Source organism: Dickeya undicola (assembly GCF_000784735.1).
GTDB classification, from domain to species: domain Bacteria; phylum Pseudomonadota; class Gammaproteobacteria; order Enterobacterales; family Enterobacteriaceae; genus Dickeya; species Dickeya undicola.
Window position 1 is genome coordinate 115343 of the sequence record NZ_JSYG01000021.1, and the last position, 48432, is coordinate 163774.

Genomic DNA, 48432 nt, shown 5'->3' on the forward strand with positions numbered 1-48432 from the left:
TTCCAGTTGCCCCATCAGGCCGCTGAAATCCGCTGTGACCCACTCAACCTTGTAGTTCAGATCTTTGGCGATAGTTTCCGCCACTTCCACATCAAACCCGACCAACTTGTTGTCTTGCTTGAACGAACTCGGGTAACTCTGCCCGGTGGCGCCGATACGCAATACCTTCTCGCCACTGTTCTGAGAGTCGCAACCTGCTGCCAGAATGACCGCAGATAAAGCCAATACAGGGAGGATAATTTTTTTCATAGTCATCGAATAACGCCTCTTAGGGGTGTTTCTTTTCCCAGTGATGATAAAGGTCCTGATCCAGGACTTTTCGCATGTAAATCGTGAGGTGTCCCTTCCCTAGATCCGCCTGGCCGACTTCCTGAAAGCCATATTTTCGATACATCTCCAGCAACCAGGGATGCTGTTTGGCGGTGCCCAGCGTCACGGCGGGCGCTTTTAACTGCGCTTGCAGCACCGCCTGCTCCAGCCAGTCCAACATCTGTTTACCCAATCCCTGCTGTTTGAAGTCCGGGTGGGTCGCGAACCAACCGATGTGCGGTAACCCATAAGGACCGGGATTCGGCCCCCACGGATAACGAATAGTGACCGACGCAGCCAGTTGCCCGTCTTTCTCCATTACATACACACCATTGCTGCGTAAATGACGGCGCACCATGTCGATGTCGGCGTAAGCGGCGTCAAACTTGATGCCCAGCTCGCGCACTGGCGCATAAGCGGCCAACGCCAGCGCCAGAAACGCTTCATCATCCGCAGAGGTCGCCTGACGAAATACGGTACTCATGGCGTCACCCGTCACTCAGCCAGCAGGCCGGTGTCATCCGCGTATTGGATAACTTCATCGACTTTCTGCGGTGCGCTGCCGACGTAGTTTGCTGGATCCAGCCAGGCATCCAGCGCATCAGATGTCAGGTGCTGCGACAGCACCGGATGCTCCAGCAGCAGCGCTTTGAACTCGCGGTTCTGCTCAAATGCCGCCATTGAGCACTCGTACACCAGATGATGGGCCGTCTGCTTGCCGAGCAGCTTACCGATTTCAAACATCACTTTTTCTGACAGCAGCAGACCGTTTTGCAAATCCAGATTAGCGCGCATCTGCTTTTCGTTCACCGACATACCGCGCAGGATGCCAAGCGCGTTTTGCAGTTGTGCCGACAGATAGATGTTGATTTCCGGCAGCGCGATCCACTCCGCACGCCAACTCATAGCATCACGCTCGTGTTCGACTTTCATCGATTCATGGATCAAGGCCGCGCTCTTGAACAGCGGTGCTGTCAGGCTGGCAAGCCCTTCCAGCGCAGCGGGGTTACGCTTGTGCGGCATGGTGGTGGAACCGATCTTCCCTTCGGAGAACGGCTCTTCGATTTCGTTGATTTCGGTACGCATCAGGTTGTACAGCTCGTTGCCGATTTTACCGAGCGTACCGCTGATCAACACCGCCACCGACGCGTATTCCGAGAAACGGTCGCGGGCAGACTGCCAGCCAATATTCGGGGTATTCAGACCCAGACGGGTCAGGGTGTGGCGTTCAATTTCCGGCCCCAATTCGCCAAAAGAGGCATAAGTGCCGATGGCACCGTTGATATTGCCTACCAGCACCCGATCGCGGATTTCATTCAGACGCTGCAAATGACGCACAAATTCATCCAGCCATACCGCCAGCTTGAAACCAAAGGTGGTCGGCAACGCCTGCATACCGTGAGTACGGCCAGTCATCAGCGTATGCTGGTGTTTCTTCGCCAGTCGTTTCAGCTCGATAGCCACCAAACGGGTGTCACGCACCACGATGTCGAATGCCTGACGCAACTGCAATACCGTAGCGGTATCCACCACATCCTGCGTGGTCACACCGTAATGGATGTATTCGCCAGCATCACCACATTGTTTCTGGATGGCGGCAATGGTCGGCATCAGAGAATGCTTCATCCGCACCGCATCCTGGGCGATCTCTTCAATATTCAGTGCACTGGCGTTGGCGTGGGAAGCAATGGTGCTGGCCGCGTCCTGCGGGATGACACCCAGGTCGCCTTCTGCCAGTGCTAACGCAATCTCTACGTCAACCTGGCGGGTCAGGCGATTCTGCTCTGACCATACGGCGCGCATTTCTGGTGTGCCAAAGTTATTTCCAATAAGAAGAAAATCAATCAGATGTGATGCCATAACTCACTCGTTTACATTGTAATAATGGGGGAAAGAGAGGCGGGTCAAGACGACGCTGTTGTTTGTTGGCGACTATATCACTGGCGATATTCCCACCTATATACCCGATCGATCTAACATATTCCTTAATGTTTTATGATTTCGTTCACAATTACTTCATCCGGAACGATGCAATCCTTCGTATTTCTGCCGGGTTACTATTGATATTAGCGTAAACCGGAAACACGTGCAGATTGCATCATCCATACGCATAGTTACGCAAAATAGAACCATGCTGTCGTAATTAATTCGTCTTTAACTTCAAACACAGCGATACTTTCTATCGGTTCTGGTGCGATGCCGTAAATCTTTTCATGATCAAATACATGGCAGCCCAGCACAGTGCGGGATACCAGTTCGGCACGCAGCGCTGGGTTATTGAACCGATGGTCACGATAGAAGGCTTCCAACGCGGCTTTGCCCAACATGCTCGGTTGCTCGGATGGCATACGATAAGCCCGGAAATTCTCGTGGAAACAAGCAGAAAAGGCAGCCAGGTCGTGAGCATTGTAGGCGGCAAACTGTTTTTCAACCGGGTTGATGACTGACATATCAAATCTCCATTTAAATGCAAATATAATGAATAAAAATTCAAATTAAGAGATACACCAGTCGGGGGTGAAAAGCAAATTCGGTGGGGAAAAACCATAAAAAAACGGCAGTCCGATTTGGACTGCCGCTTCTTAAGAATAGGGTGGTCGGCGAGAGAGGATTCGAACCTCCGACCCACTGGTCCCAAACCAGTTGCGCTACCAAGCTGCGCTACTCGCCGATCCTGATTTACAACACTTACACAACTACGGCTGTCTGTGTGGTGCGAAGAGAGGGACTTGAACCCTCACGTCCGAAGGACACTAACACCTGAAGCTAGCGCGTCTACCAATTCCGCCACCTTCGCATATCACAAACTTTAAAATTTGGGGTGGCTAATGGGACTCGAACCCACGACAACTGGAATCACAATCCAGGGCTCTACCAACTGAGCTATAGCCACCATATACCACTGCTTTACTACGTTGTTCCGGTACTCGATTTACGGGGTAATAAGTACCTCCGCAGCTCCCGCGCCCAATTTAATGGCGCGCCCGACAGGATTCGAACCTGAGACCTCTGCCTCCGGAGGGCAGCGCTCTATCCAGCTGAGCTACGGGCGCGTAGCGCCGTTGCGGGTGGGGATAGTACGGATTTAATATAGGCCTGTCCAGTGCTTTTTTCACATAAATGATGCGTTTGCTTATGCTTTGCTCATTTGCGGTCAAAACCCGGTTCAATCCGCCGTCACCACCCGCAGTTAGCCACGATTACTCGGTTTCCGTTTGCATTTCCGGCTGTTTTTTACCCAGCCCCAGCACAACATAGAACAGGCTGACCGCTGCCAGGAAAATACCACCGACCACCAGCGACATGCGCGTATCTTCGTTGATATACATCCCAACCAGCACGCAGGCCAGAAACACCATCGTCAGGTAGTTCACCCACGGGAACAGGATCGACTTAAACGGATGGCCTGCGACGGCCGCCTGATGCTGCTGGCGGAAACGCAACTGGCTTATCAGCACCACAAACCAGGGAATCATACCCGGCAACACACTGGCGCTGTACACGTACACGAATACTTTTTCCGGATTAGGAATAACGTAGTTCAGCGCCGAACCGGCCACCAGACACAGGATGGACACCGTCACCCCAATAGCGGGTACGCCGCCTGAGGTCACACGTCCCAATGCGGCCGGTAACTGACGGTTGTTAGCCAGCGAATAGAGCATACGCCCACAGCTGTACATACCACTGTTGCACCCCGACAATGCCGCCGTCAGCACCACGAAGTTGATGATGCCCGCCGCTGCGGTAATACCAATCTTGGAGAACGTCAGCACGAACGGACTGCCGGATGTACCGATTTCATTCCACGGGAAAATGGTCACAATCACGAAAATGGCCCCGACATAGAAAATCAGGATACGCCACAGAATGTTGTTAATCGCCCGTTTCAGCGTCACTTGCGGATTGCGGGCTTCACCGGCGGTAATACCGACCAGTTCCACCCCCTGATAGGAGGCCACAACCAGACAGAGCGCGAACAACAGCCCTTTCCAGCCACCGGCCAGAAAGCCGCCATGTTCGGTCAGGTTAACAAAACCGGTAGACTGCCCGTGGTTGCCGATACCAAAGAAAATGATGCCGACGCCCACCACAATCATCACCACAATAGTGGTGATCTTGATCATCGAGAACCAGAACTCAATTTCACCATACAGCCGTACCGCCGCCAGATTGGCCGCCGCCACCAGCGCAACCGCGCCGATAGCCGGGATCCACTGCGGCAAGGTCGGGAACCAGTACTGCACATACACACCGATGGCGGTAATTTCCGAAATGCCGACCGCCATCCACATGAACCAGTAACCCCACGCCGTGAGATAGCCGAAGAACGGACTCAGGTAATTGTGGGCGTAAACCGCAAACGAACCGGTCACCGGCTCCAGAAACAGCATTTCCCCCATCGACCGCATGATGAAGAACACAAAAATGCCTGCCACGATATAGGCCAGCAGCACAGACGGCCCAGCCCATTTCAGGGCGCTGGCCGCCCCCATGAACAACCCCACGCCAATGGTGCCGCCCAGTGCGATCAGTTCGATATGTCGCGCTTCCAGCCCACGGTGGAGCTTGTCCTGTTTTTCTGTATTTGCCATATAACCTCTGTCTTAAATAGATCCTTTTTACACCGGTATCAACGCGTTATTGTTTTATACCCGCCATGCTTCATATAGGTATACCGGCTCTCTCCCGGCAAGGCATCACCGTTCCCCGACCGGAAAAACGGCCGAGAAGATACCGCAATGCAAACCGGATTCCTACTCTTCCTGTACCTGGACATGATGAAATAAGCAGCGCAGACAGACCTTGATCACAACGATAAAGCGGTAAAAAAAGTGGTACGACGAGCAACCGGGCCATCGCCGTCATACCAGGTGACGTCGCACTGATGCGTGTCTAGAGCTTGCCGCCAAAATGCCAGGCCAGATAGCGTAGCAGTTTAAACTGGCGGCGAAAGCGGCTGGGTTGCGTCAGTAAGCGGTAGAGCCATTCTAACCCGTAGCGCTGCCATATAGGCGGGGCGCGTTTGACCTGTCCGGTAAACACATCGTATGTCCCCCCTACTCCCATGTAGAGCGCGGCGGGATACAGCTGGCGGCAATCGCGCATCAATAATTCCTGCCGCGGTGACCCCAGCGCCACGGTCACCAGGTGCGCGCCGCTGTCACGCACATGCTCTAATACCGCCTGGCGCTGTTCCGGCGCGAAATAGCCGTCCTGCGAGCCCACAATATTGACCTGCCACTGTTCACGCAGCTTGCGCGCCGTCTCCGCCAGCACCGATGGCTTGCCGCCGAGCAGAAATACCGGCGTTCCCAGTTGCCCGGCGCGCTGCATTAGCGCCTCCCATAGATCGGCACCCGCGATACGCTGCACCTGAGCACCCGGATATTTGCGGCGAATGGAACACACCACGCTGATGCCATCGGCATAGTTGCAGTTACCCTCCTGCAACATCAGTTCACGCAGCGTCGCATCGCGATCGGCAGCCATCACCTTTTCGGCATTGATGGCAATCAACGTCCCCGGATGCGGCGAGCCGCCCGCAAACAACACCGACACACACTGCTCACTATCCCGAAAACCCTGCACCGGGATGCCACGAATACGGTACTGCGGAATCGAGCCCTGCGGCCGTGCCTCATTCATTCCGTTTCTCCTTGTGATGACGCGCGAACAGTAACCGCACCAGCACGCAACAGCAGCCAGTACAACAATTTGGCCGCCAGCAGGCAGGCCGCGAAAACCAGACAGAAAAACACCACCCGCGAGACAAACGCATCCAGCCCTTCACGCACCAGCACGATCAGGTTAAAAACCGCGCCAAAGCAGAACGCCTGCAACACGGCGGACAAGTAACGGTTTTCCGCCTGCCGCCCGTAGCGGTAAAGGCCGTCAAACCCCTTGATGAGCAACCCGATCGCGACCGCGCCCACCGGAATCAACAACGGCCCGCCCATAATCAATAGCGAACCGAGCAAGGTCGGCGATATTGCTAACCCGGCATGATAATTCAGCACGTCCCAGGTGAAATAGTTGGCGCTGTTCAGCACCAGCGCGGGCCGCTCCGGCCACAGCCAGGTGGGAATAAAGACATAAAAGTCACGCACGATGGGTGCCAGCCCCTGTAGCGTGATCTGGTCGAGATGTTGCCATAGCATGGCCAGATTTTCCCACGGCGAAAACGTATCTCGCGTCAGGTACAAAAAAGTGTAGAACGCCTCTTCGCCCTTGACGTCCAGACCGTAGCGCTTGAGCGCCAGCCAGAACATCGCCACGATACCCGCTCCGCCCGCCGTCGCCAGCATCCACAGCGCAATCCAGCCACGTTGCAGGCCGATAAACAGAAACAGAGCGAAAGCGATGATGATATTGGCGCGGGTGCCGCCCACCAGCAGGTAGGTCAGCCCGCCAAACGCGACGGTCGCCAGCAGGAAAATCAGCCAGGCACGCCGGGTTTGGTGCAGGAAATACCACATCAGCATGGCGGGAATAAAGAAATAGAAGAAGCGCTTCAGGGCGACACCGGCGACGTCGCGAGAGAAAATCTGGCTATAGGAACTGAGTTTGAACAGCAACAGGCCGTTGTTGGCAAAGAACACCGCTGCGGTCACCAGCGCCACCAGAGCCAGCAAACCGCAGGTAAGCAGCGCTTCCAGCCGCGTCATGGTCAACGGCAACGGTCGCGGTACAGGCGGTGCAGACCGCAGCCGGGTTTTATAACTGACATAATAAATGACGTAAAACGCCGTGGCGGACAGCAGCGCCAGCAGCAGGTTCAGCGGCGAGGCAGTCTCCACCCCGAAGCGAAATGTCAGTAAGGCGGTCAACGGAAAACCAAAATAAAACGTCAGCAGGTACAGCAAGGAAAACAGCACATTGAAGTTGAAACGCCAGCGGCGGAACTCTCGCCCACTCAGCCACAGCACCACACCGCCGCCGCCCAGCCAGACCAGCCACAAACCCAAAAATGCCCACTCAGTCATCACCGTCTCCCGCCACCAGTGACAACGCCTGCCGCCACCCTTGCACATAGCCGGGGCTGAAGAAGGCTATCTGCCGGGTATCGATTCGCGCCAGTTGCTCGCGTGCGTCGTGCACCATCTCCTCGTTCAGCACCTCCTCGCCAAGCAACACCGGTAAGCGCTGTTCCGCCAAATCCTGTCGAAACGGGTTATGACGACTGATAACGAACGGCACGCCCAGTTGAATCAACAAACATAGCGTGCCAATCCCCTGCTGGCGGTGAAACAGGAAGTAGCCGAGATCGCAGGTGCGCAACAACGCCAGATAATCGTCAAACGTCAGTGACTCGCGCAGAACCTGGCAGCGCTCAGTACCGAACAACCCCAGCCCATACCGTGCCACCTGTTCAACGTAATCATGGTTGCCCGCCGGGTAACCCATCGGCACGATCACCCGCACTTGTGCGCCAAACTGACGATGAATGGCGTCAAGCGCCGCCAAATGGCGGTTACTGCGATCGCCGGAGTTACCGACCAGAATGGTCAACGGCGCGTCCGGCGCTTTTTCATGTGGGCTCGCCGCGTGCGGGCTCATACGGGTGGAGAAATAGAGCAGCGATGCCACCGCAGCCGGATAACGCCGCCGGAAATAGTCGATATCGCCGCGAGTGGCGAACACCCGAGCTACCCGCCGCTGTGCCACTCGCCGCAGCCGGTAAAACCAGCGGTAGCGCCAGCCACGGGCTTCTTCATACAAATCGGCCCCCCAGATGTGCCAGTAAGCCTGCGTCTTACGGATACCGCCGCACAGCAACGCCAGCCACAACCAGGGGTTAAACTGGCCGTGAAAAAAGAAACGAGCCGACCGATCCTCACGCGCCAGCGCCACCACCGCGCGCGCCAGCGCTTTCTGGTCAGCAAAACGCGCTATCTGCAACGCCGGATAGGTTTGCTCAAAGAGATCGGCGGCCGAAACCACCATGAAGCGCCGTACCTGATGCGGCGGCAGCGTCGGTGCCAGCGTATCATTAAAGAAACGCAGCACCGTCTGGTTATGGTGGGGAATATCCGCCCCCAGGACATGAATAAGTGTGGTCATGCTCGCCTGCAGTACAGAATGAAAACGCCGCAACACAACAGAAAGTAGACCGCATAGGTTGCCAGATACGCCTGCGACGCGCCCAGCGCACCATGCAATGGAATCAACCAACGGGCAAATCCGGTCAGCAGCAGGAACTGGCCGAGTTCAGCCAGCAAATAGAACCGCAGCGAGGCTCTGGCGACCACCAGATAACCAAAAACGTAAGCGCCCACTTTCAATACATCACCGACCAGCTGCCATGCAAACAGGTCACGCATAGCCGAAAACGCGCTGGAAAACAGTACGTGAATCACCACATCGCGCAACAGCCAGATAGCCATGCCTGTCGCGGCAGCCACCGGCAACACAAACCGCAACGCGCTGAGAATCTCATGCCGGACCGCACGTTTATCCTGCAAACGCGCCAGCGCAGGCAGCAAATAAACCGAGAATGACGCGGTAATGAACTGCAGCCAGGCATCGGAAAGGGTGGTAACCCCCTGCCACACGCCCACTTCCTGCCAGGTGTAATGGTTCGCCAGTTGGTTTCGCATCATCACGTAGCCCACCGGCAACGTTGCGGCGGTGATCAACGTCATCAGGCTAAAGCGGGTTAACTGACCGGCCAGCGGCCATGACCAGCCAGGTGTGAGCGCTCGCAAACCTAATGGCGTTCGCCGGAAAAACAGCACCAGCGCGGGTACGCACGACAATGCAGGCAACAGCGCCAGTCCCACCAGCGCACCGGTATACGCCCCAAGCCAAACGCTAATGCCATACGCCACAGCCCCCAGCAGGCTACCTGCCATGACGGCCAGCGCATTGCCGCGCGCATCCTGATAACCTTTCAGGATCGCCAGCAGCAGGCTGGTGCTCGCAATGCCCAGTTGCAGCCAGGCCAGCGCACGAATTGCAGGCTGGTAGGCATCATCGCCAAACAACAGGCGCGACAGCGGCGCAGACAGCAACCACAGCGCCAGCGCCAGCAACAACGAGCAGCCCATCGACAGTGATACCGCCGTTCCCAGCAACAGACTGGGCCGGTTGGCATCCAGCGGCGCAGCAGCCACCGCACGGGTAACACCGTTGGCGATGCCCGCTCCGGCCATCACGCCCAGCACGGTGATCAACTGGCGGTAGTTACCGGCCAGCCCGACGCCTTCCGGGCCGAACGTCACTGCCAGCAGCTTGATGACCACCAGCCCCGCGCCAATTTTGACCAGCGTGGATGCCGCCGTCCATAACGATGCACGCGCCAGCGACATCAGGAAAAGAAACCCAGCGCCGAATGGATGACGGTACGCTGGTTAAGATCAGACAGGTTGTAGAACAGCGGTAGACGCACCAACCGTTCACTTTCCCGCGTCGTGTGACGGTCCTCACCAACAAAACGGCCAAATCGGCGACCAGCCGGGCTGGAATGCAATGGAATATAGTGGAACACCGTCAGGATCTCCGCTTCTTTCATATGACGGATAAACGCTGAACGCTCCGCCTCATCCCGCAGGCGCAGGAAAAACAGGTGGCCGTTATGACGGCAGTCCGCAGGGATCACCGGCAACGTCACCCGGCCTGCCGCCGCCAGCGGTGCGAATGCGCGCGCATAGTGTTGCCATAATTGCAAACGCCGCTCATGAATGCGCTGCGCAGCTTCCAGTTGCGCCCACAGATAAGCCGCCTGAATATCCGCCATCAGATAACTGGAACCGATGTCGCGCCAGGTGTACTTATCTGCCTGGCCGCGAAAAAACTGGCTGCGGTTGGTGCCTTTCTCGCGGATAATTTCGGCTCGCTCCGCCAGCTCGGGGGCGTTAATAAGCGTCGCGCCGCCTTCGCCGCCCGCGGTGTAATTCTTGGTTTCGTGGAAACTAAAACAACCGATATGACCGATGGCCCCCAGTGGCCGCTCCTGATAGTGCGACATCATCCCTTGTGCCGCATCCTCCACCACAAATAGCCCGTATTGCTGTGCCAGCGCCATGACGGCGTTCATCTCGCAGCCCACCCCGGCGTAATGCACCACCACAATGGCGCGGGTCTTCTTCGTAATCGCCGCTTCGATAAGGTTTTCGTCAAGGTTGAGGGTATCCGGCCGGATGTCGACAAATACGATGGTGGCACCGCGCAGCACGAAGGCATTCGCGGTGGAGACAAAGGTGTAACTCGGCATGATGACTTCGTCGCCGGGCTGGATGTTCAGCAACAGCGCCGCCATTTCCAGCGACGCGGTGCAGGAAGGCGTCAGCAAGACCTTACCACAGCCAGAATACTGCTCCAGCCACTGCTGACAGCGGCGGGTAAACGCGCCATCGCCGCTGAGCTTGCCGCTATGCATCGCCGCCTGCATATACTCCAGTTCTGATCCCACCACCGGTGGCGAGTTAAAAGGAATCATGTCGTCACCTGCAGAAATACCATGGGTAGAACCATCATCGATAAAACCAGTAAGCCGTACTTTCCACCCGAGCACCGCTGCGCAGGTAGAGCCGTAATGCCGCCAGATTGCTGGTCTGGGTCGCCACCGTCAGTCGGCGAATGCCACGCTGCTGGCACCAAACCCGCGCCACCTGCATCAGCCGCTGACCAATCCCCTGGCCGGTCATGCCCGGCCAGGCGGACAACACGCCGATACGCGCAGCGTTGGAGGATGTCTGGCGTAACGTCACAAACCCTTGCAGCCCTCTGCGTTCGCCGGGCACCTCAATCACCAGGCAGGCATCGTCAAAGGTGCCATGCACCGCTTTCTCCACCCACCGCGCATAGAAACGACCGCAATCGCCCGGCCCATACCACGGCGACCGAAATCGGCTCAGCACAAAGCTTTTCGTCGCCGCAGCACATAACACGGGAATGTCCCCCGGCTCAGCCTCTCGCACCCCAACGGCGAACATGGCGCGGGCAGCAGGGACAACCGGCATACTGAAATCCACCTCGCCTTCCGCCAGCCGAAACCCTAACGTCGACAACGCATCCGCCGTCGCCAGATCGCTGGCGGTCAGCTTCGCCTGGCACAGTTCATAGCAATCCAGTATTTCTGTCGTCAGCAAGGACGCATCGGTTGAAAAATTCAACCGACCACTACTACGTTGGAAAAACTCACTTTCCCAGACCAAAGGCTCAATTTCGGCATATACCACCATAGGTCACTCCGGTTAAACACGCTCATGTTCAGCGCCAGACGCCTTTCGTGTCTACCACCCAACGCTGCGTCACCTGTTCCGGCGCGATAGCTCTGAACTGCCTATGATCCACCAGTAGCACCAGAATATCCGCCGCACTCAACGCCTGCGCGATATCTACCTGTTCAACCTTTCCCTGTAAAATGGCCGGTAGCTGCTGAATATGCGGTTCGACCACCCAGGTCGTTCCGACATGCCATTCGGCTACCTGCCCGGCAATCGCCAACGCCGGACTCTCGCGAAGGTCTTCCACATCGGGCTTGAACGTCAGCCCCAGGCAGGCGATGCGCAAATCGCAGGCGCGTTTATTTTCCTGCGCCAACGCATCCGCCACCCTGATTTTCACCTGCTCCACCACCCAATGGGGTTTGGCGTTATTCACCTCGCGGGCGGTGCGAATCAGACGCGCCTGCTGCGGGTGCTGCGATACGATAAACCAGGGGTCGACCGCGATGCAGTGACCGCCCACGCCCGGCCCCGGCTGCAAAATATTGACGCGTGGATGGCGATTAGCCAGACGAATCAGCGCCCACACATCGATTTGCTGTTCGGCGCAAATCAGCGATAGCTCATTAGCAAACGCGATATTCACGTCCCTAAAACTGTTTTCCGTCAATTTGCACATTTCAGCGGTGCGCGAGTCCGTCATCGCACACTCGCCATCTAGCAGAAAGAGGCGATACAGTTCGCGCGCCCGCGCGGCACAACGTGGCGTCATCCCACCGATCACCCGCTCCTGGCTGAGCAGTTCTTCCATGATACGTCCGGGTAACACTCGCTCCGGACAATAGGCAATGCGGATATCCGATGCCTCGCCAGCCTGCTGGGGGAAGCTCAGATCCGGCCGCGCCTGCGCCAGCCAGTCCGCCATCTGCTCCGTGGTGCCGACCGGCGAGGTCGACTCCAGAATGACCAGATCTCCCGGTTTGAGCACCGGTGCCAACGACAGGGCGGCAGCTTCCACCAGCGAAACGTCAGGCTGATGGTTCGCTTTCAGCGGGGTCGGCACCGCGATGAGAAAAGCCTCCGCCGACACCGGATGGCTACCAGCCTGTAAATACCCTTGCGCCACGGCCGTCTGCACAGCCTGCGCCAGCCCCGGCTCCGCAATATGAGTATGGCCCCGGTTGATGCTCTCCACCACGTGCGGGTTCACATCCACACCAAAAACAGACTGTTGCCGCGAGGCCAAAAGCGTAGCGGTCGGCAGACCGATATACCCCAGGCCGAGCACACAGATACGTTCGAAATTCATACTGTTACCCGGTGTTGTTTCAAAACGGAGAGAATGCGCTGGCTGGCTAACCCGTCGCCATAAGGGTTGTGCGCGTAGCTCATCATCTGATAAGCAGCATCATCCGCCAGCAGTTGGGAGACTTCGCGGATAATCGTCGCGGTGTCGGTTCCCACCAGCCGCACGGTGCCTGCGGCCAACGCTTCCGGCCTTTCGGTCGTCTCTCGCATCACCAAAACGGGCTTTCCAAGCGAAGGCGCTTCTTCCTGAATTCCCCCTGAGTCTGTCAGGATCAGCCAGGCGCGGTTCATCAGGTAGACGAAGGGCAAATAGTCCTGCGGTGTTATCAAAAACACGTTACCAATGCCGCTGAGAATACGCTGAACCGGCTCCAGTACGTTGGGATTACGGTGCACCGGATACACAATCTGAATATCAGGGTGATGGCGGGCGAGCGCGGCCAGCGCGTGACAGATTCGTTCCATTCCGTCGCCAAAGCTTTCTCGCCGATGACTGGTGACCAGGACCATTTTTCGCTCCTGATCTAAAAAGGCGTATTTTTCCTGCAACTGATGATGCAATTCCGCATCACGGGCGATCAGATCTCGAACCCAGAATAATGCGTCAATCACCGAGTTACCCGTCACCCAAATACGGGATGCTGGAACCTGCTCCCGCCGTAGATTTTGCCGCGCCTTAGCCGTTGGCGCAAAATGATAGGTCGCCAGACGCCCGGTCAGCAGGCGGTTTGCTTCCTCCGGCCAGGGCGATGACAGATTGCCCGTGCGCAGACCGGCTTCGATGTGCGCGACCGGAATGCGATGGTAGAACGCTGCCAGGCTGGTCATCAGGGTTGTGGTGGTATCACCGTGCACCAACATCAAGTCGGGCCGACATTGACTCAGCACCGGCCCTAAACCAGAGAGGATACGGGCGGAAATCTCGACCAATCCCTGATCCGGCTGCATCACATTGAGATCGTAGTCCGGCACAATCTCAAACAGACGCAGCACCTGATCGAGCATGTCACGATGCTGTGCCGTGACACAGACTTTGGATTCAAAGAAAGCATCCTGAGCCATCGCCCGTATCACCGGTGCCATTTTTATCGCTTCAGGGCGAGTGCCAAAAACCGTCAAGACTTTCACTGATGACTCTCTTTCACTGATGATTCGCTTAATTCCGGTTTGCGCTCACGGCAAAAATTTTTATAACCATACAATACACATCATCATCCATCACTTAACGGGAACGCCTCGCCAGCGCTACCCCGGCACCGACCAACAGGCCGATGCTACCCCACATCAGCAGCAAAAAACCGCGGCGTGGGCTATCGCGCTGAACCGGCTCTTCCGGCGTATGCAGATAGCGGTAAGTCTGATATTGAGTCGTCAGCGCTGGTCCGCTCTCCAGCATCGCCAGCGTTGCTCGCCGCGACTCATCATCGGCATCAAATGCCGGCCCGCTGGCCTTCAGCATGTCCAGACGCGCCTGTAACTGCGAGGTGCCCTGTAAAAACCATTCCGAATCGGGCAACGACAGCGACGCCTCATTTTTCGGCTGTACAATCCCTTGCTGGCGCGCAATCACAAGCGCCTGCGTCAAACGTTGTACCGTTCGGTCATAGGTGGCTTGCGCTACCGTCTCCTCGCGTTGCAGCCAGGCACGCTCAAACCGAATGCGCGCCGCCCAGCTTCCGGCCAGACTCTGATTCAGATGATTAACGGCCCGCTGGTTGGCGAACTGCACATATTGCCGCAACAGATTGCTGGCGTCTCGCGCGTTATCCGCGCCCAATTTGAGAGTATCACTGGTTTTTTTGGCGTCATCACGCGGCATAAACTGAATATCGTTGATCAACGTGTCCAGCAGAACCGCATCGGCCTTGTCGTCGCCTTTCTGACGCTCACGGTAATACGGAGACTGTAACCAGAATTCACGCCGGGTATCGTAGGCGGCGGCCTGCATCGTGAATTCAGCGTAAGCATCCGCCACAATGGCGTTACCGTCCACCACCGCTGGCGCATCCAGCGAGCGCAACCATTGTTGCTGGTCGAAGAACGTCGACAACAGGGCAGATGCGGGTTTATCGGTCACCGCGGTGCTGCGCCATACCGGCTGCACCAGCCAGGAATACATCAGCGCCACCAGAGCAAACAGCGCCGCTGAACCAACAATCCAGATCTTGCCTTGCCACAGTGCCCGGCAGAGCTGTTGGATATCCAGCGCATTGTCCGGTGACAACGGTTGAGCGGAGGTTTCCTGTTTCATTGCGCTCCCAGATTTGGTTTGTTCATCAGTCGATTTACCCGACATTCGAGTCATTCACAATAACGATGACTACGCCAGTAGCGCTGAATTCGCCGAACAACCCGCGCCACCCGCCACGCTCGTTTAATGCAGTAGCCATAGCCACCGAATACCAGCAAAAACAGCATCAGCATCACGTACTCCGGCACCGCTAAAAACTCACCGGCTATCCCTATCGCTGCCAGCAACGCAGCGGCCAAAGTAATCAACAAGCAGGCCTGCCGCGAAGTAAACCCCGCTCGCATGATCAAATGATGGATATGCTGGCGATCCGGTGAGAACAGGCCGGTGCCTTTATGCAGCCGACGATAGACGATCGCCGCCATATCCATCAATGGAATAGCGATAACCCACAGCGCCGTCACCGGCCGGATGGCATTATCCGGCCCCTGAGAACTCTGCAACAGTAACCAGATAGCCGTAAAACCGATCATGGTGCTGCCTGCATCACCCATGAAGACTTTATAACGTCGCCCCATGAGTTCAAGATTCAACAGAATGTACGGCAGAATGGCGGCGATCATAGCGAAACTCCACAATGCCAGCGCCAAACTACCGTGGTGATAGAGCAAGACGCCTAATCCGGCGAACAGCACGCAGGACAACCCGCCCAGCAAGCCATCAATGCCATCCACCATGTTAAAGGCATTGATGGCCGCCCACACCACAAACAACGTCATCAGATAGCGCACCGGCCCGAGTCCGATATCCCAGAGCGGCCCGAAGATAAAGCCCAAACGCTGTAGCATCAGGCCAGCCAGTGTCATCATCAGAATAGCCACGACCGCCTGGATCGCCGCCCGCACGCCAATGCTGATATCAAAGCGATCATCCAGCACGCCAATCAGCACCAGCATACCCGAGCACATCAGGTAGACGGGGAAATGGGGAATCGGTTCGGAAATGAGCACAGGCAACAGGCAGACGCCAATATAAACAGAAATACCGCCAACCAGCGGCACCACGCCATGATGATGTTTGCGATAGTTTGGCCGGTCAACCAGACCGGTTTTTCTCGCCACATTGCGCGCCAGCAACAGGGAGAAGAAAGAGCACAAAAATACGGCGATTAATTGAGCACTCATCATGATTTATTCACGCTTAACAGTGCCTGAGAATACTACCGGGAATCACGCCAGCAGGTGTTAATTTACCAACTTTTTCAGAAAGTTCCTGCTCGCTCAGGTAACAAAGCGTGATGTTCTCCTGGTGCCTGACACCGCCGAAAGCCAAAAGCTCAGGATGTAATACCACATGCAGAAACAAAAAACGCCACGATATCGTGGCGTTTTAACCAGAGAAACTACCGGTTACGACCGTTTCATCATATCGAAGAATTCGTCGTTGGTTTTAGTCATCGCCAGCTTGTTGATCAGGAACTCCATTGCATCGATTTCGCCCATCGGGTGGATAATCTTGCGCAGGATCCACATCTTCTGCAGTTCCTCAGAGGTGGTCAACAGCTCTTCCTTACGAGTACCGGAGCGGTTGTAGTCGATGGCCGGGAACACACGTTTTTCCGCGATTTTACGAGACAGGTGCAGTTCCATGTTACCGGTGCCCTTGAACTCTTCGTAAATCACTTCGTCCATCTTCGAACCGGTGTCGATCAAGGCCGTAGCGATGATAGTCAGGCTACCGCCTTCCTCAACGTTACGGGCTGCACCGAAGAAGCGCTTCGGACGATGCAACGCGTTGGCGTCAACACCACCGGTCAACACTTTGCCGGAAGCAGGCACCACGGTGTTGTATGCACGCGCCAGACGAGTGATGGAATCCAGCAGGATAATCACGTCTTTCTTGTGCTCAACCAGGCGCTTGGCTTTCTCGATCACCATTTCGGCGACCTGAACGTGACGGGACGCCGGTTCGTCGAAGGTCGATGCCACCACTTCCCCTTTCACCAGACGCTGCATTTCCGTCACTTCTTCCGGACGTTCGTCAATCAGCAGCACCATCAGCACGCAGTCGGGGTGGTTGTAAGCGATGCTCTGAGCAATGTTCTGCAACAGCATGGTCTTACCGGCTTTCGGCGGAGCGACGATCAAGCCACGCTGACCACGGCCGATCGGCGAGGCCAGATCCAGTACGCGAGCCGTCAGGTCTTCGGTGGAACCGTTGCCGCGCTCCATACGCAGACGCGAATTGGCGTGCAGCGGCGTCAGGTTTTCAAACAGGATTTTGCTGCGCGCGTTTTCCGGCTTGTCGTAGTTGACTTCGTTGACCTTCAACAGCGCGAAATAGCGTTCACCTTCTTTCGGAGGACGAATCTTACCGGAAATGGTGTCGCCAGTGCGGAGGTTGAAGCGTCGGATTTGGCTGGGAGAAACGTAGATATCATCAGGGCCGGCGAGGTAGGAGCTGTCTGCGGAGCGGAGGAAACCAAAACCATCCTGCAATATTTCCAGCACACCATCGCCAAAGATGTCTTCACCACTTTTCGCGTGCTGCTTGAGGATAGCGAAAATAATATCCTGTTTACGCATGCGAGCCAGATTCTCCAGCCCCATATTTTCGCCAAGAGTAATTAACTCAGATACTGGCGTATTTTTTAATTCGGTAAGATTCATAATGGTGGGTTCTTAAACTCGGGGTAAATCTCGAACTATTAACGTGAATGGTATGGCAGGAACATCCATGCCGCTTAACAGCCTTCAATCACCAGACATCCGTGTTGCTCAGGCTCAATCGCGCTGACTCTACGCATACACACGGCAAGAGATCGAAGACACCTTAAAACTAATTAATGTAAAACTATCAGATTGCCGACCCGGAGACATACTAACGTGCTATAGCGTAATGATTTCCGACTCTGACACGGGATAAAGCTTTAGATTCTAACTTCAGGCTCAAGCCTAAGGGCTCAAACTATAAGGTAAGTACGATATGCAGTATTGATGAATCTAGCACGCTTCCTGGTGGGCGTCCAGCGGTCAGAATGAGAAAATCTCATCACCGCTGTCGCCCGGGAATTAGAGTGTGTGACAGATTACAGATTGGCGCTCAGGAACTCTTTCAGCTGACCTTTGGACAGTGCACCCACTTTGGTGGCAGCAACTTCGCCATTCTTGAACAGCAGCAGAGTCGGGATACCACGGATACCGTACTTCGGCGCAGTAGCCGGGTTTTCATCAATGTTAAGCTTGGCAACTTGCAGTTTGCCTTCGAACTCATTGGCGATCTCATCCAGAATCGGAGCAATCATTTTACAGGGACCACACCAGTCAGCCCAGAAATCAACCAGTGTTACATGTTCAGACTGCAATACGTCCGTCTCGAAGCTGTCGTCTGTCAGATGAATAATTTTATCGCTCATGTTTTACTCCGCAGGATTATCTCTACCCAGTTGGTGTAGCATTAACCAACTATTAGGTTGACTTTATTTCACTGGATACGCTTTCGTAAAGCAATAGTTAACTGATATTCTACCACGCTATGAGCAAAACACACTTAACCGAACAGAAGTTTTCCGACTTCGCACTGCACCCGCAGGTTATTGAAGCTCTTGAAAATAAAGGCTTTCATAACTGCACGCCCATTCAGGCGCTGGCGTTGCCGCTGACGCTGTCAGGGCGTGACGTGGCGGGCCAGGCGCAAACAGGAACAGGCAAGACGCTGGCGTTTCTGGCGTCTACATTTCATTATTTGCTGACCCACCCCGCACCCGCCGAACGTCAGACTAACCAACCGCGCGCCTTGATCATGGCTCCGACCCGCGAACTGGCGGTGCAGATTCATACCGATGCCGAAGCGCTGGCGAAAGCAACCGGTCTGCGACTGGGGCTGGCATACGGTGGTGATGGCTACGACAAGCAATTAAAAGTGCTGGAAAACGGTGTCGATATTCTGATCGGCACTACCGGCCGTTTAATCGATTACACCAAGCAGAACCACGTCAATATGGGTGCCATTCAGGTAGTGGTGCTGGATGAAGCTGACCGCATGTATGACCTCGGCTTTATCAAAGACATTCGCTGGCTGTTCCGTCGTATGCCACCGGCCAATCAGCGCCTGAACATGCTGTTCTCCGCTACCTTGTCTTACCGTGTACGTGAACTGGCGTTCGAACAGATGAACAACGCCGAGTACGTTGAAGTCGAGCCGGAGCAGAAAACCGGGCATCGCATCAAGGAAGAGCTGTTCTACCCTTCCAATGAAGAAAAGATGCGTCTGCTGCAAACGCTTATCGAGGAAGAGTGGCCGGATCGCAGCATTATTTTCGCCAATACCAAGCACCGCTGTGAAGATATCTGGGGCCACCTGGCTGCGGATGGTCATCGTGTCGGCCTGCTGACCGGCGATGTGGCGCAGAAAAAACGGCTACGCATTCTGGAAGATTTTACCCAGGGTAACCTGGATATCCTGGTGGCGACCGATGTGGCGGCGCGGGGTCTGCATATTCCGTCCGTCACCCACGTATTCAACTACGACCTGCCCGACGATTGCGAAGATTACGTACACCGTATCGGCCGTACTGGTCGCGCAGGTGCCAGCGGCTGTTCAATCAGTCTGGCTTGTGAAGAGTATGCGCTGAATTTACCCGCCATCGAAGACTATATCGGTCATCGTATCCCGGTGAGCAAATATCGCAGTGAGGCGCTGCTGACCGATCTGCCAGTGCCGAAGCGTCTGAGTCGCCCGCGTTCCTCTGGTGGCCCACGTCGCCCTGGAGCACCTCGTCGCAGCGGCGCACCTCGTAACAACCGTAAACGACCAGGTTGAGTTGACGATATGCCAAGCGCCTCTTCGCTTTATGCCGCGATCGATTTAGGGTCTAACAGCTTTCATATGCTGGTAGTACGTGAAGTGGCTGGCAGCGTACAGACGCTGGCACGTATTAAGCGTAAAGTCAGGCTGGCAGCCGGGCTGGATGCCAGCAATCGCCTTTCACCGGAAGCGATGCAACGCGGCTGGCAATGTCTGGCGCTATTTTCTGAACGGTTGCAGGATATTCCACCGCAGCAAGTACGTGTTGTTGCAACGGCGACCTTAAGGCTGGCCACCAACGCTGACGAATTCCTTGAACGAGCCCGTCAGGTGCTGGGTCTGCCTATTCAGATCATCAGCGGTGAAGAAGAAGCACGGCTTATCTATCAAGGTGTTGCCCATACCACCGGCGGGCCGGAGCAACGTCTGGTCGTGGATATCGGTGGCGGCAGCACTGAGCTGGCGACCGGCACCGGGGCCCATCACACCCAACTGTTCAGCCTACCCATGGGGTGCGTTACCTGGCTGGAGCGTTATTTTACCGATCGTGACCTGACGCAGGCGCATTTTGATCGAGCCGAACAGGCCGCCCGCGACATGTTGCGCCCGGTGAAAGACATCCTGCGTCAACAGGGCTGGCAGGTTTGCGTCGGTGCATCCGGCACAGTGCAGGCGCTGCAGGAAATCATGGTGGCGCAGGGGATGGATGAATACATCACCCTCAGTAAACTGCGCCAGTTGAAACAACGCGCGATTCAATGCAGCAAGCTGGAAGAGCTGGAAATTGAAGGGCTGACGCTGGAAAGGGCACTGGTGTTTCCCAGTGGCCTGTCGATTCTACTGGCTGTCTTTCAGGAGTTGGAGATCGACTCCATGACGCTGGCGGGCGGTGCGCTGCGGGAAGGGCTGGTCTACGGTATGCTGCATTTACCGATTGAGCAGGACATTCGTCATCGCACGCTGCACAACCTGCAACGCCGCTACCTGCTGGATAGCGAACAGGCCCAGCGAGTCAGGCTGCTGGCAGACAACTTTCTGCAACAGGTAGCGCGAGACTGGCAGTTGGATAGCCGATGTCGCGAGTTACTGGGCAGTGCCTGCCTGATCCATGAAATCGGCCTGAGCGTTGATTTTCGTCAGGCTCCGTTACATGCGGCCTATCTGGTCCGCAACAGCGATTTACCCGGTTTCACACCGGCCCAGAAGAAGTTGCTGGCGACGCTGATGCAGAACCAAAGCAACACTATCGATCCTATCCCGCTCACCCAACAAAACGCCCTGCCGGTTAATCTGGCGCAGCGGCTTTGCCGCCTGCTGCGTTTGGCGATTATCTTTGCCAGCCGCCGTCGCGACGACACGCTACCGGCTGTCAGGCTAAGGGTCGAAGGGGAAAGTCTGCGTGTCATTCTGCCCGCTGGCTGGCTCGATCAACACCCACTGAGAGCCGAAACGCTGTCACAGGAAAGCCTGTGGCAGAGCTATGTTCACTGGCCGCTCATCATCGAAGAACACGCCATCTGACGGCAAAAAGGGGTAACAATTGGTTACCCCTTTTCTTCCTATCTCCTGATTAATCTGTGATCGCTTCCGGGGAAAAAAGAAATACGACATGTATTTTTATAAAACGTCGTTTCGAAAGGAAACGTATTTCGTCCGGATAAAACACTCATCAATCTAAAAGAGAACTAAGGAACAAGGATGAAGGTCATCACATTTTCACGTCGTTCTGTTCTGGCGTCGATGGTAGCAACATGTCTACTCAGTACGTCTGCACTGGCGGCAACGGCTCAGGCACCGCAAAAACTCCAGATTCCTACACTGTCTTATGACGATCATAGCGTAGCGCTGGTCTGGGACGCGCCAGAAGACACGTCCAACATCACCGATTACCAGATTTATCAAAACGGTCAACTTGTCGGGCTCGCCAGCCAGAATAATGATAAGAACTCACCGGCCAAACCATACATCACCGCGTTTTATAAAAGTGACACCAGCAATTTCCACCACCGAATTGTGGTGCAAAACGCTAAAATCGATGGTCTGAAAGCCAAGACTGACTACCAGTTTACCGTTCGGGCGGTCTATGCCGATGGCACGACGTCAGCCGATAGCAACGCCGTTACCGTCACCACGACAGCGACACCACAGGTGATCAACATCACTCAGTATGGTGCCAAAGGTGATGGCTCCACACTTAATACCAATGCCATTCAGAAAGCCATTGACGCCTGCCAGGTCGGCTGCCGCATTGACGTCCCGGCAGGGGTATTCAAGACTGGCGCACTGTGGCTGAAAAGCGACATGACGCTGAACCTGTTACAGGGTGCCACGCTGCTGGGGTCAGACAACGCGGCGGATTACCCCGACGCCTACAAGATTTACAGCTATTCGTCTCAGATGCGCCCGGCGTCGTTGATCAACGCCATTGATAAAACCAGCTCCGCCGTTGGGACGTTTAAGAACATCCGTATCGTCGGCAAGGGCATCATCGACGGTAACGGCTGGAAACGTAGCGCTGATGCCAAAGATGAACTGGGTAACAGCCTGCCGCAGTACGTGAAGAGCGACAATAGCAAAGTCAGCAAAGACGGTATTCTGGCGAAAAACCAGGTAGCGGCCGCCGTCGCCAACGGCATGGACACCAAAACCGCCTACAGCCAGCGTCGCTCCAGCCTGATCACCCTACGTGGCGTTCAAAACGTTTATGTCGCCGACGTCACCATCCGTAATCCGGCTAACCACGGCATCATGTTTCTGGAAAACCAGAATGTGGTTGAGAACGGTGTGATTCATCAAACCTTCGACGCCAACAACGGCGACGGGGTGGAGTTTGGCAACAGCCAAAACATCATGGTGTTTAACAGCGTGTTTGATACCGGGGACGACAGCATCAATTTTGCCGCCGGTATGGGGCAATCGGCGCAGAATCAGGAACCGTCGCAAAACGCCTGGCTGTTCAATAACTATTTCCGCCACGGTCACGGCGCAGTGGTGCTGGGTAGCCATACCGGTGCAGGTATCGTCGACGTATTGGCGGAAAACAACGTGATAAGTCAGAACGATGTTGGCTTGCGCGCCAAGAGCGCCCCTGCCATCGGTGGTGGTGCGCACGGCATCGTGTTCCGCAACAGCGCGATAAAAAATCTGGCTAAACAGGCAGTGATCGTGACCTTAAGCTACTCGGATAGCAACGGCACCATCGACTATACCCCAGCCAAAGTGCCTGCCCGTTTCTATGACTTTACCGTCAAAAACGTCACCGTGCAGGACAGCACCGGCAAGAGCCCGTCGATTGAAATCACCGGTGACAGCAGCAAAGACATCTGGCATAGCCAGTTTTCGTTCAACAATCTCAAACTCAGCGGCGTGATGCCTACCTCGATAAGCGACCTGAGTGACAGTCAGTTCAACAACATGACGTTCAGTAATCTGCGCAGCGGCTCCTCACCGTGGAAATTCGGTACGGTGAAAAATGTCACCGTGGATGGCAAAACCGTTACGCCCTAACCGGTCGTAAACTCTACGCCGGGCCGCTGCGCCCGGCGTATTTTCTTTCCTCACTCTTTGTCTCTGGCTTTCGCCAACTGGGCGCGCAGGTTAGCCAGATGACTCTGCCCTTTCTGCATCCGCTCCTGCGGACTGGCGACTTTGCGTTCGGTTTCCCACATCACATCGTCCTGCGGTAACTCCAGCAGAAACCGGCTCGGCTCCGGGCGAATCAACTCACCGTACTGCCGCCGCTCGCGGCACAGGGTGAACGTCAGCTCTTTCTGCGCGCGGGTAATGCCCACGTAAGCCAGACGCCGCTCCTCATCGACATTATCCTCGTCGATACTGGTCTGATGCGGCAGCAGCCCCTCTTCCATCCCCACCAGATACACATACGGGAACTCCAGCCCCTTGGAGGCGTGCAACGTCATCAATTGCACCTGATCCAACTCTTCCTCGGCTTCGTTGCGTTCCATCATGTCGCGCAGGGTAAACCGGGTCACCACCTGAGTCAGCGTCATCGGTTCGTCAAGGTCGCTGCCTTCCAGCATTTCCGTCATCCAGGTAAACAGCGTATTGACGTTTTTCATGCGCATTTCCGCCGCTTTGGGGCTCGGCGAGGTTTCGTACAACCAGCTTTCGTAATCCAGCCCGTGGATCAGATCGCGCACCGCCTTCACCGGCTCCTGCTCCGCCAGTCGAGCTATCTCGCCTATCCATTGGGTGAAACGCTGCAATGACTCCAGCCCGCGCCCGCTCAGGGTCTGGCTCAACCCCATGTCGAAGCTGGCGTTAAACAAGCTGCGATTACGCTGATTGGCCCATTCGCCCAGCTTCTGTAGTGTTGCGGGACCGATTTCACGCTTCGGCGTATTGACGATGCGCAGAAACGCGCTGTCGTCTTCGGGGTTGGTCAGCACGCGCAAATAAGCCAGCAAATCCTTGATTTCCGGCCGGGAGAAAAACGACGTACCACCGGAAATGCGATAAGGAATGCGGTTTTGCATCAGCACTTTTTCAAACAACCGTGACTGATGGTTGCCGCGATAGAGAATAGCGTAGTCGCCGTACTGGGTTTTCCGGATGAAGTGATGGGCAATCAGTTCCCCCACCACCCGCTCGGCTTCGTGGTCTTCGTTATTGGCGGTGATGATTTTCAGCTCTTCGCCATAACCCAGTTCGGAGTAAAGCCGCTTTTCGAACACGTGCGGGTTGTTGGCGATGAGGATGTTGGCCGCTTTAAGAATGCGGCCGGACGAGCGGTAATTCTGCTCCAGTTTGATAACCTGCAACTGCGGGAAATCCTGCTGCAACAGCGACAGGTTCTGCGGGCGGGCGCCGCGCCAGGAGTAAATCGACTGGTCGTCATCGCCCACCACGGTAAAACGCGCCCGGCTGCCCACCAGCAGTTTCACCAGTTCGTACTGGCTGGTGTTGGTGTCCTGATATTCGTCCACCAGCAGATAGCGCAGGCGGTTCTGCCAGCGCTCACGCACCTCTTCATTACGTTTGAGCAGCAACGTCGGCAACAGGATCAGGTCATCAAAGTCCAGCACGTTGCAGGCGCGCAGATGCTCGTCATACAAGCGGTAGCAATGCGCGAACAACCGGTCCCGTTCCGAACGCGCCAGCACCGCCGCCTGTGCCGGGTCAATCAGGTCGTTCTTCCAATTGGACAGGGCGGACACCAGTTGTTGCAGCAAGTCTTTGTCATTCTGCAACCATAGCTCGGTCAGTTCTTTCAGCAGCGCCATCTGATCCTGATCGTCAAACAACGAAAAGTTGGATTTCATACCCAGCGCGGCGTATTCGCGCTTGATGATCTCCAGCCCCAACGTATGAAAGGTGGCGATCAGCAGACCGCGGGTTTCCTGACGCCCCAGCGTCTGCGCTACACGCTCCTTCATCTCCCGCGCGGCCTTGTTGGTAAAGGTCACTGCGGCGATATGGCGCGCCTGATAACCGCAGCCGCGGATCAGGTGCGCGATTTTCTGGGTAATCACCCTGGTCTTGCCGGATCCCGCCCCGGCCAATACCAGACAGGGACCGGTCACAAATTCAACGGCGTGTTGTTGGCTGGGATTCATGCGCATGGTGTTTGGTGCTCGACGTTCAAACGGAAAGGGATGATAACAGAAGCGGATTGTAGCAAAAGTCCGGGCCGGGGCGAGGATCAGTTGACCCGATTCTGAACGCGCCCCGCATTCCTTTCATCACAAGGGGGTGCTAGGCTGTGCCTTGCAACATCGGCTTTCCCTTTGCTCAAGGAGCGTATGTACTATGGCAAATACCGCGGCAGCACTGCACATTCTGGTGGATACTGAACAACAGGCCACCGATATTCTGGCTCAACTGGAAAAGGGAGCAGATTTTCAGCAGCTGGCAAAAAAACATTCAACCTGCCCGTCAAAACGTAACGGCGGCGATTTGGGTGAATTCCGCAAAGGCGACATGGTGCCAGATTTTGATAAGGCGGTGTTTTCCTGCGAACTGCTCAAACCCTTCGGCCCGGTCAAAACCCAGTTCGGCTACCACATTATCAAGGTGCTATACCGTAACTAACAGGATTAGAGGCGGCGAGAGCCGTTTTTGAGGCTGTTAACACCTTCATCTTAATTACAGTTGAACGCTTTCTGGCGTCAAAACTGCGCTGAGGTGGACGACTTCGCCGGGTGAGCCGCACGGATGCGGCGAAAGTCCGTGCCGTGCCGGGAGCACGTCACGGGCGGCCCGAATAGCGAAGTCGAACGCCGAAGGGACCGCGTAGCGGCGCAGTTTAGCCATCAGCCAGAGGTCAAGGAGAGGCGGCGTTGAGCCTCTCATTGTCGTGCGTGCGATGAAGTTGCAAGGAATACCTAACGTTATTACGCACGAAATGTTTCACTGTTCTGACATAAATTCGCCGCGAACAAAACGATGAGGCTGTTTCCAGCCTAAAGCATTATCCAATAGTCATCAGGCTGGCGTTGCCGCCAGCTGCGGCGGTGTTGATGCTCAGCGATCGCTCGATCAGCAGCCGTTCCAGCGTAATACCGGTTTCCCCTCGCGCCAGCCCTTGAATACCGACAATCGCACCGTCGCGCTGCGCCAGTTGTTCGCTCAGATGACGCAACTGATCGGCGTCGCCGTGGAAAATCGCGGCGTCAAACCGGCTGTCGTCCGTCACCCCATCACGACAGAACGCCACTCGCGCCTGAACCTCAGCCGGTAATTGACGATGCAACAGCCGCCGTTCGGGCGTATCGATCCACAATGCCCGGCTGCCTGCCGCCAGCACCGCCGCCAGTTGCACCAGCGCGTCATCGTCGTTATCCGCCACACACAGCACCTGCTCGCGCGGCAGCAGCGTATAGGTATCACGCTCGCCGGTAGGGCCGGGCAACACCCGCACAGTGCCGCTCTGCGTTAGCTCGGCATAACGCTGGCAGCATGAAACCAGCGCGTCACGCCGAGCCTGCCGCGCCCAGGCTTCCAACGCCTGTAGTCCCTTTAGCAACAACTGGCGCGCAGCAACATCAGCCGGGTGTTCACTATCCTGGCGGGCCAGTGCCTGTATCACCACATCATCCGGGCGGTGCGACAGCAGCCGACACAGATAAAGCGGCCCGCCCGCTTTCGGTCCAGTGCCGGACAGCCCTTCGCCGCCGAACGGCTGTACGCCGACCACCGCTCCGACCATGTTACGGTTCACGTACAGATTGCCGACCTTCGCCTGGCCGGTTACCCGGTTAATCGTCTCGTCAATACGGGTATGCAGGCCGAGCGTGAGCCCATAACCGGAGGCGTTGATTTGCCCGATAAGCGCATCCAGCTGATTACGGGAGTAACGCACCACGTGCAGCACCGGGCCGAACACCTCCTGCCGCAGCTCTTCCACGCTCTCCAGCTCTATCAATGTCGGCGGTATGAAATGCCCACGCGGCCACTCCTGCTCGTCCTGGCTGTTTGGCCACGCCGCCTGAAACACCGGCCGCCCCTTCGCGCGCAGAGTCTGAATATGGCGCACAATCCGCTGTTTCGCCTCGGCGTCAATCAGCGGCCCGATGTCGGTGGAAAGCCGCTCCGGGTTGCCCATGCGGCACTCCGCCATCGCACCGCGCAACATCGCCAGCGTTTTCTCCGCCACCTCTTCCTGCACGCACAGCAGCCGCAGGGCGGAGCAGCGCTGACCGGCGCTATCGAACGCCGAGGTCACCACATCCGCCACCACCTGTTCGGTAAGCGCTGAAGAATCAACAATCATTGCGTTCATGCCGCCGGTTTCGGCGATAAGCGGCGTGGTGCGCCCCTGCGGATCAAGCCGACCGGCCAGTGTACGCTGCAACTGCGCGGCAACGACGGTAGACCCGGTAAACATCACGCCCCGCACCCGTTCGTCGGCGACCAACGCTGCGCCTACGGTTTCGCCACCGCCCGGCAGCAATTGCAGCGCGCCGACCGGCACCCCGGCATCGTGCAGAATCTGCACCGCCTGCGCGGCAATCAACGGAGTCTGCTCCGCCGGTTTGGCTAGCACGCTGTTGCCCGCCGCCAGTGCCGCCGCTATCTGGCCGGTAAAAATCGCCAGCGGGAAGTTCCACGGGCTGATGCACACCACCGGGCCCAGCGGACGATAGTCATGATTGTTGAACGATTCGCTGACCTGAGCGGCGTAGTAACGCAGGAAATCCACCGCTTCGCGCACCTCTGCCACCGCGTTCGCCAACGTCTTGCCCGCTTCCCGCACCAGCAACCCCAGCAGCTGTTGTTGCTGGCTTTCCAGCAAGTCGGCAGCACGTGACAGAATCGTCGCTCGCTCAGCAGCCGGTGTAGCGAACCAAATATCGCCGGTGCTGACCGCTTGCTCTAACGCCTGCGCAATCACCTGTGGATGCGCCTCACGCACATACCCCACCACATCACGCGGTTCAGCTGGGTTGATCACCGGCCTGCTATCGCCGCTGATGTCCGTGTCCACAGCCAGTATCGGTTGCGCCTGCCATGACCGGGCAGCGCTGGTCAGTAATGCGCTGGACAGCGACGCCAGCCGGTGCTCGCTGGACAAATCCAGCCCACTGGCATTACGCCGCGCCTTGCCATACAACGCGCGCGGCAACGGGATACGCGGATGCGGCTGCCCGACGCGCCCTTCACGCGCCGCCAGCGCTTCCGCTTCGCTTACCGGGTCAGCCACCAGCGTTTCCAGCGCCACCGACGGGTCGGCAATGCGATTAACAAACGAGGTATTGGCGCCGTTTTCCAGCAAACGGCGCACCAGATAGGCCAGCAGCGTTTCATGGGTGCCGACCGGCGCGTAAATCCGGCACGGGCGATTCAGCTTGCCGTCCGACACCTTGCCCACCACCTGCTCATACAGGGGTTCGCCCATGCCGTGCAGGCACTGGAACTCATACTGGCCCGGATAGTAGTTGTTGCCCGCCAGATGGTAGATAGCGCTGAGGGTATGCGCGTTGTGGGTAGCGAACTGAGGGTAGATCAGGTTCGGCACCGCCAGTAATCGGCGAGCGCAGGCCAGATAAGAAACATCGGTGTACAGTTTGCGGGTGTATACCGGATAACCTTCCAGCCCGTCCATCTGTGCACGCTTGATTTCGCTGTCCCAGTAAGCGCCTTTAACCAGCCGAATCATCAACCGCCGCTGGCTGCGGCGCGCCAGATCGATAATCGCGTCAATCACGAATGGACAGCGTTTCTGATAAGCCTGAATCACAAAACCGATGCCGTTCCATCCCGCCAGCCGGGGTTCGAAACACAGGCGCTCCAGTAAATCGAGGGACAGCTCCAGCCGGTCGGCCTCTTCTGCATCGATGTTGATGCCGATATCGTATTGCCGCGCCAGCAGCGTCAGCGATAGCAGGCGCGGATAAAGCTCGTCCATCACCCGTTCGTACTGTGCCCGGCTATAACGCGGATGCAGCGCCGACAGTTTGATGGAGATACCCGGCCCTTCATAAATCCCGCGCCCGCTGGCGGCTTTGCCGATGGCGTGAATCGCCTGCTGGTAGGAGGTTAAATACGCCTCGGCGTCATTGGCGGTCAGCGCCGCCTCGCCCAGCATATCGTAGGAATAACGGAAACCACGCTCTTCCAGCTTGCGGGCATTCGCCAATGCCTCGGCGATAGTTTCCCCGGTCACGAACTGCTCGCCCATCAGCCGCATCGCCATATCCACGCCTTTGCGCACCAGCGGTTCGCCGCTTTTGCTGATGATACGGTTAAGCGCGCCGGACAGATGGGACTCGTTGTGAGTGGCAACCAGCTTACCGGTAACCAGCAGCCCCCAGGCAGCGGCGTTGACGAACAACGAGGCGCTGCGCCCAACGTGCGATTGCCAGTTGCCGTTACTGATTTTGTCGCGAATTAACGCATCCCGTGTGGGTTTGTCTGGTATACGTAGCAGTGCTTCCGCCAGACACATCAACGCCACTCCCTCCTGCGACGACAGCGAAAATTCCTGCAACAGGCTTTGCACCATACCAGCACGCCCACTGCTGTTTTTCTGCCCACGTAGTGTCTCCGCCAGCCCGGCCGCCAGCGTGCTGGCAGCGTGCGACATGGCCTCCGGCATCCGCGCCTGTTCCAACAGCATCGGCACCATTTCCGTCTCCGGCCGCCGGTACGCGGCGGTGATCGCAGAGCGCAGTACCGACTGCGGCAACACCTGCTCAGCGAAGTCTAAAAACGGTTGATGGGTTTCTTCTTGCAGCGATTGCGGCATAATCTCTGCCGCCTCAATCGAGTCCTGCCCGACCAGATGAGGAATTTCAGGGGTGTCCGCACCACTTTCAAGGCGCTCAAGATAGCTGAAAATGGCCTGTTTAATCAGCCAGTGTGGCGTGCGATCAATACGCTGCGCCGCAGCTTTGAGACGCTCGCGTGTGGCCTCATCGAGCTTGACGCCCATCGTGGTGGTGCCCATATCCGCTCCTGTTATGTACCCTAAATAATTCGAGTTGCGGGACAAAACGCTCGCGTTTTGAACAACGCAGTGCGTTGGCCCTTCAGGGCAAGGCTCATTGAGCCTTGTAACGCGGCGACGCAGCGAATCCCCAGGAGCTTACCCAAGTAAGTGACTGGGGTGAGCGACAAATCGGCACTCGCCGATTTGAACGCTGCTTGCAGCGGCCCGTAGGGCGAGGCCCATTTATGGGCCGAGTAAGAAAGCCAACGCACCTGCAACTTGAAGTATGACGGGTATAAGAAAGTTATGTTGGAAAGCAGGACCACTATCAGGCAGGTTGCAACTTTGTGCAACCTTGTTAACAAATTACGCTTTTCACGATATTGCCGCCCGTTTCTCTGATCGGATAGCCGGTTAGTCCGGCGACGCCAGCAAAGGCTTCCTTTGTGCTGGCACGGTCGTCAGAGGAAAGGTGCAACCTGTAGCAATGATATCGAATCCGCGACCGCGCTGAATTGCCGGGCGCAGGATTGAAGGATCTCATCACAATGGAGAACACAATGACGACGATGAGCACACCCTTGCTGGTCACCTTTCTGGTGTACATCTTCGGGATGGTGTTGATCGGCCTGATGGCCTATCGCGCCACCAATAACTTTGGCGACTATATTCTGGGTGGACGCCGCATGGGGAGCGTGGTCACCGCGTTGTCCGCTGGCGCATCCGACATGAGCGGCTGGCTGCTGATGGGGCTGCCAGGCGCGGTGTTTCTGTCTGGCATTTCTGAAAGCTGGATCGCCATCGGCCTGACTATCGGTGCCTATCTGAACTGGACCTGGGTGGCCGGACGCCTGCGGGTGCACACCGAAGTGAACCATAACGCCCTGACGCTACCGGACTATTTCAGCCACCGTTTTGAAGATAAGAGCAAATTGCTGCGGGTAATTTCAGCACTGGTGATTCTGGTGTTCTTCACCATTTATTGCGCTTCCGGCATCGTGGCGGGCGCGCGTTTGTTCGAAAGCACCTTCGGCATGAGCTATGACACGGCGCTGTGGGCTGGTGCGATAGCTACCATCGCCTACACCTTTATCGGCGGCTACCTGGCGGTCAGTTGGACCGACACCGTACAGGCCAGCCTGATGATTTTCGCGCTGATCCTGACGCCAATCATCGTCATTCTGTCGGTAGGCGGTGTAACACCGTCGCTGGCGATAATTGAAGGCAAAAACCCAGCCAATCTGGATATGTTCAAGGGGCTGGATACTGTCGCTATTCTGTCACTGCTGGGTTGGGGGCTGGGCTACTTCGGTCAGCCGCATATTCTGGCGCGATTCATGGCGGCGGACTCACACCACACGATCCGCAATGCCCGCCGTATCAGCATGATCTGGATGGTGCTCTGTCTGGCCGGTGCCGTCACCGTCGGCTTCTTCGGCATCGCCTATTTCACCAGCAATCCGTCCCAGGCAGTTAACGTCAGCCAGAACGGCGAGCGGGTATTCATCGAATTGTCGCGCCTGCTGTTCAATCCGTGGGTTGCAGGTGTGTTGCTGTCAGCTATTCTGGCAGCGGTGATGAGTACGCTGAGCTGCCAGTTGCTGGTCTGCTCCAGCGCCATTACCGAAGACCTGTACAAACCGTTCCTGCGCAAAAACGCCAGTCAGAAAGAGCTGGTGTGGGTCGGCCGTGCGATGGTGCTGCTGGTATCCGTAGTGGCGATTGCACTGGCGGTAAATCCGGAAAACCGGGTGCTGGGGTTGGTCAGTTATGCCTGGGCCGGGTTCGGTGCCGCCTTCGGCCCGGTGATTCTGATTTCCCTGCTGTGGTCACGCATGACACGCAATGGTGCGCTGGTCGGTATGCTGGTCGGTGCCGCCACAGTCATCATCTGGAAACAGTACGGCTGGCTAAATCTGTATGAAATCATCCCCGGCTTCCTGCTGTCTTGCATCGCGATTGTGGTCGTCAGCCTGCTGGGCCGAGCGCCGTCCGCCACCGTGACTGAGCGTTTCCATCAGGCTGAGCGAGAGTTTCACTCTACGCCAGCGGACGCCTGACCCAGACAACAATGCGGCCCGAATCAGCGGGCCGTATTATGGGTGAGTCACGGTAATGCGGGTTTTCAGTGTTTCGTAATCACCGTGAAGCCGAACACGGTTATCCAGCCGGTACACATCGCCGGTCACGTTAATCACCAGTATGCCATCCTGCATACGGATATCCGCATCGCGGCTGTTCGTCTTGAGCACGTCTTTCGCTTCCCCGCCGTTCACGCTGACGGTATACCGATAGACAAATCCCGCTGTTGCCCCGTCGCTGTCGAGCTGGAGAATATTTACCGTGACGTTATCCTCAAGCTGGTATTGTCTCACCAGGCTGTACTCATCGTCAGACCAATAGAGAAAAGCCAAAAGCGTCACGAGCAAAGCAACAACAGCGACGGTCAACCGTGGCGATGAGCAGGGAAACACCTTACTCACTTTAATGATTTGCATAACTCGCCTTCGACATGTGAGGCTGATTAACCGACACTCAGATGCATAAAAAAACGGGACGCTATCTGCGCCCCGTTCTGCTATGCGGTAGGTTTTAGCAACCTTAGCCAGCGACAGCAATACGCTTCATGTCGGTCATGTAGCCACGCAGTTTCTGACCGATGACTTCGATCGGGTGGTTGCGGATAGCGTCGTTCACGTCACGCAGCTGTGCGTTATCTACGCTGGTCGCAGCAACCGGTTTACCCAGGTCGCCCGGCTGCAGGCTGTCCATGAATGCGCCTTTCAGCAACGGAACAGCGGCATTAGCGAACAGGTAGTTACCGTACTCAGCGGTATCGGAGATCACCACGTTCATTTCATACAAACGCTTACGGGCGATGGTGTTGGCGATCAGCGGCAGTTCGTGCAGCGACTCGTAGTAAGCCGATTCTTCGATGATGCCGGAGCTGACCATGGTTTCGAACGCCAGTTCTACACCCGCTTTGACCATCGCGATCATCAGTACGCCGTTGTCGAAGTATTCCTGCTCGCCGATTTTACCGTCAAACTGCGGCGCGTTTTCAAACGCGGTTTTGCCGGTTTCTTCACGCCAGGTCAGCAGTTTCACGTCGTCGTTGGCCCAGTCGGCCATCATGCCGCTGGAGAACGCGCCGGAAATGATGTCGTCCATGTGTTTCTGGAACAACGGTGCCATGATGCCTTTCAGTTGTTCAGACAGCGCGAAAGCGCGCAGTTTAGCCGGGTTGGACAGACGGTCCATCATCAGGGTGATGCCGCCCTGCTTCAGGGCTTCGGTGATGGTTTCCCAGCCGAACTGAATCAATTTTTCCGCGTAAGCCGGGTCAACACCTTCCGCAACCAGCTTGTCGAAGCTCAGCAGCGAACCGGCCTGCAACATACCGCACAGAATGGTCTGCTCGCCCATCAGGTCGGATTTCACTTCCGCCACGAAAGAAGATTCCAGCACGCCTGCACGGTGACCACCGGTTGCCGCCGCCCAGGCCTTGGCGATCGCCATGCCTTCACCTTTCGGGTCATTTTCCGGGTGAACAGCGATCAGTGTCGGTACACCGAAACCACGTTTGTACTCTTCACGCACTTCGGTGCCTGGGCACTTCGGTGCCACCATCACCACGGTGATGTCTTTACGAACCTGCTCGCCCACTTCAACAATGTTGAAACCGTGGGAGTAACCCAGCGCCGCACCCTGTTTCATCAACGGTTGAACTGCCTGTACCACGGCGGAGTGCTGTTTGTCCGGCGTCAGGTTAACCACCAGGTCCGCCTGCGGAATCAGTTCTTCATAGGTGCCGACTTTAAAGCCGTTTTCGGTAGCCTTGCGCCATGACGCACGTTTTTCGGCGATGGCTTCGGCGCGCAGAGCGTAGGCGATATCCAGACCGGAATCACGCATGTTCAGACCCTGGTTCAGACCCTGAGCACCACACCCTACGATGACCACTTTTTTGCCTTTCAGGTAGCTGGCTTCATCGGCGAATTCATCGCGCCCCATAAAACGGCACTTGCCCAGTTGCGCCAGCTGCTGACGCAGGTTCAGTGTATTGAAGTAATTGGCCATGAGGCGTGCTCCATCTGATATTGTGTTTGTGTTTGCTTTATGTTCGGGACAGCGGTAACCACCGCCATCAGCATGTCATTATGATATGACAGGAAATACATTGCTTAAATTGATATATTAACAACGTCACATTGCAAGAATTGCAACATTAAAACGAGACACAGCGCGCATGGACTTACGGGATCTGAAACTTTTTTTGCATCTGGTGGAGAGCCGCCACTTCGGCCGCACTGCCAAGGCGATGCATATCAGCCCTTCCACGCTGTCGCGCCAGATCCAACGGCTGGAAGAAGACATCGGGCAGGCACTGTTTTTGCGCGACAACCGCACAGTACGCCTGACCGATGCCGGTGAGCATCTCAAAACTTTCGCCCAGCAAACCTTGCTGCAATACCAACAACTACGCCTGATTCTGCAACAGCGCGGTCAGTCGCTCTGCGGTGAATTGCGGCTGTTCTGCTCAGTGACCGCCGCTTACAGCCACCTGCCGCCGATTTTGGATCGCTTCCGCGCACGGTATCCGCTGGTAGAAATCAAGCTGACCACCGGTGATGCGGCTGACGCGGTGGACAAGGTACAGTCCAATGATGCCGATCTGGGCATCGCCGGACATCCGGAAACGCTGCCAACCAGCGTGGACTTTATGCCGATCGGCAAGGTGCCGCTGGTGTTGATCATTCCAGCCCTGCCCTGCCCGGTACAAGCACAGGCACTGCTGCCGAACCCAGACTGGTCGCAGATTCCGTTCATCCTGCCGGAACACGGGCCGGTACGGAAAAGAATTGACGTCTGGTTCCGCCGTCAGCACATTACCAATCCCCCCATTTATGCCACGGTGTCCGGCCATGAAGCGATGGTGTCGATGGTGGCGTTAGGCTGTGGTATCGCACTGATTCCTGACGTGGTACTTGAAAACAGTCCGGAACCGGTGCGTAATCGTGTGTCGATATTGGAAGCACAAGCTATGGAACCGTTCGAATTGGGCGTCTGTGTGCAGAAAAAGCGGTTGGACGACCCGCTAATCGCAGCTTTTTGGGAAACCCTACAGGAAAAATGATGAAACGATCGCTTGCTACGTTACTGCTGTCACTGGCTGTGGGTTGCAGCGCGCTCCCGGCACTGGCCGCCAGTTTTCCCTGCCAACAGGCCACCTCGGCGCAGGAGAAACTGATTTGCCAGACGCCAGCGCTCAGCCAGTTGGATGACGAGCTGGCAAAAGAGTGGCAGAAATCACGTGCGTTTCTCACCGGCAACCCCGAACGCGTCGCGCAAGACAAAAATCTGACCCAGTTCCAGCGCGGCTGGCTGTCCAACCGCAATACCTGTCGGGATGAAGCCTGCCTGCGTCAGAGCTATCAGCAGCAGATCAGTCGCCTGCGCTATCTGAATGACGTGACCCAACACACGATGCCGGATGCCATCACCCAGCCACGCCGTAGCAGTTGCTTTGACGGCGACTACAGCTACGAGTACTACTTGCAGTTATCTGCTCAGGAGTACGACGAGCTGAGCGATTACTTCAAAGAAATGTACGATCAGAAAGCACCATACCACCTGGTTAACCTGACGCTGAATACCGAAGACGGTGACATCACCGGCACCGGCTCAGTGGCGTTCCGCTATGCCAACAAACTAGACGACATCACGCTTAGCGCTCGCCAGATGACCGACACGCAAGCCATCGGCCAGACAGAAAGCAGCTTCGGTGGGCAGAAAAAAGTACTGCTGACCTGCGTTGATAACCGGCAGGTACAAATCACCGTGTTTGACGCCGCCGGTGAAAGCTATCTGTTTGATTATTTGATGGTGAAGAGTAAATAACCCTCAGCGGCTAAACCATTTTTCATCCAGAAAGGCGGGGCTGACTTTTTCTGGTTCCGCCGCTTTCTTCATCGCTTCAATCTTCATCAGATAGTGGTACAGCGGCTCCAGCCGGGTAAAGCCTTTCGCCAGCAGCGATGCCAATTCGCCGCTAAACAGTGGTTCCTGATCCTGACGAGTGGTCATGACCGCAAATGATTTACGGTTGTACCAGTGCGCCAACGCTTCCTCCTGCCCCTTAATCAGCGGCCGTTTGTAACTCTCGCCCACCAGCGCAAACTCGCGGCCAAGACAGGATGCGATGTCCAGAAAACCCTGAGGATTGTCGCGCAGCGTCTGCCGGAATAGCTCCATCGTCGTGCGGCTGGCGCTGTAATACCCCAGCCCGTAGCTCCAGTCAGTCGGCGTCAGCTCGAAAAAGTAGACCGGCGCATCAGTCCAGTCTTTGTGGGTGCGCTTGAAGGTGAACCACATTTTGTCGCGATAACGGGATTTGTCGTGGGAAAAGCGGGTGTCGCGGTGAATGCGGGATAACGTTTTGCCAACCGCTGGTTTGGTTTCAAAATGGTCGTCAATCTGCAACATCGGAATCGACAACGACTCGACCAACGCCCGAAACGGCGTCAGTAGCCGGTCGTCATACTCCTGCCGGTGCGTTTCAAACCATTCTTTGCTGTCCTGCTGGCGTACCTGTTGTAAAAACGTCAGCGTCTGAGGCGAAAACCCGTTAAATCCCGTTGCCATGATGAGGTATCCCTGACTGATGAGCCATCAAGCCTACCGCAGCACGCCATAAAATAAAATGCGCCCGGCGGCATAACACCGTCGGGCGCATTCGGTGAGGCTAACCGGTGTTAACCTTGCAGGAAGAAACGAAACGCCGGATTCTGCGTCTCATCGTGGCACTCATACCCCAGCGCCTGCAGATGCTGCTCGAACGCCGGGTCATGCTCGGTGCGTTCAAACCCCGCCAGCACACGACCAAAATCGGTGCCGTGACTGCGGTAATGAAACAACGAGATATTCCAGTGCGTTCCCAGCGTATTGAGAAACTTCAGCAACGCGCCCGGCGACTCTGGGAACTCGAAGCTGTACAGCCGTTCTTTCAGCGGCTTGGACGGCCGTCCGCCGACCATATAGCGTACATGCAGTTTCGCCATCTCGTCGTCGGACAGGTCCACCACCTGATAACCGCCCGTCTGCAACTCCGCCAGAATCTCGTGGCGCTCGGCACTGCCGCGCGTCAGTCGCACACCGACAAAAATACAGGCGTTATCCGCCTCGGCGTAGCGGTAGTTGAACTCGGTAACGGAACGCCCGCCGAGCAACTGGCAGAACTTAAGGAAGCTGCCCTTCTGTTCGGGAATGGTCACCGCCATCAGTGCTTCGCGTTGTTCGCCCAGTTCGCAGCGCTCAGACACGTAACGCAGCCCGTGGAAGTTGACGTTAGCACCAGACAGAATATGCGCCAGCCGTTCGCCCTGAATGTTGTGCTGCTGGATGTATTTTTTCATCCCGGCCAGCGCCAGCGCCCCAGACGGCTCAGCAATCGCGCGCACATCCTCGAACAGATCTTTGACCGCCGCGCAGATAGCGTCGCTGTCGACGGTGATGACATCGTCCAGATACTCCCGGCACAGGCGGAAGGTTTCGTTACCGATGCGTTTCACCGCTACCCCTTCGGCGAACAGCCCAACGCGCGGCAAATCCACCGGCTGGCCTGCGTCCAGCGCTGCCCGCAGGCAGGCGGAGTCTTCCGCTTCCACGCCGATCACCTGAATCTGCGGCATCAATTGCTTGATCAGCACCGCAACGCCCGCGGCCAGACCGCCGCCGCCGACCGGCACGAACACACGGTCCAGATGCGCGTCCTGTTGCAGCAGTTCCATCGCCAGCGTTCCCTGCCCGGCGATCACCGCCGGGTGGTCGAACGGCGGCACAAACGTCATATGCTGCTGTTGTGACAATTCGATCGCCTTGGCTTTGGCTTCATCAAAATTGGCACCGTGCAGCAACACTTCGCCGCCAAAATCACGTGCGGCATCTACTTTGATGTCCGCTGTGGCAACCGGCATCACGATCAAGGCGCGAATGCCGAGACGGCTGGCAGACAGCGCCACACCTTGCGCGTGGTTACCGGCCGAAGCCGTCACCACGCCATGCGACTTCTGTTCATCGCTGAGGCTCGCCATCATGGCGTAAGCACCGCGCAGCTTAAAGCTGTGCACCGGCTGACGATCCTCACGCTTCACCAGAATGACATTGCCCAGCCGTGAGGAAAGTTTATCCATCCGTTCCAGCGGCGTGACCTGCGCCACTTCGTATACCGGTGCGCGCAACACCGCGCGCAGGTACTCTGCACCGCCGGGTTCGGCGGGAAGAGGTAGAGAAACAGCCATGGCGTTTAGCCTCCCAGCTTGCTCTTGTCTCGGACCGCACCTTTGTCGGCGCTGGTAGCCAGGCTGGCGTAAGCGCGCAGCGCAAAAGAAACCTGACGGTTACGGTTTTTCGGCGTCCAGGCAGCCTCACCGCGCGCCAGCTCCTGCTCGCGGCGTTGGGCCAATTCGTCGTCGCTCACTTCCAGCGCAATGCCGCGTTTGGGAATGTCGATAGCAATCATGTCACCGTCCTGCACCAGACCGATGGTGCCGCCATTGGCTGCTTCCGGTGATGCGTGACCGATGGACAAACCGGACGTGCCGCCAGAGAAACGGCCGTCGGTGATCAGCGCACAGGCTTTGCCCAACCCCATCGATTTCAGGAAGCTGGTCGGATAGAGCATTTCCTGCATACCGGGGCCGCCTTTCGGGCCTTCGTAGCGAATCACCACCACATCGCCCGCCACCACTTTACCGCCCAGGATCGCTTCTACCGCGTCATCCTGCGATTCGTACACTTTGGCCGGACCACGGAACACCAGACTGCCTTCATCTACACCAGCAGTTTTCACAATACAGCCGTCTTCAGCCAGATTGCCGTACAGCACCGCCAGACCGCCATCCTGACTGTAAGCATGTTCGCGAGAGCGGATGCACCCTTCCTGACGGTCGGTATCCAGCGAATCCCAGCGGCAGTCCTGCGAGAACGCCTGCGTGGTGCGAATACCCGCCGGACCGGCGGCATACATTTTTTTGACGTCATCGTCATCGGTGACCATCACATCGTAAGCGTGCAGCGTCTGCGTCAGGTCTTTACCCAACACATTGCGCACATCGCGGTTCAGCAGCCCGGCGCGATCCAGCTCGCCCAGAATACCGATAACACCACCGGCGCGGTGCACGTCTTCCATATGGTATTTCTGGGTGCTCGGTGCCACCTTGCACAGCTGCGGCACCTTGCGCGACAGCCGATCGATGTCGTCCATAGTGAAATCCACTTCCGCTTCCTGCGCCGACGCCAGCAGATGCAGTACGGTGTTGGTGGAGCCGCCCATGGCGATGTCCAACGTCATGGCGTTTTCAAACGCCGCCTTGGTGGCGATATTGCGCGGCAACGCACTGGCATCATCCTGCTCGTAGTAACGCTTGGTCAGTTCAACGATGCGTTTACCCGCGTTGAGGAACAGCTGTTTACGGTCAGCATGAGTCGCCAGCAGAGAGCCGTTACCCGGCTGAGACAGACCCAACGCCTCGGTCAGGCAGTTCATCGAGTTGGCGGTGAACATACCTGAACAGGAACCGCAGGTCGGACAGGCGGAGCGCTCAATCTGATCGCTATCGGCGTCGCTGACGTTGGGGTTGGCACCCTGGATCATGGCGTCCACCAGATCCAGCTTGATCAACTGGTTGGAGAGTTTGGTTTTCCCGGCTTCCATCGGGCCGCCGGAAACGAAGATCACCGGAATGTTCAGGCGCAGCGAGGCCATCAGCATCCCTGGCGTGATCTTGTCACAGTTGGAGATACACACCATCGCATCCGCGCAGTGGGCGTTGACCATGTACTCCACCGAGTCGGCGATCAGCTCGCGTGAAGGCAGCGAGTAGAGCATACCACCGTGCCCCATCGCGATGCCGTCATCCACCGCGATGGTATTGAATTCTTTGGCGACGCCACCGGCAGCTTCAATCTGCTCGGCGACCAGTTTGCCCAGATCGCGCAGGTGAACGTGTCCGGGTACGAATTGCGTGAACGAGTTCACCACGGCGATGATGGGCTTGCCGAAATCGGCGTCGGTCATCCCGGTGGCGCGCCACAGGGCTCGCGCTCCAGCCATGTTACGACCATGCGTGGTGGTGGCTGAACGGTACTTAGGCATACTCTGATTACTCCAGTTTAAACGGGTAGCCAGTGGCGGTGAGCGCCACCGGAAAAAGTCTTTCTTTGATTGATTAACGGTTTACCGGGTCCAGCCAGCTCCACTTGTCTTCCGTTTCACCGGTGAACAGGCCGAAAAACGCCTGTTGTAGCTGCTTGGTGACCGGGCCACACTTACCGATACCGACCTGAATGCCATCCACGCTGCGAACCGGGGTGATTTCCGCCGCCGTGCCGGACATGAACACTTCATCCGCCAGATACAGAGATTCACGCGACAGCACCTGCTCGCGTACCTCAAAACCTTTGTCTTTCGCCAGCTTGATGATGGCGTCACGGGTGATGCCCGGCAGCGCAGCAGAAGTGAACGGTGGGGTGAAAATCACACCGTCTTTTACTTCAAACAGGTTTTCGCCCGCACCTTCGGATACATAACCGTTTACATCCAGCGCGATCCCTTCCTGATAGCCATGACGGCGCGCTTCACTGCCCACCAACAGGGAAGACAGGTAATTGCCGCCCGCTTTGGCTGCTGTCGGAATGGTATTGGCCGCTACGCGGTTCCAGGATGACACCATCGCGTCGATCCCCTGGTCTAGCGCTTCTTCGCCCAGATAAGCACCCCACGGGAACGCCGCGATAATCACATCGGTGTTGTAGCCAGCCGGTGGGTTAACCCCCATGCCGACATCGCCAACGAAGACCAGTGGGCGAATATACGCGCTCGTCAGGTTGTTTCGGCGCAGTGTTTCGCGGCAGGCTTCCATCAGTTCTTCAACGCTGTAGGAGAGCGGCATACGGTAAATCTTGGCTGAATCATGCAGGCGCTGCATGTGTTCACGATGACGGAACACCACCGGCCCTTTGTGGGAACTATAACACCGCACACCTTCAAACACCGACGTGCCGTAATGCAGCGCATGGGACATCACGTGAACTTTGGCGTCCGCCCAGGGAACCATTTCGCCGTTGAACCAGATATAGTCTGCTTTTTTCGTCATTGTTGATTTTCCTTACCAATGCCTTCAGGCACGTATTTGTTGTGATGTGAGCGGCTGGATCTCCACACAGGCAATGTCCAGCAGTTTGCTTAATTGGGTTGACAATAAATCCACCGGTCGGTGGCTGGCAACGGTCATATCGATCTGTACCTGATCGCCATTGATTTCCTGCGTCATATTCATGGCGCATACCTGGAAACCGCGGTGACGGGTCACGCGCAATACGCGCTCCAGGACTTCCGGACGATAGCGGGCCTGAATGGAAAGCTGATGATGTGTCATGGGAAAATCTCCTGCCATTATTCTGTTTTATCCAGCATCGTTTCATTACCGGCACCCGGTGGCACCAGCGGCCAGACATTCTCATTCTCGTCGATGGAAACATGCAGCAGGTAAGGACCTTCGCTATTCAGCAGCGCATCCAGGGCGGAATCAATCTGGTCTTTATGGGTGATTTGCTGGCCGGGAATGCCAAAGGCGCTGGCCAGCATCAGGAAATCGGGGTTATCGGAGAGGTTGGTTTCACTGTAACGTTCGTCGAAAAACAGTTGTTGCCATTGTCGTACCATGCCCAGTCGCTGATTATCCAGCAGCACGATTTTCAGCGGCAGACGTTTTCGCTTGATGGTGCCAAGCTCCTGCACATTCATCATGAAAGAGCCGTCACCAGAAATACAGATGACGGTATCCTCAGGGCGCGCCACCTGAGCACCGACCGCCGCCGGTACACCGAATCCCATAGTGCCAAGGCCGCTTGAGGTGATGAAATTTTCCGGGCGGGTGAAATGCATATGCTGGGCGGCCCACATCTGATGCTGCCCAACATCGGTGGTGATAACCGTTTCAGCAGGCATACGGTCCGCCAGGGTGCGGAGCAGCGCTGGAGCATAAATAGCCTCCCCCGGATGGTCATAGCGCCACTCGTATTCAGCCCTCATCATTGCCGCCTGCTGACGCCAGTCAGCGATGTCCAGCGGTTGTTGCAACGCGGGCAGCAACTGATTCAGATCACCGCACAGCGCCACATGTGCCTGCCGCAATTTATTCAACTCTGCGGGGTCGATATCCATGTGGATCACACTGGCGTGCGGTGCAAATGCACTCAGCTTACCCGTCACGCGATCATCAAATCGCGCACCGACGGCAATCAGCAAGTCGCACTCCTGCACCAGCAGGTTAGCAGCACGGGTGCCGTGCATACCGATCATACCGAGGTAGTAGGGATAGTCTTTTTCCACTGCACCCAACCCTTTCAGGGTCGCCACAGCAGGAATGTGGGATGTTTCGATGAATGCACGCAGCGCTGGGACTGCCTGTGCCATCCCTACACCGCCCCCCACATACAACACCGGTTTTTGTGCCTTCGCCAGCATCGCCCGTGCTTCTGCGACCTGTTGGGTCGAGAAGGGCATAACGTCATCCACCGGCATGAAACACGGGGAGAAATCCCCCTCCGCCAATTGAATATCCTTAGGAATATCAATCAGCACCGGACCGGGACGCCCACTTCGTGCTACAGCAAAAGCTTCGGCCATGATCTCCGGCAGCGACGCGATGGAGTCAACCAGAAAACTGTGTTTGGTGCAGGCCAGTGAGAGGCCGAGTACATCGATCTCCTGAAAGGCATCAGTGCCAATCAGTGATGAACCGACCTGGCCGGTAATCGCCACAATGGGTACGGAGTCCAGTAACGCATCCGCCAAACCGGTAATCAGATTGGTTGCACCGGGGCCAGACGTCGCAATACAAACCCCAACGTTGCCGGTGGCACGGGCATAACCGATAGCGGCCATAGCCGCTCCCTGCTCATGGCGACAGAGCAGGTGTTCCACGCCGCCGTCGTACAATGCATCATAGACCGGCATAATCGCGCCCCCAGGATAACCAAATACGGTTTCCACTCCCTGCGCCCGCAACACTTGTACCACCCACTGCGCACCATTCATAGTTATTTCCCCGACTCTATCTGGGGAAAACAGGATTTTATGCTAATCGGCATTATCTGCTCCCTTGTTGCAATTATCGGCCCATAAAAAAACCCCCGACCTTTCGGTGCGGGGGTTTTCTTGAATTCGGCCTTGATTTCTAAGCCATTCTTCGTCCAAGTGCTGCCCCGCACGGTGGGATAATAATCACCACCACGCTAATCACGACTAGGCTAATCACCAGGTTGAAGGCTTTCATTTCAGGTTGTTCATTAATCTACTGTCGAACGAATACCTACAGAGTTATCACAGCAAGCCACGCCATGACAACTCTTTTTTTCCGCAACCATCGGGTTAACTCACCGAGAAGCATTACAAAATAGCTTATTATTCATACATTAACCCACCACATGTGACATCGTGCTTTTTGCCGTCCACTTTCGTTCAGAAAACGCCGCCAGCACGGCAATCATGATCGCCACCACTCCAGCGACCGTCGCCATCGCGAGTGCATAGTTATGATTGTGAGCTTCAGCAATGCCCGCCTGTAACGTGGCATTCACCGACGCAATCAGGTTGCCGAGCTGGTAGACAAAACCGGGGAGCACCGCCCGTGTATTGCTCGGCACCAGCTCATTCAGGAAGGTCGGAATCACCCCCCAGGCTCCTTGCACCATGAACTGCATCAAAAATGCCCCTAATCCCAGAGCCCAGGGGCCATGCGAGAACGCCCACAACGGGATCACCGGCAATGCGAGCAACGCAGCGACCATAATTGCTTTCTTCCGGCCAATGCGTTCCGACAGCGTACCGAAGAAAATGCCGCCGATGATAGAAGCAATATTGTAGCTGATAGCGATCATACTGACGGTTTTCGCATCAAAACCATGCTGAATCTTTAGAAATGCCGGATACAGATCTTGCGTGCCATGGCTAAAGAAATTGAACGATGCCATCAGCACCACCAGATAAAGACAAAGTTTCCAGTGCGTCTTTAACACCGGCAATAACGCTGTACTTTCCTTACGCACCCGAGCAGCACGCCATACCGGTGATTCTTCTACACAAAAATAAATAAACGGCAGCAGCAAAATAGGAACCGCACCAATGATAAACATGCCACGCCAGCCGATCTGATCAAACAACAAGCCATAAACCACCGCCGCCAGCAAGTAACCAAACGGATAACCAGCCTGAAAAATACCAGACATCAACCCACGGGAACGATCTGGAATGGTTTCCATCGCCAGCGAGGACGCCACCCCCCAAATTCCCCCCATCGCTACGCCATACAGCACCCTCAACAGCAGGAATACCGTAATACTCGGTGCGGCAGCAGATAACAGTTCAAATACTGAGAACAGCACAATATTCAGCATCAGAATCGGCTTGCGGCCGAACTTCTCCGCCAGCCGTCCTAACAGCAGCGCACCGATAGGGCGCACAGCCAGTGTCAACAGAATGGCCAGCGTCACCTGTTCCATGCTGACAGAAAAAGCATGGGCAAGTTCGCTAAGCAGAAAAACCAGTATGAAGAAATCAAATGCATCCAGCGCCCAGCTCAAAAAGCTGGCAATCGCTGCATTACGTTGCAGGGTAGTCCAACCAAACATAATTTTTATCCTGATAGTGAAACAGCTTCATGTCATTAACAGGCTGAACGGCAAACCACGCCGCAGTCGATGAGGCGATGTGAAAATCGCAGATGATATTTTAAATATTTGTTAAATACGCCACTCATGACCATCGGGCAATGCTGTGCTCGACATGAATCTGTTGCGAATACGGCCACCTTGTAACTTTTTATTAACAATGACAGGAAGCACGCACACAATTTTATGAACCACGCCTGAAATAGCAGATTGTTTTATGGCAACACCTCGCAAAGTGGCCATCACCTCGATGTCACTTTGCGACCGGAACGGCATGATGCTCGTCTCACAAGGAGGAACGAGCAATGACACTGGCTGTGACCTACACACGAGCCACCATCGGTATGCAGGCACCGGAAGTTTCGATTGAAGTGCATATCAGTAATGGCCTGCCTGCACTGACACTGGTCGGCTTACCGGAAACCACGGTCAAGGAGGCACGAGATCGGGTGCGCAGTGCGCTAATCAATTGCGGCTTCACCTTTCCCGCCAAGCGGATTACCGTCAATCTGGCACCTGCGGACCTACCGAAAGAAGGGGGGCGATATGATCTCCCTATCGCGCTGGCCATTCTGGCCGCCTCAGAGCAGATTGCTGGCGAGAAACTTGCTCAATATGAGTTCCTCGGCGAGCTAGGGCTGTCAGGCAGCCTGAGAGGCGTTCATGGCGCTATTCCGGCGGCGATGGCGTCGCAAAAAGCAGGTAGGGGGCTGATTCTGCCTGAGGACAACAAAATGGAAATTACGCTGGTTCCGCATGGCGATACGTTGCTGGCTAATCACCTGTTGCAGGTCTGCGCCTTTCTGCAAGGCGAAACACCGCTGCTGCGTGGCAACGATATTACGCCAGAAGCGTCGCCCCATACGCCGATAGCAGACCTGAAGGACATCATCGGCCAGGAGCAAGCCAAACGCGCACTGGAAATCGCAGCGGCGGGAGGACATAACCTGCTGTTACTCGGTCCGCCGGGCACCGGGAAAACCATGCTAGCCAGCCGTCTCCCTGGGCTGCTTCCACCGCTTGATGATGAGGAGGCACTAGAAAGTGCGGCCATCAACAGCCTGATTGACATTCAGCCTAGCCTGTCTCAATGGCGTAACCGGCCTTTTCGTTCTCCTCACCATACCGCATCCATTACTGCACTGGTCGGTGGCGGCGTACTACCCAAACCTGGCGAAATCTCGCTGGCGCATAACGGCGTATTGTTTTTGGATGAATTGCCGGAATTTGAACGACGGGTACTGGACTCACTGCGAGAACCGTTGGAATCAGGCGAAATAGTAATATCCCGAACTCGCGCCAAAGTCTGTTATCCTGCACGTTTCCAGTTGGTGGCTGCCATGAACCCCAGCCCGTCAGGTCACTATCAGGGTATCCACAATCGCATACCTGCACAGCAAATTCTGCGTTACCTCAACCGACTCTCGGGCCCATTTCTGGATCGCTTTGACTTATCCATTGAAGTGCCATTGTTACCCCCCGGAATTCTTCGCCAGCAAACACGCATTGGCGAAGACAGTGCAACCGTGCGGGAACGAGTATTTGAAGCCAGAAAGCGGCAACTAGCCCGCGTCGGTAGAATCAACGCTCACATGAAATCGGACGACATCGCCTGTTACTGTCGATTGAAAAACGAAGATGCAGCCTATCTGGAAGAGGTGATGAGCAAATTAGGGCTGTCGGTCAGAGCCTGGCATCGAATACTAAAAGTCTCGCGTACCATTGCCGATCTGGCAGGGGAAGACCAGATTCGTCGCACTCATTTGTCAGAGGCGCTCAGTTATCGCTGTATGGATCGCTTGCTGATTCAGTTACACAAGAATCTGGCATGAACTCAAGCCAGCATCCGCTAGTCAGCGGTAAACATAAAAATGGGGCCGTAGCCCCATTCGGATTAATCATCGCTTTCCGTATACTCTTCCACGGTGTCCATTTGCGGCTTGCCGCCAGACAACGTATGGAAGCGTTTAGGACGACGAATACGACTAACGTACTTCGCCCAGATTTTTTCCAACTCGGTCTGTGCTGCGCGCTCACCGCGACATACAGCAACAAACTGAATCTCTTCCTCTGTCACCGGATGACGTTTGCCCGAATCAAGTTCGTTAAATGCCTGTCCATGACGCTCCAGCAGTTGAGCTTCTTTAATCGTAAAGTCACCATGCCGGGAAAAACCACGTGGATAGAATTTGTTATCAAAAAAACGACTGGTTGTTGAGAAGCTTTCCGCCATCTTACACGCTCCTAATTCTCATATGGTCGTGCCGTTTATGGCGCGGAGTATTAGATAGGCTTGACTTCCTGTAAAACAAAACATTTAAATCATGACGACAAAAATTTTTGGAGGAAAGCATGGATACCGACTTACTGAAAACCTTTCTGGAAGTCAGCCGAACAAGACACTTCGGCCGGGCGGCCGAATCCTTGTATCTGACACAGTCAGCGGTGAGCTTTCGTATCAGGCAACTTGAAAATCAACTGGGTGCCAACTTATTCACCCGACACCGTAATAATATTCGCCTGACACCTGCCGGAGAACGCCTGCTGCCTTACGCAGAAAACCTGATTGGCACCTGGCAAATCGCCAAAAAAGAGGTCGCTCGCTCCCAACAGCACAGCCAACTGTCTATAGGCGCTACAGCTTCGCTCTGGGAAGCATTCCTGACGCCCTGGCTAAATGAACTCTATCAGCAGCGCCCGCTATTGCAGTTAGAGGCAAGAATCGCGCTGCGACAAACACTGATTAAGCAACTCCATGAACGCCAGCTAGATTTACTGATCACCACCGAATCGCCGAAGATGGATGAACTTTCTTGCCAGTTATTGGGTAATTTCTCTTTGTCTTTATTTGCTACGGATGCGACATCAACAGAGGAGCGCCCCTATATTAGACTGGAATGGGGGGCTGATTTTCATCAATATGAAAATCACTGGCTGCCCGGAGATCAAGTACCGTCGCTCACAACTTCTTCCGCACACCTGACACGACAATTGATGTCAACCATCGGTGGTTGTGCGTTTCTCCCCAGTGACTGGTCACAGAACTATCCAGAACTGCATCCAATCCCAGAGGCTAATATCGTGGTTCGCCCCTGCTATGCAGTCTGGCTTGAAAACAGCGATCAACAGGAGCTGATTAAGCAATTACTGAAAACTCCGCTGAATATAGCCTCTTAAACCATTGCCAATGGCTATACGATCTGCCTGAAAGTCCTACGGACTTTCGGAAGATCGATAGCTCACATAACCCATGGTATTACTCTTCGCAAGTATACTTACCCCAGTTAAGCTTCAGTAATGACATACCCAGCGACCTAAGTCAGGAATGCATCATTGACATGCTCATAAGAAGGGAAGTTCGAAATGAAACGATGGACGAAAAAAAACCCTTCACGCTAGCGTGAAGGGCTATTTTTGGTTTGGCAGGGGCGGAGAGGCTCGAACTCCCAACACCCGGTTTTGGAGACCGGTGCTCTACCAATTGAACTACGCCCCTAAATAGGGTGGCGGTGCGGACGGGACTC

39 protein-coding genes and 5 tRNA genes (1 of these 44 running past the window's edge) are annotated in these 48432 nt (G+C 55.9%); 9 read left to right on the forward strand and 35 right to left on the reverse strand.

What is annotated here, in order from left to right:
• From OB87_RS10835 to trxA, 21 genes are all read right to left on the reverse strand, one after another.
• Window positions 1-255, reverse strand: the start of a protein-coding gene (locus tag OB87_RS10835) for an amino acid ABC transporter substrate-binding protein (RefSeq protein ID WP_033569462.1). Its footprint begins 525 nt before the window's first position; only the first 255 of its 780 coding nucleotides appear in the window; it begins with the start codon at window positions 253-255; its stop codon lies beyond the left edge, outside the window.
• A 13-nt stretch (window positions 256-268) separates the two neighbouring features.
• Window positions 269-793, reverse strand: coding sequence for a GNAT family N-acetyltransferase (locus OB87_RS10840; RefSeq protein WP_033569463.1), 525 nt, complete (start codon window positions 791-793; stop codon window positions 269-271).
• A gap of 11 nt (window positions 794-804) precedes the next feature.
• Window positions 805-2169: an adenylosuccinate lyase gene (gene purB / locus OB87_RS10845; RefSeq protein ID WP_033569464.1), complete on the reverse strand. Its 1365-nt coding sequence runs from the start codon at window positions 2167-2169 to the stop codon at window positions 805-807.
• Between the two features lie 254 nt (window positions 2170-2423).
• On the reverse strand, window positions 2424-2759 hold the full coding sequence (locus OB87_RS10850; protein ID WP_033569465.1) for a nuclear transport factor 2 family protein: 336 nt from the start codon (window positions 2757-2759) through the stop codon (window positions 2424-2426).
• 144 nt (window positions 2760-2903) lie between these two features.
• Window positions 2904-2980: transfer RNA gene (locus OB87_RS10855), tRNA-Pro, on the reverse strand.
• Window positions 2981-3020: 40 nt separating this feature from the next.
• Window positions 3021-3106: transfer RNA gene (locus OB87_RS10860), tRNA-Leu, on the reverse strand.
• Between the two features lie 20 nt (window positions 3107-3126).
• Window positions 3127-3202 (reverse strand) — tRNA-His (locus tag OB87_RS10865).
• Between the two features lie 83 nt (window positions 3203-3285).
• Window positions 3286-3362: transfer RNA gene (locus tag OB87_RS10870), tRNA-Arg, on the reverse strand.
• A gap of 147 nt (window positions 3363-3509) precedes the next feature.
• The gene (thrP, locus tag OB87_RS10875; RefSeq protein ID WP_033569466.1) at window positions 3510-4904 is read right to left on the reverse strand and encodes a bifunctional threonine/serine APC transporter ThrP; all 1395 of its coding nucleotides are present in this window, start codon (window positions 4902-4904) and stop codon (window positions 3510-3512) included.
• Window positions 4905-5205: 301 nt separating this feature from the next.
• The gene (wecG, locus tag OB87_RS10880) at window positions 5206-5958 is read right to left on the reverse strand and encodes a lipopolysaccharide N-acetylmannosaminouronosyltransferase (RefSeq protein WP_033569467.1); all 753 of its coding nucleotides are present in this window, start codon (window positions 5956-5958) and stop codon (window positions 5206-5208) included.
• A complete protein-coding gene (gene wzyE / locus OB87_RS10885; RefSeq protein WP_033569468.1) occupies window positions 5955-7295 on the reverse strand; it encodes an ECA oligosaccharide polymerase in 1341 nt (446 codons plus the stop codon). The genes wecG and wzyE overlap by 4 nt, the downstream gene beginning before the upstream one ends.
• Window positions 7288-8373, reverse strand: a complete 1086-nt coding sequence (locus OB87_RS10890) for a TDP-N-acetylfucosamine:lipid II N-acetylfucosaminyltransferase (protein WP_033569469.1) — start codon at window positions 8371-8373, stop codon at window positions 7288-7290. The genes wzyE and OB87_RS10890 overlap by 8 nt, the downstream gene beginning before the upstream one ends.
• Window positions 8370-9620 carry a lipid III flippase WzxE gene (gene wzxE / locus OB87_RS10895; protein WP_033569470.1) on the reverse strand — a complete coding sequence of 417 codons (1251 nt, stop codon included), beginning with the start codon at window positions 9618-9620 and terminating at the stop codon, window positions 8370-8372. Before wzxE ends, OB87_RS10890 begins: the two co-directional genes overlap by 4 nt.
• Window positions 9620-10750, reverse strand: a complete 1131-nt coding sequence (gene rffA, locus OB87_RS10900; RefSeq protein ID WP_033569471.1) for a dTDP-4-amino-4,6-dideoxygalactose transaminase — start codon at window positions 10748-10750, stop codon at window positions 9620-9622. The genes wzxE and rffA overlap by 1 nt, the downstream gene beginning before the upstream one ends.
• A gap of 34 nt (window positions 10751-10784) precedes the next feature.
• Window positions 10785-11495, reverse strand: a complete 711-nt coding sequence (gene rffC, locus OB87_RS10905; RefSeq protein ID WP_033569472.1) for a dTDP-4-amino-4,6-dideoxy-D-galactose acyltransferase — start codon at window positions 11493-11495, stop codon at window positions 10785-10787.
• A 28-nt stretch (window positions 11496-11523) separates the two neighbouring features.
• Window positions 11524-12789, reverse strand: a complete 1266-nt coding sequence (gene wecC / locus OB87_RS10910; protein WP_033569473.1) for a UDP-N-acetyl-D-mannosamine dehydrogenase — start codon at window positions 12787-12789, stop codon at window positions 11524-11526.
• Window positions 12786-13916 (reverse strand): non-hydrolyzing UDP-N-acetylglucosamine 2-epimerase, encoded by a 1131-nt coding sequence (gene wecB, locus OB87_RS10915; protein WP_033569474.1) that lies wholly within the window; start codon window positions 13914-13916, stop codon window positions 12786-12788. Before wecB ends, wecC begins: the two co-directional genes overlap by 4 nt.
• Window positions 13917-14010: 94 nt before the next feature.
• Window positions 14011-15039, reverse strand: a complete 1029-nt coding sequence (gene wzzE, locus OB87_RS10920; RefSeq protein ID WP_033569475.1) for an ECA polysaccharide chain length modulation protein — start codon at window positions 15037-15039, stop codon at window positions 14011-14013.
• A gap of 50 nt (window positions 15040-15089) precedes the next feature.
• Complete coding sequence (gene wecA, locus OB87_RS10925; RefSeq protein WP_033569476.1) at window positions 15090-16163, reverse strand: UDP-N-acetylglucosamine--undecaprenyl-phosphate N-acetylglucosaminephosphotransferase; 1074 nt, start codon at window positions 16161-16163, stop codon at window positions 15090-15092.
• 225 nt (window positions 16164-16388) lie between these two features.
• Window positions 16389-17648 carry a transcription termination factor Rho gene (rho, locus tag OB87_RS10930; protein WP_012886501.1) on the reverse strand — a complete coding sequence of 420 codons (1260 nt, stop codon included), beginning with the start codon at window positions 17646-17648 and terminating at the stop codon, window positions 16389-16391.
• Between the two features lie 419 nt (window positions 17649-18067).
• Window positions 18068-18394, reverse strand: coding sequence for a thioredoxin TrxA (gene trxA / locus OB87_RS10935; RefSeq protein WP_033569477.1), 327 nt, complete (start codon window positions 18392-18394; stop codon window positions 18068-18070).
• 119 nt (window positions 18395-18513) lie between these two features.
• Here trxA and rhlB point away from each other — a divergent pair, with 119 nt between their 5' ends.
• The 3 genes from rhlB to OB87_RS10950 all read left to right on the forward strand — a co-directional run bounded on the left by rhlB (window position 18514) and on the right by OB87_RS10950 (window position 23292).
• Window positions 18514-19800, forward strand: coding sequence for an ATP-dependent RNA helicase RhlB (gene rhlB / locus OB87_RS10940; protein ID WP_033569478.1), 1287 nt, complete (start codon window positions 18514-18516; stop codon window positions 19798-19800).
• 9 nt (window positions 19801-19809) lie between these two features.
• On the forward strand, window positions 19810-21306 hold the full coding sequence (gene ppx / locus OB87_RS10945; RefSeq protein WP_033569479.1) for an exopolyphosphatase: 1497 nt from the start codon (window positions 19810-19812) through the stop codon (window positions 21304-21306).
• A 177-nt stretch (window positions 21307-21483) separates the two neighbouring features.
• A complete protein-coding gene (locus OB87_RS10950; protein ID WP_033569480.1) occupies window positions 21484-23292 on the forward strand; it encodes a glycosyl hydrolase family 28 protein in 1809 nt (602 codons plus the stop codon).
• 50 nt (window positions 23293-23342) lie between these two features.
• On the opposite strand, the gene rep is transcribed toward OB87_RS10950, so the two are convergent.
• Window positions 23343-25367 carry a DNA helicase Rep gene (rep, locus tag OB87_RS10955; RefSeq protein ID WP_033569481.1) on the reverse strand — a complete coding sequence of 675 codons (2025 nt, stop codon included), beginning with the start codon at window positions 25365-25367 and terminating at the stop codon, window positions 23343-23345.
• A 187-nt stretch (window positions 25368-25554) separates the two neighbouring features.
• Here rep and ppiC point away from each other — a divergent pair, with 187 nt between their 5' ends.
• A complete protein-coding gene (gene ppiC, locus OB87_RS10960; protein ID WP_012767933.1) occupies window positions 25555-25836 on the forward strand; it encodes a peptidylprolyl isomerase PpiC in 282 nt (93 codons plus the stop codon).
• Between the two features lie 379 nt (window positions 25837-26215).
• On the opposite strand, the gene putA is transcribed toward ppiC, so the two are convergent.
• Complete coding sequence (putA, locus tag OB87_RS10965; protein WP_033569482.1) at window positions 26216-30193, reverse strand: trifunctional transcriptional regulator/proline dehydrogenase/L-glutamate gamma-semialdehyde dehydrogenase; 3978 nt, start codon at window positions 30191-30193, stop codon at window positions 26216-26218.
• A 542-nt stretch (window positions 30194-30735) separates the two neighbouring features.
• Here putA and putP point away from each other — a divergent pair.
• Window positions 30736-32235 (forward strand): sodium/proline symporter PutP, encoded by a 1500-nt coding sequence (gene putP / locus OB87_RS10970; protein ID WP_033569483.1) that lies wholly within the window; start codon window positions 30736-30738, stop codon window positions 32233-32235.
• Window positions 32236-32271: 36 nt separating this feature from the next.
• On the opposite strand, the gene OB87_RS10975 is transcribed toward putP, so the two are convergent.
• Window positions 32272-32673 carry a hypothetical protein gene (locus OB87_RS10975; RefSeq protein WP_050515691.1) on the reverse strand — a complete coding sequence of 134 codons (402 nt, stop codon included), beginning with the start codon at window positions 32671-32673 and terminating at the stop codon, window positions 32272-32274.
• A 103-nt stretch (window positions 32674-32776) separates the two neighbouring features.
• Complete coding sequence (gene ilvC / locus OB87_RS10980) at window positions 32777-34255, reverse strand: ketol-acid reductoisomerase (RefSeq protein ID WP_033569484.1); 1479 nt, start codon at window positions 34253-34255, stop codon at window positions 32777-32779.
• A 169-nt stretch (window positions 34256-34424) separates the two neighbouring features.
• Between ilvC and ilvY the strand changes: the two genes are divergently transcribed.
• Both ilvY and OB87_RS10990 read left to right on the forward strand, forming a co-directional pair.
• Complete coding sequence (gene ilvY / locus OB87_RS10985) at window positions 34425-35312, forward strand: HTH-type transcriptional activator IlvY (RefSeq protein ID WP_033569485.1); 888 nt, start codon at window positions 34425-34427, stop codon at window positions 35310-35312.
• Window positions 35312-36076 carry a lysozyme inhibitor LprI family protein gene (locus OB87_RS10990; RefSeq protein WP_033569486.1) on the forward strand — a complete coding sequence of 255 codons (765 nt, stop codon included), beginning with the start codon at window positions 35312-35314 and terminating at the stop codon, window positions 36074-36076. The genes ilvY and OB87_RS10990 overlap by 1 nt, the downstream gene beginning before the upstream one ends.
• Window positions 36077-36079: 3 nt before the next feature.
• On the opposite strand, the gene OB87_RS10995 is transcribed toward OB87_RS10990, so the two are convergent.
• From OB87_RS10995 to OB87_RS11025, 8 genes are all read right to left on the reverse strand, one after another.
• A complete protein-coding gene (locus OB87_RS10995) occupies window positions 36080-36820 on the reverse strand; it encodes a DUF2461 domain-containing protein (RefSeq protein ID WP_033569487.1) in 741 nt (246 codons plus the stop codon).
• Between the two features lie 110 nt (window positions 36821-36930).
• Complete coding sequence (gene ilvA, locus OB87_RS11000; protein WP_033569488.1) at window positions 36931-38475, reverse strand: threonine ammonia-lyase, biosynthetic; 1545 nt, start codon at window positions 38473-38475, stop codon at window positions 36931-36933.
• A gap of 5 nt (window positions 38476-38480) precedes the next feature.
• Window positions 38481-40331 carry a dihydroxy-acid dehydratase gene (ilvD, locus tag OB87_RS11005; protein ID WP_033569489.1) on the reverse strand — a complete coding sequence of 617 codons (1851 nt, stop codon included), beginning with the start codon at window positions 40329-40331 and terminating at the stop codon, window positions 38481-38483.
• A 73-nt stretch (window positions 40332-40404) separates the two neighbouring features.
• Window positions 40405-41331 (reverse strand): branched-chain-amino-acid transaminase, encoded by a 927-nt coding sequence (ilvE, locus tag OB87_RS11010; protein WP_033569490.1) that lies wholly within the window; start codon window positions 41329-41331, stop codon window positions 40405-40407.
• 24 nt (window positions 41332-41355) lie between these two features.
• Window positions 41356-41613, reverse strand: coding sequence for an acetolactate synthase 2 small subunit (ilvM, locus tag OB87_RS11015; RefSeq protein WP_033569491.1), 258 nt, complete (start codon window positions 41611-41613; stop codon window positions 41356-41358).
• Window positions 41614-41630: 17 nt separating this feature from the next.
• Entirely contained in the window at window positions 41631-43277 is a 1647-nt protein-coding gene (ilvG, locus tag OB87_RS11020) for an acetolactate synthase 2 catalytic subunit (protein WP_033569492.1), read from the reverse strand.
• Window positions 43278-43416: 139 nt separating this feature from the next.
• Window positions 43417-43515: an ilv operon leader peptide gene (gene ilvL, locus OB87_RS19855; protein ID WP_071526243.1), complete on the reverse strand. Its 99-nt coding sequence runs from the start codon at window positions 43513-43515 to the stop codon at window positions 43417-43419.
• 139 nt (window positions 43516-43654) lie between these two features.
• Window positions 43655-44869, reverse strand: a complete 1215-nt coding sequence (locus OB87_RS11025) for an MFS transporter (protein WP_033569493.1) — start codon at window positions 44867-44869, stop codon at window positions 43655-43657.
• Window positions 44870-45213: 344 nt separating this feature from the next.
• Here OB87_RS11025 and OB87_RS11030 point away from each other — a divergent pair, with 344 nt between their 5' ends.
• Window positions 45214-46740: a YifB family Mg chelatase-like AAA ATPase gene (locus OB87_RS11030; protein ID WP_033569494.1), complete on the forward strand. Its 1527-nt coding sequence runs from the start codon at window positions 45214-45216 to the stop codon at window positions 46738-46740.
• A 62-nt stretch (window positions 46741-46802) separates the two neighbouring features.
• Here the strand turns inward: OB87_RS11030 and OB87_RS11035 are convergent, their stop codons facing one another.
• Window positions 46803-47141, reverse strand: a complete 339-nt coding sequence (locus tag OB87_RS11035; RefSeq protein ID WP_033569495.1) for a DUF413 domain-containing protein — start codon at window positions 47139-47141, stop codon at window positions 46803-46805.
• Window positions 47142-47260: 119 nt separating this feature from the next.
• Between OB87_RS11035 and hdfR the strand changes: the two genes are divergently transcribed.
• Window positions 47261-48085: an HTH-type transcriptional regulator HdfR gene (hdfR, locus tag OB87_RS11040; RefSeq protein ID WP_033569496.1), complete on the forward strand. Its 825-nt coding sequence runs from the start codon at window positions 47261-47263 to the stop codon at window positions 48083-48085.
• A 243-nt stretch (window positions 48086-48328) separates the two neighbouring features.
• On the opposite strand, the gene OB87_RS11045 is transcribed toward hdfR, so the two are convergent.
• Window positions 48329-48404: transfer RNA gene (locus OB87_RS11045), tRNA-Trp, on the reverse strand.
• Between the last annotated feature and the right edge of the window lie 28 nt (window positions 48405-48432).

Excerpts from the sequence above, each read along its gene's own strand:
- OB87_RS10840 (WP_033569463.1), bottom strand. The coding sequence starts at position 793 with ATGAGTACCGTATTTCGTCAGGCGACCTCTGCGGATGATGAAGCGTTT.
- purB (WP_033569464.1), bottom strand. The coding sequence starts at position 2,169 with ATGGCATCACATCTGATTGATTTTCTTCTTATTGGAAATAACTTTGGC.
- OB87_RS10850 (WP_033569465.1), bottom strand. The coding sequence starts at position 2,759 with ATGTCAGTCATCAACCCGGTTGAAAAACAGTTTGCCGCCTACAATGCT.
- thrP (WP_033569466.1), bottom strand. The coding sequence starts at position 4,904 with ATGGCAAATACAGAAAAACAGGACAAGCTCCACCGTGGGCTGGAAGCG.
- wecG (WP_033569467.1), bottom strand. The coding sequence starts at position 5,958 with ATGAATGAGGCACGGCCGCAGGGCTCGATTCCGCAGTACCGTATTCGT.
- wzyE (WP_033569468.1), bottom strand. The coding sequence starts at position 7,295 with ATGACTGAGTGGGCATTTTTGGGTTTGTGGCTGGTCTGGCTGGGCGGC.
- OB87_RS10890 (WP_033569469.1), bottom strand. The coding sequence starts at position 8,373 with ATGACCACACTTATTCATGTCCTGGGGGCGGATATTCCCCACCATAAC.
- wzxE (WP_033569470.1), bottom strand. The coding sequence starts at position 9,620 with ATGTCGCTGGCGCGTGCATCGTTATGGACGGCGGCATCCACGCTGGTC.
- rffA (WP_033569471.1), bottom strand. The coding sequence starts at position 10,750 with ATGATTCCTTTTAACTCGCCACCGGTGGTGGGATCAGAACTGGAGTAT.
- rffC (WP_033569472.1), bottom strand. The coding sequence starts at position 11,495 with ATGGTGGTATATGCCGAAATTGAGCCTTTGGTCTGGGAAAGTGAGTTT.
- wecC (WP_033569473.1), bottom strand. The coding sequence starts at position 12,789 with ATGAATTTCGAACGTATCTGTGTGCTCGGCCTGGGGTATATCGGTCTG.
- wzzE (WP_033569475.1), bottom strand. The coding sequence starts at position 15,039 with ATGAAACAGGAAACCTCCGCTCAACCGTTGTCACCGGACAATGCGCTG.
- wecA (WP_033569476.1), bottom strand. The coding sequence starts at position 16,163 with ATGAGTGCTCAATTAATCGCCGTATTTTTGTGCTCTTTCTTCTCCCTG.
- rho (WP_012886501.1), bottom strand. The coding sequence starts at position 17,648 with ATGAATCTTACCGAATTAAAAAATACGCCAGTATCTGAGTTAATTACT.
- trxA (WP_033569477.1), bottom strand. The coding sequence starts at position 18,394 with ATGAGCGATAAAATTATTCATCTGACAGACGACAGCTTCGAGACGGAC.
- rhlB (WP_033569478.1), top strand. The coding sequence starts at position 18,514 with ATGAGCAAAACACACTTAACCGAACAGAAGTTTTCCGACTTCGCACTG.
- ppx (WP_033569479.1), top strand. The coding sequence starts at position 19,810 with ATGCCAAGCGCCTCTTCGCTTTATGCCGCGATCGATTTAGGGTCTAAC.
- OB87_RS10950 (WP_033569480.1), top strand. The coding sequence starts at position 21,484 with ATGAAGGTCATCACATTTTCACGTCGTTCTGTTCTGGCGTCGATGGTA.
- rep (WP_033569481.1), bottom strand. The coding sequence starts at position 25,367 with ATGCGCATGAATCCCAGCCAACAACACGCCGTTGAATTTGTGACCGGT.
- ppiC (WP_012767933.1), top strand. The coding sequence starts at position 25,555 with ATGGCAAATACCGCGGCAGCACTGCACATTCTGGTGGATACTGAACAA.
- putA (WP_033569482.1), bottom strand. The coding sequence starts at position 30,193 with ATGGGCACCACCACGATGGGCGTCAAGCTCGATGAGGCCACACGCGAG.
- putP (WP_033569483.1), top strand. The coding sequence starts at position 30,736 with ATGACGACGATGAGCACACCCTTGCTGGTCACCTTTCTGGTGTACATC.
- OB87_RS10975 (WP_050515691.1), bottom strand. The coding sequence starts at position 32,673 with ATGCAAATCATTAAAGTGAGTAAGGTGTTTCCCTGCTCATCGCCACGG.
- ilvC (WP_033569484.1), bottom strand. The coding sequence starts at position 34,255 with ATGGCCAATTACTTCAATACACTGAACCTGCGTCAGCAGCTGGCGCAA.
- ilvY (WP_033569485.1), top strand. The coding sequence starts at position 34,425 with ATGGACTTACGGGATCTGAAACTTTTTTTGCATCTGGTGGAGAGCCGC.
- OB87_RS10990 (WP_033569486.1), top strand. The coding sequence starts at position 35,312 with ATGAAACGATCGCTTGCTACGTTACTGCTGTCACTGGCTGTGGGTTGC.
- OB87_RS10995 (WP_033569487.1), bottom strand. The coding sequence starts at position 36,820 with ATGGCAACGGGATTTAACGGGTTTTCGCCTCAGACGCTGACGTTTTTA.
- ilvA (WP_033569488.1), bottom strand. The coding sequence starts at position 38,475 with ATGGCTGTTTCTCTACCTCTTCCCGCCGAACCCGGCGGTGCAGAGTAC.
- ilvD (WP_033569489.1), bottom strand. The coding sequence starts at position 40,331 with ATGCCTAAGTACCGTTCAGCCACCACCACGCATGGTCGTAACATGGCT.
- ilvE (WP_033569490.1), bottom strand. The coding sequence starts at position 41,331 with ATGACGAAAAAAGCAGACTATATCTGGTTCAACGGCGAAATGGTTCCC.
- ilvM (WP_033569491.1), bottom strand. The coding sequence starts at position 41,613 with ATGACACATCATCAGCTTTCCATTCAGGCCCGCTATCGTCCGGAAGTC.
- ilvG (WP_033569492.1), bottom strand. The coding sequence starts at position 43,277 with ATGAATGGTGCGCAGTGGGTGGTACAAGTGTTGCGGGCGCAGGGAGTG.
- ilvL (WP_071526243.1), bottom strand. The coding sequence starts at position 43,515 with ATGAAAGCCTTCAACCTGGTGATTAGCCTAGTCGTGATTAGCGTGGTG.
- OB87_RS11025 (WP_033569493.1), bottom strand. The coding sequence starts at position 44,869 with ATGTTTGGTTGGACTACCCTGCAACGTAATGCAGCGATTGCCAGCTTT.
- OB87_RS11030 (WP_033569494.1), top strand. The coding sequence starts at position 45,214 with ATGACACTGGCTGTGACCTACACACGAGCCACCATCGGTATGCAGGCA.
- OB87_RS11035 (WP_033569495.1), bottom strand. The coding sequence starts at position 47,141 with ATGGCGGAAAGCTTCTCAACAACCAGTCGTTTTTTTGATAACAAATTC.
- hdfR (WP_033569496.1), top strand. The coding sequence starts at position 47,261 with ATGGATACCGACTTACTGAAAACCTTTCTGGAAGTCAGCCGAACAAGA.